Origin of the sequence: Asticcacaulis sp. AC460 (assembly GCF_000495795.1) — a bacterium.
Classification (GTDB): Bacteria; Pseudomonadota; Alphaproteobacteria; order Caulobacterales; family Caulobacteraceae; genus Asticcacaulis.
In genome coordinates this window covers 1-57,671 of record NZ_AWGD01000039.1, presented here as the reverse complement: position 1 = coordinate 57,671, position 57,671 = coordinate 1, and the positions used below count along the sequence as shown (strand labels likewise).

Here is a 57,671-nt window from a genome sequence, read left to right as displayed (position 1 = left end):
CCGCCGGCGCGGTGGAAGCGCTCGCCCAGATATTTGCCGGCCGGCTGCATGTTGAGGATCAGCGGAATGTCATAGGCGGCGCGCCAGTCGGCGTCGGTGATGTCGACCCCGGCATGGCGGGCCATGGCGGTGATGTGCGGCTGGGCATTGGTCGAACCGCCGATAGCGGCGACGGCAGCGATCGCGTTGAGGAACGACGCCTTGGTCAGGATCTTCGACGGCTTCAAGTCCTCATAGGCCATTTCGACGATGCGCACGCCGGTCTCGTAGGCCATCTGGCCGCGCTCGCGGTACGGCGCCGGAATGGCAGAACAGCCGGGCAACGACAGGCCCATGGTCTCGGCGACGGCGTTCATGGTCGAGGCCGTGCCCATGGTGTTGCAGTGACCGGCCGACGGCGCCGACGCGCAGGCCATGTCGAGGAATTCGTCTTCGGTGATCTCGCCGGCGCCCAGCTTGCGGCGGGCGCGCCAGATGACCGTGCCGGAGCCGACCAGGTCGCCGTCATGCCAGCCGTCCAGCATCGGCCCGCCCGACAGGACGATGGCCGGGATGTCCACGGCGGTGGCGGCCATGATGCCGGCCGGGGTGGTCTTATCGCATCCCGTGGTCAGAACGACGGCGTCCAGCGGATAGCCGTGCAGTATCTCGATCAGGGTCATCATCGACAGGTTACGGTCGATGGCCGCGGTCGGACGGCGGCAGTTTTCGAAGATCGGATGGACCGGGAATTCCAGGCAGATGCCGCCGGCATCGCGGATGCCGTCGCGGGTGCGCTTGGCCAGCTCCAGGTGGATGCGGTTGCACGGCGCGATGTCGCTGCCCGACTGCGCAAAGCCGATGATCGGCCGGCCGGAGCGCAACTCCTGCGGCGTAATTCCATAATTCATGAAGCGTTCGAGATAGAGCGCCGCCATGTCGATATGTCCGGGGGCTTCGAACCATTCCTGCGAGCGGAAACGGCCGTTAGCGGTGGCGGGTTTTCTCGTGGTCATGGTGCGTTCAATCCTGGAAGAGGTTCTGGGGTTGGCCGGGAATATCGACGTCGAAGCGGAACAGACCGCCGGCTAACGGTTGTTGCTTGATGTCGTCGGCGCTGAGGCCCTTGGCGGCGGTCGTAGCGTAAACGGTTTTGAGATCCGGGCCACCAAAGGCGATCTTGGTCACATTGGACACTGGCAGGCGGACCCGGCGGATCAGGCGACCGTCAGGAGCATAACAGTTGACGCCCCAGCCAAAGAACAGCCCGACCCAGACATTGCCTTGGGAATCGACGATCGGGCCATCCATATAGCCATCGCCATGCTCGGGCGAGCGCTCGAACTGGCCGCCATAGCAGACCGGGCTGGCGACATCGGCCACCGCCGGTTGGTCCAGGCGTGCAAATTCCCGTTTATTGGAAATATGCCCCTCCCCGTTAAGGTCGAAGGCATAGATGATCTTCTTCAGGGTGTCGTTGTGATAGAGGGTCTTGCCGTCGGGGCTGACCGCCGGGCCGTTGGTGATGACATAGTCATGATCCATCACGACCAGGCCGCGCGCGTCGTAACGGTACAGCTTGCCCGACGGATTGACCTCGTCGTCGTCCATCGAGCCGAACCACAGCCTACCGTGGTGATCGACAAATCCATCATTGAGGCGGTTGGTCGGCAGCCCAGGCTCGACCTGCAGGCGGAATTCGAAATGCCCCGTTTTTGGATCGAGATCGTAGAGGCCGGTCTTGCAGCCAACAATAAACCCGCCAGACGTTTTCGGCGCCAGGAAGCCGCACGGCGACGGCGCATGGAAGACCTGGTGCGAACCGATATTGACGTCATAGCGCAGGACTTCGGAGCGTTTGATATCGACGAACCACAGGGCGTGATCCTTCGCGCTCCACACCGGGCCTTCACCCAGGGTGCACTTGCGGTCCCAGACACAGATAGGCTGGAAGAGTTCGGTCACCGGAACCTCCGAAAGAAAGATACCCCTCCACGCAAACTGAGGCTTACCGCCAGCCGGCGTCGATCCAGTAGCCATGGCCGGTGCACAGAGACGCATCATCCGAAGCCAGGAAAAGGGCCAGAGACGCGACGTGCGCCGGCTCGATACGACCCTTCAGGCACTGGGCGTCGACGATCTGCTGCTCGCCTTCCGGCGTGTACCACTTCATCTGGCGCGGCGTCTTCACATTGCCGGGAAGAATGGTGGTGACGCGGATATTGTCCGGGCCCAGTTCACGCGCCAGGGCGCGGGTCATGCCCTCGATACCGGCCTTGGCGGTTTCGTACAGGACCAGATCGGGCAGACCCAGGTGCCACGAGATCGAACCGAAGTTGATGATCGCGCCGCCGCCCTTGGCCTTCATGCCCGGCACCACGGCCTTGGCGCAGAACAGCAGATGCTTCAGGTTGACCGCGATACGGTTGTCGAAATAGGCCTCGGTGACGTCTTCCAGGCGGTGACGGTCGTCATTGGCGGCGTTGTTGAGCAGGATGTCGACCGGGCCGATGCCGGCGATCACTTTCTCGACCGCCGCGATATCGGTCAGATCGCACTTGTGGAAGGTTGCTGCGCCCGGCTCCAGCGTCGCCGAGACCGTATCGGCCAGGTCGATGAAGTGGACGACGGCGCCCTGACGGACGAAGCCGGTGACCAGGCCCGCGCCGATACCGGAGCCCCCGCCGGTGATCAACACCGTGCGGCCCTTGAGACTGGGATAGATGGCTGAGGACATGGTCACTGGTTCTTTCTGTACGAGTTACGACGCCAGCGCTTTAGGGCGGGCGGTGTTGCGGGGTTTCAGCAGGCCGCGGTCGGCCAGGTTCTGCATCAGATCGGCGATACCGAAGGTCCAGTGGCGCGCGTCCTTCGAAAAGGTAACGCGGTTTTCCAGGCAACCCAGCTTGGGCGAGGACACCTTGACCACGTCGCCGACCTTATGGGTGAAACCACGGCCGGGGACATCACGATCCTGGGTCGGTGCAAAAAGCGTGCCCAGCATCAGAACGAAGCCGTCGGGATAGTGGTGCTCGCTCATCGCCTGGCGGATCAGTTCCAGCGGATCACGGCTGATCTCACTCATGGTCGAACGGCCAACCAGCTCATAACCTTCGGGACCATCGATCTTCAGGTCCAGCACGGCCGAACGGACGTCGTCAATGGTAAAACCTTCGTCAAACACACGGACGAACGGGCCCAAAGCGCAGGAAGCATTGTTGTCCTTGGCCTTGCCCAGCAGCAGGGCCGAGCGGCCTTCGAAGCAGCGCAGGTTGACGTCGTTGCCCAGGGTCGCACCGATGGCGCGGCCTTCCGGCGTGACCACCATGACGACTTCGGGTTCCGGATTGTTCCAGGTCGAGTCGGAGCGCACCCCCACCTCATCACCCCAGCCGACCGACGACAGGACGGGCGACTTGGTGAAGACCTCGGCGTCCGGGCCGATGGCGACCTCGAGATATTGCGACCACAGGCCATCCGTAATGAGCGCCGCTTTCAGCTTGGCGGATTCTTCAGAGCCCGGCTTGACGGAGCGGATATCAGAGCCAACCCGTTCAGCCAGGGCGTCGCGGATGCCCTGGGCCTTGTCGGAATCGCCGCGGGCGCGTTCTTCGATAACGCGTTCGACGGCCGAAACGGCGAATGTCACGCCGGCTGCTTTCACGACCTGCAGGTCGATCGGCGACAGAAGCTGGTTGCCGGTACGCTCACCCGCCCAGCTCTTGCCGAAGGTGAAATCGTCCAGCTTGCCCAGCGACAGGCCGCCTTCGGGCACGCCGGTCTCCGGCCAGATTTTGAACAGTTGCGACACGGTCGGCGCCACGGCGCTCATGTCGAAGACCTCGCCGCCCTTGATCAGGATCGGGGTCGGGCCATCGGGGGTATCCAGGCGGCCAACCAGGGTCGCGTTTTTCCAGTCCTCGGGCAGGAAGGCCGGGTTCAGATTGTCAGGCATGTGCAAGTCCTTAAAGCCTTTTGCGGGTCTCCCCGCGTTCTTCCTCAACCCGTTTTATAGACAGCCCTCTGCCACGTCGCAAACGCGGCGTGGCGGAACCGTTTTGTTAGCGCTAACATATCAGACACGATCCACACCTTGTCAAGTCAAAGTTCGGATTTGGCGATGTTTTTGTAAAATTGAAATCAGAAAGCGCTTCCAACTATCCGGAGCTCTGCACGGGCGCCGAAGACTGCCGTTCGATCAATGCGAAATCGCGAATCTCGCGCACCGGTTCGAAGGGCCGCCCCAACCGCTTGGCGCGAATCTGGTCGTTCATCAGGCGCACACTCAGCGCCGCCATGTCGGCGATCGGCTGGCGCACCGTGGTCAGTTCCGGCCACACCGAAGACGCCATGGCGGTGTCGTCGAACCCGACGATCGTGACGTGGTCCGGCACCTCCAGCCCCAGGCGGTGGGCGGTGGCGACAGCGCCGGCGGCCATGTCGTCATTGCTGCAGAAAAGCGCGGTCGGCCGATCCTTCAGGCTCAGCATGCGCTCAGCCGCGTCAAAGCCGGAACGATAGGTAAAATAACCCTGGGCGACCATGGCCGGGTCTACCGCCAGGTTGGCCTTTTTCATCGCCGATTCAAAGCCTTCGAACCGCGTCTGGCTGGCATAGGCGTTGGGATGGCCCTTGATGAATCCGATCCTCTGGTGGCCCAGCTCGATCAGCCGCTTGGTCATCGAGAACGCCGCCTTGAAGTCGTCGATGGTGACACAGCACACCAGCGGGTCCGGACGCGCCATGGCCACCCCGACAAAGGGCAGGTTCATGTCGCGCAGGATCTTGGCCACCCGCGATGAATCGCTGAGCGGCGGTGACAGGATCACTCCGTCACATCCGTTGGCCTTCATCTTTTCCAGCGCCGCCGTGGCGCCTTCCGGGCCCTCGCACGACTCGATGAGAAGCTGGGCGCCGCTCTGCGAGCTTTCCGACAGGATGCCGAGCAGGAATTCGCTCAAAAAGGCGACGGACGGGTTGGAATATAGCAGACCGATTCGCGCCGAATCCTGGGTCGCCAGGGACCGCGCCGCCAGGTTGGGCGAATAGTTCAGCGCCTCGACCGAAGCCAGGACCTTGGCGCGGGTTTCTTCGCGGACGTTCTTTTCACCATTGATGACGCGCGACACCGTCATGGGCGACACGCCGACATGGCGGGCCACATCGTGAATGGTGACGATATTGCCGCCGCGGCGACTGACCCTGCGCGCCAACCTGTTTACATCCCTCGTTCATCCGGGCGCGTTTGATTTCGCGCCTTGTCGTTCAACACCTGTATAGGACGCAAACCCTGCCTTGGCAAATGGCTTGATAGCGGTCACACTCCGTTTGCTGATAAAAGCCGTTTGACCTTTGAAACGCGCACATCACAGTTATCATACAAAAAGCGCTTGAAATATAGGCTATTGTTTGCCGTTATCGGCGCCACGATAAAGAGTTGAGGCGCCCCGCTATGACCGTCCCGTACCGCGCCGTCCTGGCCACTATTGCCTGTACAGTTTTGCCACTCGCCGCTCATGCCGCGGAACCACCGCGATTCGCGGGTGTCTTTGGCGACCATGCCGTCTTGCAGCGCGACGCCACGGTCAAGGTGTGGGGGACCGCGACACCCGGTTCCGCCGTCACCGTAACGTTCAACGGCGGCAAGGCCACCGCCACCGCCAACGCCGCCGGAAAATGGACGTCGCAACTGCCGCCCACCAGGGCCGGCGGCCCTTACACCCTGGCCGTCTCGGACGGTATCGAAACGACCACGCTGAACGATATCCTGGTCGGTGACGTCTATCTGTGTTCCGGCCAGTCGAACATGGAATTCACCGTCCGCTACACCACCAATGCCGGTGGCGAACTGAACACGACCAACGACAAACTGCGTTTCATCACTATCGACCGCACCACGGCGGTCGCGCCCCAGGCCGAACTCAGCCACCCGACGCCGTGGAAGGTGGTCAACCCGCAAACCGTCGGCGACGCCTCCGCCGTCTGCTACTTCATGAGCAAGTCGATCTCGAAATCCGAGAATGTCCCGGTCGGCATGATCCATTCATCGTGGGGCGGCACCTTTATCCAGGCCTGGATGAGCCAGGACGGCCTGCGCACCGTCGCCAGCTATCGCCCCGGCCTCGACGCGCTCAACCTCTATGCCAGCGACCGCGCCGCCGCCCAGACCCAGTGGGCCGCCGCCACCCAGGATGCCTGGAAGGCGACCGAAGACGACCTCCCCACCAAGCTGCAATGGATCGAGCCCAAGTTCCGCGACAATGACTGGAAGAGCATCGTCCCCGACGTCATCTGGGAGGGCTCACCCGATCCGGAGCTGACCACCTTCGACGGCATCGTCTGGTACCGTACCACCGTCAATATCACCAAGGCCCAGGCGGCGCAGACAGCGCACCTCAGCCTCGGGCCCATAGACGATATCGACATCACCTGGGTCAACGGCGTCAAGGCCGGCACCACCTATGGCTGGAACGCGCCGCGCGAATACGACCTGCCGGCCGGCACGCTGAAGGCTGGGCGCAACACCGTTGTCGTGCGCGTCACTGATACCGGCGGCGGTGGCGGCCTTTATGGCAAGGCCACGGATAAGAAGATCCGTTTCGGCGATGGCAGCACCGTCGCCCTGCCCAATGTCTGGCGTTACAAGATTTCCGGCCCGATCCGGCCCGGCGCAAAGGTCGAGGGCGAGCCCTGGGCCGAACCCAACGGCCTGACCGTCCTCTATAACGCCATGATCGCGCCGGTCGCCCCCTATACCCTGAAAGGTGTCGCCTGGTACCAGGGCGAGGCCAATGCCGACTCGCCGGTCGAATACCAGACCCTGATGACGGCCTGGATGGCCGACTGGCGGCAAAAGTTCGACAATCCCGCCCTGCCCTTCCTGATCGTGCAACTGGCCGACTACGGACCGGTGGCGTCGGCGCCGGTTACTTCCAACTGGGCCCGCCTGCGCGAGTCCCAGCGCCTGGCGGTCAAGGCCGATCCCCATGCCGGCCTGGCCGTCAGCCTGGATGTCGGCGACCGCTTCGATATCCACCCGACGCAGAAAACCGTCGTCGGCAACCGCCTGGCCCGCGTCGCCCAGAGCGTGGTCTACGGCAAGACCGTCACGCCTTCAGGGCCGGAACCGGTCGGCGTCACCCGCGCAGTCGACGACCTGATCGTCACCTTCAAGAATACCGGCGGCGGCCTGGTCACCTATTCCGGCGCCACAGCCCTGGGCTTCGAAGCCTGCACCGATACCGGCTGCACCTACGTCTCGGCCACGCCCGATGGTGACCGTGTGATCCTGCAAGGCGCCAACCGCATCGGCGTCGTGCGCGTACGCTACGCCTGGGCCGACAGCCCCTATGTCAACCTGTACAGCAAGGACGACCTGCCCGCCGGGCCGTTTGAAATGGAGATCAGCGAGTGAAACTGTCCCGCCGTAACCTGTTGACCGCCGCCCTACCTAGTGCTTCCTTGGCTGTCGCCGCCGTCTCCGCTACCGCTGCTAACGCAGCCCCGGCCCCCTACAAGGCCACCTGGGAATCGCTGGGCTCGGCCTACCAGACGCCGGACTGGTTCCGCGACGCCAAGCTGGGCCTGTGGGCCCACTGGGGCCCGCAATGTATCCCGGAATGCGGCGACTGGTACGGCCGCCAGATGTATATCCAGGGCAACTTCTACTACGAACATCACACCAAGACCTACGGCCACCCGGCCCAGTTCGGCTTCATGGAGTTCCTCAAGGACTGGAAGGCCGAGAAGTTCGATCCGGACAGCCTGCTGGCCCTCTATAAGTCGGTCGGCGCCAAATACTTCGTCGCCATGGCCAATCACCACGACAATTTCGACCTGTACGATTCCAAGTACCAAGCATGGAATGCGGTCAATATCGGCCCCAAGCGTGACATCTGCGGCGACTTCGCCGCTGCCGCGCGCAAGCACGGCCTGAAGTTCGGCCTGTCCAACCACGCCGCCCACGCCTGGCACTGGTGGCAAACCGCCTACGGTTACGACGCCGAAGGTCCGGTCAAGGGCCTGCGCTACGACGCCGCCCGCCTGACGAAGGCCGACGGCAAGGGCAGGTGGTGGGACGGCTACGACCCGCAGGAGCTGTACACCGGCCGCTTTGGCGACATGCCGCCGCCCGACGGTATAAACTCGATCCAGGCCATGCAGGACCACATCAACAGCACCTCGGGCCAATGGCTGGAGACGGTTCCGCCCAACGGCGCCTACTATGCGAAAAAGTGGCTGCTGCGCCAGAACGACATGATCGACAAGTACAAGCCGGATCTGGTCTATTTCGACAATACCGGCCTGCCGCTGGAGCAATACGGCCTCGATGCCACCGCCTACTACTACAACCAGGCGGTCAAGTGGCACGGCACGGCCGACGTCATCGCCACCGGCAAGAAGCTGGACGACGTCCAGCGCAAGGCGATCACCGAGGACATCGAACGCGGCTATTCCGACCGCCTGCGCGGCAATGTCTGGCAGACCTGCACCTGCATCGGTAACTGGCACTACGACCGCGGCCTGTATGAACGCAATGGCTACAAGAGCGCCAAGTCGGTCATCCAGCGCCTGACCGACATCGTGTCGAAGAACGGCAACATGCTGCTGTCGATCCCGGTGCGCGGCAATGGCGAGATCGACGAAAAGGAAGTCGCCATCCTGGGCGAGATGAAGGCTTGGCTCGACGTCAACGGCGAGGCCATCTTCGCCACCCGGCCATACGCCATCTATGGCGAAGGCCCGTTCAAGGTGGTCGAAGGCCATATGAACGAGGGCGAGGCCAAGCCGTTTACACACGAAGACATCCGCTACACCACCAAAGCAGGGACTCTCTACGCCCTGCCGCTGGAATGGCCGACCAGCGGCTATGTCACCCTCATCAGCCTCGCCGAAGGTTCGCCGCTACGCAAGGGCACGGTCGAGCGCGTCGAACTTCTGGGCCACGGCCAGCCGCTAAAGTTCGAACTGGGCATGGACGGCCTGACGGTGAAACTGCCTGACGCGCGCCCGACCTTCTCGCCGGCTTTGAAGATCATGGGCAGCGGCCTGGTGTGAGGGGGCTCCTGCTCTTGACGGCTTTGGCTGGCATGACGGCCTGCGCGCCACGGACGGGCGCGGATTTGGGCGACTATGGCTTCAAGGTCAAACTGACCGTAAGCCCGGCGGCGAAGGCGAAACTGGCCGCCGCCGGAAAAGGCATACAGATTCTCGCAGTGGTCTCGGGTGAAGCATTGCATCCGATAGGCTGGCATGGCCGAATAGGCCTTGGTAATCATCTCATCACCGTAACGCCGTCCGATCAGATGGTCGTTATTCCCGACATCGACCCTGATCCCAGGAAGCTGGTCGAGATAAAAGGTAAGCCGACGGTGATCATCAATGCCTGGTCGACCCGAGCAAAAGACACCCCTATTCCCGTCACCTGTTCTATGTTCAGCGGCCCAGTCGATGAGGCCAGATCGGCGCCGCCCGCTATTCACTGCAAGCTGACGGCGGAAGACCAGCCCGCCACCTGACCTTTACAAAACTGTCGCATTCCCCGGCTAAAGACGGCATCTCGTTTGAAAGAGTGCCCATGCGCCGCCTTGCCCTCCCCCTGTTCGCCCTGCTGAGCCTCGGGCTCGCCCAGTGTTCGCCGCAAGGCGCCGAGGACACGAAGCCCGCCAGCTTCCGCTCCACGGTCGAGGTCAAGCTGCCCACGGCAACCGTGGCGCGCCTGAACGAAAAAGGTGAAAAGGCCACGTTGACCGCCTTCTATTTCGGTATTGTAACCCAGGACACGATGTCCCTGGCCGATCCGGACGATGGCACGATCCATCTCGGCACCGACACCTACGACCTGGTGCTGAGGGACAGCCAGACGGTCCACCTGACGGCCAAGGCGGTCGACCGGGCCAAGCTGGATAAAATTTCGCAGGGCAAGCCGATCCTGCACCTCGAGGTCTTCGCTACGAAGGATGGCAAGCGGGTCGAAACCATGCTGTGCAACGACACGCAGGACTATGTCGAAGAGCTTCAAAAGCAGGTATATACCGTTCGCTGCGACCTGAACCAGCAATAGATTGATAGCGAAGGACTTTTTCGGGACTAAAACCTCAGCGGCCAGGTCCGGATATTGATCTTCGCGGCCTGCGCCGCGGCAATGACATCCGGCCGCGCCTTCAGTGCATCCTGGGCCGCGATGAAACCCTTGTCGCGCTCGCCAAACGGCAATTGCGGCAAGCCCTTCTGCAGGAACATGATCACCGACAGCCGGCTTCCCGGGTCGTTGATAGCGGCGATCAACGCGGCAGCCGCGCCCTCACTGTCGCCCGCGCACAGGGCCGGCTTGACCTTCAACAACGGCTGGGTCGCCAGGACCTCGACCGCCTGGGCATAGGCCGGCTCATCACCAGAATAGGCATAGGCGCAGGCCCGTGTGGCGGTCAGCTGATACTGGTCGTCCTGTTCCATGGCTTCGGGCACCAGGGTCGCCGCCACATTCAGGGCGTCCTTCTCGCGGCCGTTATCGACCAGGAAGTTGACATAGATCAGGTTGTGATCGACCGAATACTGCGGCGTCAGCTTGGCGGCGCCGTCCTTGAACGCCTTGTCGGCCTCGGCATAGCGCCCCAGGTCGGCCAGCAACGACGCCTTGTCGGTCAGGAGGCCTGGATAGGATTCGATGTTCTGGAAGTTCTGCAGACCGTACTGGTCGACCAGGCTGAGGATGCCGTCCAGTTGGGTCAGGGCCAGGGCGCTCTGATTGTTGGAGCGTTCCAGCATGATGAGATAACGCAGCACCATCAACTCGGCCGGGTTGCCGGCGACGCGTGTCGCATTGGCTTCGATCTCACGCTGGATGACCGGACGGACGTCGATCGACGGCACATTGGGATCGCTCAGCTCGCCATCACCCTCGACCATCACATAGATCAGGCTGTCCTGGGCGATATCCTGGCGGTACAGGGCGACATGGGTGGCGTCACCGGCGGCGAGCGACTTGCGCAGGCCCTCGACACGCAAAAAGCCGATCAGCGGCCGCATCGCCGGATTGTGCGCCTGCCAGCGCGCCTCCTGCAGGCGGTTCAGCACGGCATAGCCGGCCTCACCATCGACCGAGCTCAGTTGCAGCAGCACGCCCAGCACGGTCATGTCGGTCATGTCGGTCGCCGTTGCCGGGAAGCGCGTCAGGGCGTCGTTAAGGGTGGTGTTGGCGGCGATAACCTGGTTGTCGATCAGTTGCAGGAAGATATGCAGGTCATAGGCCGCGATCGTCGCATTCGGGCGCTTGATGTTCATCGCCGACAGGGCGATCGCTGCTTTCATGCCGTCCGTCTGGGCCGTGCAGGCGATCAGGGAGGCGCGCATCTGGGCCGCCAGATCGGGATCGGCCTGGTCGAGATAGGGGTCGTTCCACAGCAGGTTCAGCGGTGCGCGCGCAGCGGTGCAGTCTTCGCTCTGCAGCGCGGCCGAAGCCTGCATGATGGCGATGGCCGTGCCGGGGCTGGATTGCGGTGCATCGGCGGCCTGAACGGCAGACACGGCCAACCCCATGGCCATGGCCACCAGACTACCCATCAAACGCAGTTTACGACCGGCCTTCATGCCATCCCCCGAACTCAAAATCCGCACCCACCATAATTCGTTAACCCACTCTAGCGGCAAACGAACACCCGGCAAGCGAAAAGGCTGTATGTCATGCGCCGCGGCCCGGGGTGTGGCCGATTGCGCGCATTGACGCCCCCCGTTCCGCACCGTAAATTGCCGCCACATGTCCAGGGGAGGATAGGATGAGGGGCTTTTTCCAGATAGTGGCGGCGGGCGCGGCGATGCTGACGCTTTCGGCCTGCAACATGTTTCCGGTCGGGCCGGACCTGGCCAAGGCGCCGACTCCGTTCGGCAGCGCCGCCCAGGTCGACATCGTCAATGAAGAAGAAAGCATGGACGTCGAGATCCGCCACACGCCGGAGGGCGACCGGATCACCCTCACCTATCCGATGCTGGGTCAGAAACCCTATGAAGGCGACGTGACCTATCACGCCATCGGCGAGGGCAAGGACGAGGTCAACTGGCTGATTGCCGCCAATGTCTTTCAGTCGGCCGACCGTTCGGTCTATGCCATCCTGACCTACCCCAAGGGCACCAGCTTTACGCCGGGCAGCGAGACCCAGGCTTCGATCATGATGGTGACCTGCGTCATGCGCATGCCGTCCGAAGAGGAAATCGAAGCCAAGTACAGCGGCAACGAAAACGCCAGTGAGGACGAGCAGTCGCAAATGCTGGCCAGCGCCCTGGGTGACATCATGAGCGGGTGCGATTTCAACACGGTCGAAGAGGTCCATGCCTTCGGCCCCAAGGTACTTGCCGCGGCGCAGGAAGAGGCCGATATCAACGCCAAGGTCCCGGCCAGCCGCCAGGAAAACAATTACGAATGGAAGCCGGTCACCATCACGGTGCACTGATTTCGTGGCCCCTGCGGCGGGCGGGCGTAAAACGTCGCGCCGGCACTCCGCAAGTCTATGGCTATCCCGCTGTTCGAAAAGGTGAAATCCACAGATAAGCCAGAGAAGCCAGATGTTCATGGCCATCCTGACCGCCGCGAACATCTGGCTTCTCTGGCTTATCTGTGGACACCCCTTAACGTCGTTTCCGCCGCGTGCGAGACGAGGAAAGCGATCACAGAGGGATCACTTGACGATCACGGATTCGTGACATAACCTCTTCTCATCTGCGGAGGGGAAGATGCGCGCGATCCGGCACTACCTGGTTCTGGCTCTGATCCTGGCGACCGTAACGGGCTGCCAAATGCTGCCTTTGGGACCGGACCTGGCCTCGGCTCCGTCCCCCTTCGGTGAAAGTCCACGCATCGAATTGACCGGCGTGAAGACCGGCAACGAGTCCGACAGGATAGAGATCCTCCACACACCGCAAGGCGACACGACCCTTATCCACACGGATGTTCTGGATGTCGTACGGACCTTCGATGCGCAATTAACGTGGCAACCAGTGCCAACGGGCACGCCCGGATTTGAGCGCCAATTCGATTATTGGCTGGTTGGGATCAATGTCTTCCGTAGTCGGGATCGTTCAGCCTTCGCCGTTTTCCGCTTTCCGCAAGACTGGCAATCAGCCCCCGGTTCCGCCTCTGATGCCGGCATGATCGTGATAACGTGCGAAATGATGGGCTTTAGTCCGGGAGCCAAGGCCGTCGAAGAGGCGGCCACGGCCGAACCGCCTTCCGAAGCGGTATCGGTGCCGACGATCGAACCGGACATACCGGATGACAACGCCCCGCCCAGTTGCGGCTTCGCAAGTCTGGAAGAGCTTCAAACCTACCTGCCTGTCTTGATGGCTAAGGCAGCAGAAGAGACACGCGCCAATCGCGGCCTGCCGGAAGACGAGAAAGGTTCGACCTACGCATGGTCACCGATACGGGTCCGTATCCCCTGACGCTTACAGGCTTTGTCATTTGACGATCACGCCCCTGTGATCAACACTCTCCTTCAGGAGGCGATCATGAAATACGTAGTTCTCGCACTCATGGCCGGCCTGGTCCTGGCCGGATGCAACAAGGTCTTCGACGATCAGTCCGTGGTCGGCCCTGACCTCAACGGCGACGGCCCGTTCGAAGGCGCCGCCGAAGTCGTCATGACCGAGCCCTTCCGTATCGACGGCCACGACAAGACCCGCCATATCACCGTCAGGCCCCGCGCCGGTGAAGACGCCGGTACGGTCGTCAACCTGACCTCCAATACCGAGAAACCCTTTAACGCCGGCGTCACCTGGCACAGCTTCACGCCGATCGTCGCCGAGACCAATGCCGAGGCCCACCGCTACTGGCTGATGGGTTTCAACCTGACCCGCACGCCCGACCGCGCCGTCTATATGATCATCCGTTACCCGCGCGATCTCGGCCTGAAACCCGGCCTCAGCAGCGACGCCTTCGAATATTTAAGCCTCGACTGCGGCGATCTCGACGTCGCCCGCCACCCGGTCGAACACTACGCCCCACTGGCCGATGGCAAGGAGCGCAAGGAAACACCGCTCGACCCCGCCCCTGAAGCCGGAACCTGCGAGTTCAACTCGCTGGCCGAAGCGCAAAAACTGACGCCGCTGGTGCTGCAACGTTACGACCAGGTCAAGCACTACGAAGACGCCCCGACCGCCGACTGGAACCGGTTGAAGGTCGAGGTGCGCTAACCCTTGCGCAAAATCCGGACAATCCGGTCGTAGACAATGTCCGACTTGGTCCAGGCATTGCCACCACTGGTGCTGACGAACTGTACAACCACGGTATCGATATCCTTGTGATAGCGGGCGATACTCTGATAGCCGGGCACCAGGCCGGTGTGCTCATACTCATAGATCGAAGAATAGACCGCCTGTTCGCCGTCATCCAGCAACGAGCCGTCGTTCAGCGCCCGCAGGAAGATGCCGACATCCTGGGCCGTTGCCACCATCGAGCCGCCGGCAATGACGTTGTCGAGCGGCTTCATGTCGCCGTCCAGGCCGAAGACATAGCCGCTGGCCAGGTCGGCCGGATTGATCTCGCTCAGGCGCCCATAGGTGTGGGTCAGCCCCAGCGGCGTCAGGATTTCCGCCTTGATATAGGCCTGGTGGTCATATCCCAGCGTCTTGTCGAGAATCCGCCCGACCAGCAGGTAGTTGGTGTTGGAATAGCTGTGCCGGCTGCCGGGCTCGAAATCCGCCGGCTTATCGAGGACCAGATTCAGCACCGCCTCGGGATCGGTCATCCTGTCCCATCGGAAGGCCCGTGCGTCAGTAAAATTGGGGATGCCGCTGCGGTGCTGTAGCATCATCCGCAGCGTGATCTTGTCGGCGTTCTCGATCCGTCCGGCCACGTCGGGCAACAGATGCGCCAGGGTGTCGTCCAGCGACAGACGCTTGTCCTCGACCAGCTTGGCGGCGGCAACGGCGATATACAGCTTGCTGATGCTGGCGATCTTGAACAGGGCATGCGGATCGGCCGGAGTCTTGACCACCCTGTCCTTCCACCCAGCCGCATAAAAGGCCGGCGGTTTGCCGCCCTGATCGACATAGACGATGACGCCATCGAGACCGTGGGGGGCCGCGTCTTCGACCTGCGCCTGGACGGTGTTTGGCAGGGGTGCGAAATAGGCATAGGCCAGGTCCCACGGCACGAAGACCGCCGTACAGACAACGGCGACGACGACGATCATCAGCCTGAGCAGCCAGATGGGGCGCTTCATCAGATGAAATCCCGCTTCCGGTTCTGAAGATGCAGGGTTATCGCGATCACGCCGGCCGCGGCCAGGATCTGCGCCGCCACGATCGCCAGGAACATCGGCGTCCACACGATCTGCGAACCCCAGATATAGCGCCGGGTGCCCTCCAGATAGGCTATGGTCCACAGATAGGCCGAGGTTACCATTTCGAACAGCGCGATCGACAGCACCGTGAGGCCAAGGGACTGGCTGACCAGGCTGGTGCTGAGGATGCAGGTATAGGACAGCAGAACGCCCAGGAAGACCATGGTGACGAACGGGACGGCGCCCAGCGGAAACAGCCCGCGTCCGAAGGCGAAATAGAAGCCCGCCGCGCTGACCGCCAGCCAGAACAGGCCGAACACCGGCAGGTTCAGCAACAGCTTCGCCTTGGTGAATTCCCGAACCGTCACCGGCAGGCTCATGATGAAGGCCTGGGTCGACTTTTCCTTCTCGAAAACATTGCTCTTCATCAGCAGCACGATTCCGCAGGTCGCCGCGGGCCCCAGCAGCAGGATGAAGCCCAGGTTCAGCGCCACCCAGTCAGGGATACGTCCAATGAGAAAACTCACCAGACCGGCGGAAAGGAGAACCACCAGGGCAAAGACCAGGATGATCGAGCGGTGCAGGCGAAAATCCTTCAGCACCAGTTGCGGGACGATGGAGGCACTCATGCGGCAAGTTCCATTTTCGCGTTCGCCTTGGCGAACAGCACAATGCTGAGGAAAATCTCTTCCAGGGTCAGGCGCTCGACGGCCGTCACCGTCATGCCGGCCTGGCTGAACACGGCAGGAAGACTGTCGTCGTAACCGGTAACGGTGACGGTCACGATCTGGCCGCTTTGCTGGACGTCGCGGATATTGGCCAGGGCCGGCAACGGCGCGTTGTTGGGATTGACCAGGCGCAGACGCCGCCAGCCGTCAATAAACTCTTCCTTGTTCAGGGATTCGACGACCCGCCCGCCATAGATGAAGGTGATGTAGTCGGAGATCTGCTCGACATCGAGCGTGTTGTGCGACGAAAACAGCACCGACCGCGTTTCATCGGCCAGGGCGTTCATCATCTCGTCCAGCACCTCGCGCCGCACCACCGGGTCCAGGCCCGTCGTCGGTTCGTCAAAGACCAGCAGGCCGGGCCGGCGCGCCAGGGCCAGCAGCAGGGTCGCCTTGACCCGCTGGCCGTGCGACAGCCCCTTGACCTTCTGGTTTTCGTTGAGGTCCAGCCGGCGCAGCAGCACCTTGGCATAGTCGCCGTCCCAGGTGTCGAAGATCGAGCGGATGAAGTCCATGTGGAAGGCAATGGTCTCGCCCTCATACAGCCGCATATCTTCGGCAACGAAGCCGATATGGCGTTTCGCGGCGATCTGGTCCTTCGGCATGGCATGGCCCAGCACCTTCACCGAGCCGCTGTCGGGACCGATCAGCCCCATGACCATGCGCATGATGGTCGATTTTCCGGCGCCATTGGGCCCGACCAGCCCCATGACGGTGCCCTGCTCGAACGACAGATCGACGTTCTGCAAGGTGAAGTGCTTGTAGCGCTTGGTGATGCCCTCGCACTGTACGGCCAGCGGCAAGTCCATGTGATCCCCTATTCCATATACCGCTTCAGCATCAGCCAGACCTCGTCCCCGGGAATATCCAGAGACTTGGCCAGCCGCCCGGCCTGTTCCAGGTGCTGAAGGAATTCTGCCTTTTGCAGGACTTTCAGGTCGATCGTGTCATTGACCCGACTGCCCTTGCCCTGCTGCGTGATGATGGCGCCTTCGCGTTCCAGCTCCAGATAGGCCCGCTTCACCGTGATGACGCTGACCTTGATCTCGATCGCCAGCTCGCGGATCGACGGCAGCGGCGTGTTGGGCGGCCAGTCCCCCACGGCAATCCGCTGTTTTATCTGCTCCATGATCTGCTGATACATGGGGCTGCTGTCCGTCTGCGAGAACACGAAGCCGTATTTCATATACACAGTATATACAGTTAGGAATGGGATGCAAGGGGCTTGGATGAAAAATGCTGAAACTTGGCTGAATGTAGTATAGCTGGGTCGATAGCGGGGAGGATAAAATGCGGGGCGTGATACCTAATCATCTGATCGATGAGTTCGCCTTCCTGGACTCACTGCCGGTGTCAAACCCACCTGAACCTTGGAGATTGGCACATCGCCGGGCCGTTGGAGGACTGACTGAGGTTGGTTTTTCCGACACCTCAGATTTGCTCCTCATTGCTTCCCATTCTGGCAGAGGCGTGGTGGATTGCTCTCAAGGCATCCTGGTGGCGCGTGATGATGACAACGATTTCCAATTCGACCTTGGAAACCTGCTTGTCGAAGGTATCGGACCGCTGGAAGGCAAGCTAATCCGCGTGGCCGGGCTGTCTGGAGGTGGATTAGTTACCCATACAACGGATGGATGGGGGCTGGAGCGCCATCCACTCTCGTTTCCCGAAGACGAAGTGTTTCTCTCCGCGCCGGGCCAAACCATGCTTTGGGCCCCTCCGGGAGCCAAACGTTCGCTGACGAAATTTGCCGACTTCGTAACGGAACTTCGAGCTTTCGGATTTTCACCGACAGGTCGCCATTTCGTTTTTGCAACCTCGTCAGACCTTTACGTCTACAGCCGATAGCCCCCCCCCCACGGCCAAGGTTCCTCATGTCAATAGAAAAGCCCTGTCCCAAGCGGGACAGGGCTTTTCTATTGAAAGAGAAGACCTGGGGCCGCAGGCCCCAGACCCCATTAGCTGTCCAGGAAGCTCCGCAGCTTCCGCGACCGTGACGGATGCTTCAGCTTACGCAGCGCCTTCGCCTCGATCTGACGGATACGTTCCCGGGTCACCGAAAACTGCTGACCGACTTCTTCCAGCGTGTGGTCGGTGTTCATCCCGATGCCGAACCGCATCCGCAGAACCCGCTCCTCGCGCGGCGTCAAAGACGCCAGCACGCGGGTCGTGGTCTCGCGCAGGTTCGACTGGATCGCCGCATCGATCGGCAGCACCGCATTCTTGTCCTCGATGAAGTCACCCAGGTGCGAATCCTCCTCGTCCCCGATCGGGGTCTCGAGCGAGATCGGCTCCTTGGCGATCTTCAGCACCTTGCGCACCTTCTCCAGCGGCATGGCCAGCTTCTCGGCCAGTTCTTCCGGAGTCGGCTCGCGGCCGATTTCATGCAGCATCTGACGCGACGTCCGCACGATCTTGTTGATCGTTTCGATCATGTGGACCGGGATACGGATGGTCCGCGCCTGGTCGGCGATCGAACGCGTGATCGCCTGACGAATCCACCACGTCGCATAGGTCGAGAACTTGTAACCGCGGCGGTATTCGAACTTGTCCACGGCCTTCATCAGGCCGATATTGCCCTCTTGGATCAGATCCAGGAACTGCAGACCGCGGTTGGTGTACTTCTTGGCAATCGAAATCACCAGGCGCAGGTTCGCCTCGACCATTTCGGTCTTGGCCTGACGCGCCTCGCGCTCGCCCTTCTGCACCGTCTGGACAATGCGGCGATAATCATCGACCGCCACGCCCATATCGGTCGCCAGGGTGATAATGTCGGTACGGATGCGCGAAATCGCGCCGCCTTCGTTATCGACGAACTTCTGCCAGCGCACGCCCATGTCGCGCACCTTGGATTCCCATTGCGGGTCCAGTTCACGCGAGTAATAGGCGCCCAGGAATTCCGTCCGCGAAATGCCATAGGAATCCGCCAGACGCAGCAAACGGCCTTCCAGTTGCATCAGACGCTTGTTGATGCCGTACAGCTGCTCGACCAGGGCTTCGATCCGCTGGTTGTTCAGCTTCAAGGTCTTCAGGTGACGGGTGATCGTCGCCGTGACCTCATCATAGGCCGCACGATCCGCCGGATCGAGAGGCAGGCCCTCGAGCTTGGCGCTCAGCATCTTTTCCTGCGTCCGGCGATAGGTCTCGAACTCGCCGGCAATGGCATCCAAAGTCGCCATCACGCCGTCGCGCAGCTCCGATTCCATGGCCGAAACCGAAGGACCGGCGCCGTCGTCGAAGTCGTCTTCTTCCTCTTCTTCCGGCTCAGGCTTCTTTTCCTGCTCGTCCATCGGGACGTAGTCGTCATCATCGTCGTCGTCGCCGGACTTCTTCTTGGCCTCGACCGGCTTGGCTTCAACCACGGCCTTGACCTCAGGCTTCGGCTCAGGCGGCTTCGGCGGCTCGGGGGCCTTCACGACCACAGGCGCCGGAGCGCGCATGGCGATCACACCGGCGTCGACCTCTTCCTCTTCGCCGTCTTCACCCAGGGCGCCTGGAGGCGGACCTTCCGACGGACCACCACCATAGGTGCCTTCCAGGTCGATGATTTCACGCAGCAGGATGCGGCCTGACCCCAGTTCCTCGCGCCATACCATGATGGCTTCGAAGGTCAGGGCGGATTCGCACAGGCCGCGGATCATGGTGTCACGGCCAGCTTCAATGCGCTTGGCGATGGCGATTTCGCCCTCGCGCGACAACAGCTCGACCGAGCCCATTTCGCGCAGATACATCCGCACCGGGTCATCGGTACGGTCATAGGCCGACGTCTTGGCCGTTTCGACCAGGCTGCCCGACTCTTCGCGCACGGCGACTTCGGTCGTCTCGCCGGCCTCTTCTTCGGACTCGATGACATTCACGCCCATCTCGGTGAGCATGGCCAGGGTGTCTTCGATCTGCTCGGAGGTAAATTCCTCAGACGGAAGGACCTTGTTCAGCTCGTCCATGGTGACGTAGCCGCGCGCCTTGGCCGCCTTGATGAACTTCTTGACCGCGGAATCGGTCAGGTCGAGCAACGGGCCGTCGGACGAAGTTTCCGATTCAGGTTTTTCTGCCGGTGTGCTCATTTTGTCACGCTCATATGGGTCTCCGCGGGGTCGCGCCTGCGCCCGCCATTGCTCTTATTCCAGAAACTTCGTCAATGAACCCTTAACCCAACCACTTGAGTCCATAAGGTTTTACAAACGTTATTCCTGCCAGATCTGTCCGCTACGAAGGGTGCGCCGCAGGGCATCGCGTTCCAGCTTGAGCCGTGAAAAAAATTCGGTTCCGACACGATCGCGGGACGAATTCAGCGCACGTTCCAAGGCCGTCAAACGCGACATCGCGTTGAACGCCTGTATCCAGCGGGCATGAGCATCGGCGAGAGATATGTCCGGTGACAGGAAGGGCGCGCCTGATTTCAGTGCCGCCTTTTGTATCTCGCTTAATAATGCACCAAGTCCTTGGCTGTGCAGATGGCGGCTCAATCCCTCGCTGTCAAGGGGGTCGCCACGGAAACTTATCGCAACCAGGGTACGTGCCAGCGGGTCGAGCGTCTCGTCGCCGAAACCAAAGGCCTCCAGCCCCTCGACCTGGTCCGACATCCAGTCGGGATGATCCAGCAGTCCCTGGGCCAAACAGGCCGAAATCGCATCCAGCGCCCGGGACAGTTTTACCGCCGCCGTGCGCGATTCCTGCAGCGCCGGCGCCAGGTAGACCTCACCGCGTTTGCGGAATTCGCCCTTCTTGTACGGCTGGAACCCGCCCTGCCCTTGCGGTTGGGCCGGCTTGGCGAACATCTCGTCATAACGCGTCAGCAGATCGTGGCGATAACTGTCGGCCAGGTCCTTGTCTTCGATCTGTGCCGCCAGGGCCCGCAACCGCTTCTTGAAGCCCGCCTTGCGTTCTGGCGTATCCAGCGGCTCCAGTTCGGCCTCGCGCTGGAACAGCACATGGACGAACGGTTTGGTATCGGTCAGCGCCTCGCGCAGCGCCAGGGCGCCCTTTTCGCGCAGCACATCGTCGGGGTCCTTGCCGCCGACGATCAGGCAAACCTTGAACGACTTGCCGGGTTTGAGCTTCGGCAGGGCCCGGTCCAGCGCCCGGTACGCCGCCCTTTGCCCGGCCTTGTCGCCATCGAAACACAGGGTCGGCTCCGGGTGACGCCGCCACAGGATATCGATCTGCTCTTCAGTCAACGCCGTGCCCAAAGGCGCCACCGCCGCCACCTTGGCACGCTGGCAGGCGATAACGTCCATATAGCCTTCGACAACCACCAAATCGGCATGGTGCTGCTCGGCGCCCAGGATCTTCAGCGCCTTGGGCAGGCCGAACAGCATCTGGCCCTTGTGGAACAGCGTCGTGTCCGGGCCGTTGAGGTATTTGGCCTTTTCGTCAGGGTTCAACGCCCGGCCACCGAAACTGACCACGTGCTCGCGCTGGTCCTGGATCGGGAACATCAACCGGTCGCGGAAGCGGTCATAGGGCGCCCCGCCGCCTTCGACCTCGATCAGCAGGCCGCATTCGACCAGTTCTGAAACCTTGGCGCCCTTCTGCACCATGGCGTCCTTCAACGCGGTGCGCTCCTTGGGCGAATAGCCCAGGCCATAGGTCTGGATATCCTCCGGCGACAGGCCGCGCTTGGTGAGATAGTCGCGCGCCGCCTGGGCGCCCGGATTGCGGTCCTGCAGCCGCGCCATGAACCATTTCTGCGCCAGCTCCATCCAGTCGTTGAGCGACTGGCGTTTCTGTTCGAAAGCACGGGTTTCCGGTGTTACGGCGGGCAGCGCCATGCCGGCCTCGGCGGCCAGCTTCTCGACGGCTTCGTTGAACGACAGCCGCTCGGTTTCCTGCAGGAAGGTGATGATGTCGCCGCTCTTGCCCGACGAAAAATCATGGAAGAAGCGCTTCTGGTCGTTGACGTAGAAGGACGGCGTCTTTTCCTTGCTGAACGGCGACAGCCCGACCCATTCGCGGCCGTTACGGCGCAGCTTGACCGACTTGCCGATGACCTCGGAGGCCGGCAGGCGGGTTTTCAGTTCATCGATGAAGTGGTCGTCAAATCTCACTGTACGCCTATACGCCTTTGGGCTTGATCCCAAAAGCTCCTTATACTGGCGATTCGATATCGCGACATCAATCTGTCCCTCACCAAGCCGTAGCTTGCAATCACGGCCGATCCGCGCATAGTTCGTCCCAAAAAATGGGAGAAACGATATGCTGACCCGGCTTTGCCTCTTTATCGCGATGCTGTTCGCCTTCGCCCTTCCGGTCCAGGCGAAGGAACCCATGCCGATCGGCGTGATCGGCCTGTCACATGACCATGTCCACTGGCTGTTCGGCAATCTGAAGCGTGGTGACGTCAAGATCGTCGGCATCGTCGAAAAGGACCGCGTCCTGGCGAAACGCTATGCCGACCAGTACGGCTTCAGCATGGCCCTCGTATATGACGATATCGGCGCCATGCTGGATAAGGCCCACCCTCAGGCCGTCGCCGGCTTCGGCCCCATTTCCGACCACGTGAAAATCGTCCGCGCCGCCGCCCCGCGCGGCGTCCACGTCATGGTCGAAAAGCCGCTGGCGCTCAATGCCGCGGAAGGCCGCGAAATGGCCGGCCTGGCCCAAAAACACCATGTCCAGGTCCTGACCAACTACGAAACAAGCTGGTATCCGACGGTGGCCGAAACCAAATCCATCCTGACGGCTGGCCAGTTGGGCCCGGTGCACAAGATGGTCATCCACGACGGCCATCAGGGGCCGAAAACCATCGGTGTCTCGAAGGAATTCCTGGCCTGGCTGACCGACCCTGTGCAAAACGGTGGCGGCGCGGTCATCGACTTCGGCTGCTACGGTGCCAACCTGATGACGTACCTGAACGGCGGCCTGCATCCGGTCGCAGTCACGGCCACCCTGCGCAATTTCCAGCCCGACAACTATCCGAAGGTCGATGACGAAGCGACGATCATTGTCGACTATGCCGACTCGCAAGGCGTGATCCAGGCGTCATGGAACTGGCCCGTGTCGCGCAAGGACATCGAGGTCTACGGCACGACCGGCCAAGTGGTGGCCGACGACCGCGACACCCTGCGCCGCTGGGGTTCGACGCCGGAAAGCGTGAAAACATCTGAACTGCCGGCTCGCGCGGCGCCATTCGACGATCCGTTCGCCTGGTTCAACGCGGTCATCTCCGGCGAGGTTAAACCCGAACCCTACGATCCGGGTTCGCTGGAGAACAATCTGATTGTGCTGGAGATCCTGGACGCCGCCCGCCAGAGCGCCAAAACCGGGAAAAAGGTCAAGCTGAGTAATCGCTAAGGCGCGCCGGAAATCAGTCCGCCCTGGATACCCTGACGCACCGCCTGGGCGCGCGACCGAACCGACATCTTGCGGTAAATGCCCTGGATATATTCCGCCACCGTATAGGGCGAAATCCCCATGACCCGGGCGGCTTCCTTGCGACTCAAACCGCGAGCGATCAGCTCCAGAAGTTCATGCTCGCGTGCACTCAAAGGCGACGACGGCTGCACGCCGACCGGCGGCTCCTCGCGCACCAAACTCAGCAGATGGCCCGCCGCGCGCGGACTGACCGGCGTCTCTCCGTCCAGCGTGGCGCGCACACTTTCGATCAGCTTGTCGGCGCCGGTGTCCTTGAGCAGGTAACCGTCCGCCCCCGCCCTCAGGGTCTTCAAGACACTGGCGCGGTCCTCGAACACGGTGATGACCAGGACCCGCGCCTTCGGGTTTTGCTTGCGCAGCGCCTCGATGATCGGCAGAGCATTGCCGTCGGGCAACCCCAGGTCCAGCAGCACAAGATCCGGCAGCAACGACAACACATCGAGACCTTCGGCCAAGGTCGCCGCCGTACCCACAACATCCAGGTCGGCCGCCGCGCCCAGGGCCTCGACCAGGTGCCGCGAAAAGGCGGCGTCGTCTTCGATGATCACGATCCGCGCCGTCACAGCATGACCTCCTCGGCGACCAGGGCGTTCAACACCCCAAGCGCAATTGCAAAGGTCACACGGGTACCGTCCTCACCGGACGCAATATCTATACGTCCGCCCAGCCGGCCGGCCCGCGCCTTCATATTGTTGAGCCCCAATCCCCCCTTGCGGTCGCTGGCGAACCCCTTGCCGTCGTCGCCCAGGCTCAGGGTCAGGTTATCACCGTCACGACGGCCGGTCAGGGTGATCCGCCCGCCGCCGGAATGGCGCAGCGCATTGCTGACCGCCTCCTGCAGGATACGCAGGATCTGCAACGACGCCCGCGGTCCCGGCCGCAGCACGTCTGCGGCATCGAAGGCCAGATCGACCTCAAAGGCGAACCCCGCCGCCTCGATCTGGGCACGGGCGCGGTACTCGAACGCCCGCAGCGCGGCCAACAGGCTTTCCTCAGCGGAATCGAGCGAGTCGACGATCAGACGCAAATCATCCATAGAGGTCTGCAGCGCCGCTTCGATAACCGGCACGCTAAGCCGCCGGCCGCGGACCTGCAGCATCAACCCCAGCAATTGCCCGCCGATGCCGTCATGCATGTCGCGAACGATGCGCTGACGTTCCTCCAGCAGGACATGACGCTGCAGGATCTGGCTCTGGCGGGCATGGACGGCGTCCAGTTCGGCTTCACGCGCCTTCAGCGTGGTTTCCAGCACATCGTTGGCAGTAGCCACAACCCGGCGCGCCTCGCCCGCCTGGCGCGCGATCGACAGCAGCATGGCCAGGCCCAGCAGGGCGCCGACGATCGGCGACAGGTACAGGGTCAAGGGCAGGTCCGGTGCGAATGGCGAGGTCAGGTCGGTCAGCGACCCGGCCCGGTCGAGGATAAAGGTCGACAGGCAGACCATGACGACCAGCCGCTCCGGCCAGCGCGAAGGCCGTGTCACGGCAATCGCCGCGGCCAGCACCATCACCGCTGCGACACACACGGCGATCACCACGTAATGCGACACATCCAGCGTCAGATAGGCCAGTCGGCGCCCCAGATCGTCCTTCACCATGCCGGCCAGCAGCGCCACGGTCAGCACGCCCAGCCCGGCCAGGGCCGCCTGCCAGACACGCCGCCGCCAAACCTCCGCGGCGCCGACATCGCACAGGACGTAGTGCAGGGCCGCCAACGCATTGCCGATTCCGGCGACGCACAGCAGGTAGACGGTGACATTGATCCCCATGTCGAATGGCGGTGTGAACGAAAACAGCCAGGTGACCACGGCGCTGCTGAGCAGGAAGACGACCAGGCTTCGGGCGCGCCGCCGGTCGCCGGCCGGCCAGTCGATGACCAGGACCAAGAGCGAGGTAAAGACCAGGATAAACATCCCGCCGAGCGCCAGGTCGACCATGAAGAACGACTTCCAGCGATAGGCCGACGACAGGGCCTCGGCCGAGCCCACGGTGAACTCCGGCAGGGCATAGGCATAGCCGTAGCGCGTCTGTTCGACGGTAATGACGTTGCGGCCGGCCGTCAGGGCCTGGGCCGGCAGGGTGTACAGGCCGGGCTCCGAATTGGCCACACCCTGGATCCGGCCCAGCGCCAGCTGCGGCTGGATCAACTGGCCATTGACCCGGATTTCGTGGACCAGTTCGCGGATCGACAGGTACAGCGCCAGCGGTTTGGCGGGGTCCTCGACCTGAAAGGGAATGGAAAAGACGATGCCCGTATCACCCTCCCCGGCGGTCACGACATAGCCATCGCTGCCGCTGGAGGTGGCGAAGGCCGGCGCCATGGGCTTGCCGTCCGCATCTTTCAGCCGGTATTCGACCCGGGCCGTGGCGGCCATGCCCGGTGGGCGCGACAACTGCTCAGCGCCGGTGACCAGGCCCCACACGATCAGTTGCGCCACCACGACCAAAACTACGGCCGCCAACAGGGGCAGGCCGAGGCGTTTGGCCCCGGCCGGAACCTGCAATCTGTCGATCCACGCCTCCATGCCGATCAGAACAGGAAGTCCGATCCATCGAACTGCCCGATCTGGGCGTTTTCGATGACCAGGGTCAGGGTCTGCATACCCTGATAGGAGGTATTGGAGGTGTTGTAGAAGGTGATGACCAAATCGTTCCCCTGCTGCGTCCAGTCATTGACCCAGTTGGCGCTGAAGTAGTCGTTATAACTGGGATCATAAACATAGCCCAGCGGCGAAATATCGATCAAATCCAAACCGTCGTCGAACTGGTGAATGGTCTGGACGTCGTGCTGGATATTGGCATGCGGCGTCACCAGGAAGATGTCGGCCGATGGTATGTAGGGCGCCGGCAGCAACCCGGCGGTTCCATTGATGAAGTCATTCGCCGTCAGGCTGGCCACCACGACATTATTCAGCGTGACGCTCACCGATTGCCCGCCACCGGTCAGGTTCAACACAGTATTGGCGCCGGATTGGGTCGCCGTGCCCGACCATACAGGGCTGTTGCCGTTCTGGTCGAAATAGTGTGACAGGTCGATCCGGTCCGATCCCGAAGTGAAGTCGCTGATGACGATATTGCCGTTGCCGGCAGCCACGGTGAAGGTGTCCAGCCCCGTACCTCCGGTCATGACGTCATTGCCGCCATTGGCGATGAGCACATCGTTGCCGCCCTGGCCGTTGATCGTATCGTTGCCGGCCCGACCTTCCAGTACGTTGCCCAGATTATCGCCGATGATCAGGTCATGACCGTTGCTGCCGCGCACCGTCTCGAAGCCCGTCGCCGTGCCGCCATTTGTGGTATTGATGTAATAGGTGCCCTGGGTCAGGCTGACCTGGACCGCCGAGGTCAGCTGGAAGTCCAGCGTGTCGATGCCGGCGCCGCCGTTCAGTTCGTCGCTGCCGTAGGACACAATGACGCGGTCGTCGCCGTCGCCGCCAGACAGCTTGTTGGCGCTGGCATTCCCCTGAAGGATGTCATTGAACGCCGAACCCATGACATTCTCGATGCCGCTCAGGCTGTCGATGCCCTGGCCGGTGACGATGCCGGTCGCAAGATTGGCGACGATCGCGCCGCCGCCGGTATAGGTTGCCCAGTCCTGGCCCAGCCCGCCGATCAGGACATCGTCGCCCGTCCCGCCGATCAGGTTGTCATTGCCGGAACCGCCGTTCAGCGTGTCCTGCCCCTGGCCGCCATACAGGGTGTCGTGGTCGTTGCCGCCATCCAGCAAGTCGTTGCCGTCACCGCCATCGAGTATATCATTGCCGTTTTTTCCGTAGATCTCATCGGCCAGTATACTGCCGATAATCTGATTGTCCTGGCCATTGCCATTATAGATCGCCACGCCATCCTCCTGAGGTCATTGTCTGACCTGGAGTATCCGTCGCTAGGCCGTTCCGCCTCAATCCCTTCGAAAGAGGGGGACGCGCGCACTTATGACCGCACGGCTAGCGCGATAGATAATGCAAGCTCCCTCCTCCCTACGAAGTGGGGAGGGGAACCGCGAAGCGGTGGAGGGGTATCTTACATCCATAGACGTCGCCTCTCAGCTTCAGAACTACACACCTTCCTGACTGGACAGCGTGCCGTACTATGCCACTCTGCGGCCGCAAACACGGAGGATTCGCCATGCAGGTTACCACCACCCACACGATCGAAGGTTCGCACATCACCCAGTACCACGGCGTCGTCACCGGCGAAGCCATCCTGGGCGCCAACATCTTCCGCGACTTTTTCGCCGGCATCCGCGACATTGTCGGCGGCCGGTCAAATGCCTACGAAGAGGTCCTGCGCGAAGGCCGTGACGCGGCGCTGCGCGAAATGGAAGCCGAAGCGTCCAAGCGCGGCGCCAACGCCATTGTCGGGGTCGATATCGACTATTCGACGGTCGGCCAAAGTGGCAGCATGCTGATGGTCAGTTGCTCGGGCACAGCCGTAACGATCCAGCCCGGCGGGATCGTCCGATAGCGTCTACGAAATTACGCCGTTACGCGGGATGGCCTTCACATTGCGCGCCGCGTACAGCGAGTTCGACGCCAACTGGCTGACGGCCCCCAGACCCAGCGCATCCAGCAGCGCCCGGATCTTGGCCAACCGGTCGCTCAGTTCGCTGCGGCGGACTTCCAGTTCGGCGCGCCGAACCTCCATGGCCGAAATTTCAGCCTCCAATCCGGCCCTTTCCTGTTCGATGGTGTCGATATCCGCCGACGTCAAAAGAATGGCGGGTGTTTCATTGGTCATAACGCACTCCCCTGGTCTTAGTTTTCAGCACAACCCTGCCACTGTTAACCATTCACATGACAACGTTATGACATTAGCCGTTTCGCGAAATCGCCCGAAGAAGCATTGACCTGAGAGAGACATGTCCCTATGTGTCCGGCCGTTTGCGCGCCCGGTACCCAATAGGAGATTCCCGATATGACCCCAGAGACTAACAATCTGCTTGAAGGTTGCACGGGAGTCCTCGTCCTGGCCGACGGCACGGTCTATCAGGGCATCGGCTGCGGCGCGGCCGGCGACGCGCTGGGCGAGGTCTGCTTCAATACCGCCATGACCGGCTACCAGGAAATCCTGACCGATCCGTCCTATATGGAACAGATCATTGCCTTCACCTTCCCCCATGTCGGCAATGTCGGCGTCAATCCGGAAGACGTCGAGCAACTGGGTGATGACCCCAAGCGCGCCGCCAAGGGCGCCATTTTCCGCGACACCCCGACCCCGCCGGCCAACTGGCGCTCGACCCTCAGCTTCAACGACTGGCTGGTTTCGCGCGGCATCGTCGCCATTTCGGGTATCGACACACGCGCCCTGACCCGGCGCATCCGCGAAAACGGCATGCCCCACGGCGTCGTCGCCCATGATCCGTCCGGCCACTTCGACATCCCGGCCCTGGTCCAGAAGGCCGCTGCCTGGAAGGGCCTGGGCGGTCTCGACCTGGCCATCGACGCCACCGTGGCGCAGTCGGCCGCCTACTCCACCGACCTGTGGCAGTGGCCCCAAGGCTTTACCCAGGGCACCAAACACGAATTCAAGGTCGTGGTCATCGACTACGGCGTCAAGCAGAACATCCTGCGTGCCCTGGTCGATATCGGCGCCGAGGTGAAGATCGTGCCCGCCAAGACCTCGGCTGAGGACATCCTGGCCCAGAACCCGGACGGCGTGCTGCTGTCCAACGGTCCCGGCGACCCGGCCGCCACCGGCGACTACGCCGTCCCGGTCATCCGCAAGATCGTCGCGGCCGGCGTGCCGGTGTTCGGCATCTGCCTGGGCCACCAGATGCTGGGCCTGGCGCTGGGCGCCACCACCATCAAGATGGGCCAGGGCCACCACGGCGCCAACCACCCGGTCAAGGACGAAACCACCGGCAAGGTCGAGATCGTGTCGATGAACCACGGTTTCGCCATCGATCAGGCAACCCTGCCTGCCGGCGTGGTCGAAACCCACGTCTCCCTGTTCGACGGCAGCAACTGCGGCATCGCCATGACCGGCAAGCCTGTGTTCAGCGTCCAGCACCACCCGGAAGCCTCGCCCGGCCCGGTCGACAGTCTCTACCTGTTCGAACGCTTCGCCGAAAATATGCGCGTCTATAAAAAAGTTCCGGCCTGAGCGGCGTTTTACGCGAAAAATTAGCGAAATCACGCTCTGATAGCTGTTGCAGACGCGCGACTCGCTGCATCTGCGAAATAACCGTGTTTCTGTTTGCCGAGGGATGATGTCCGACGCCGCGCCGGATAAGCCCAATATTCTCGCCGTCGACGACGACGAGCCCATCCGCGAGTTGATCAGGGCCGGCCTCAGCCGCCGCGATTTCCGCGTCTTCCTGGCCGACGGCGGACGGGCGATGGATGCCGTCCTGGCCGACACGCCGATCGACCTGATCATCCTGGATTCGATGATGCCGGGCGAAGATGGCCTGGCCATCTGCGAGCGCCTGCGTGCCAATAACGGTCCCCCCATCATCATGCTCAGCGCCCGCGGCGACGACGTCGCCCGCATCGGCGGACTGGGCCTGGGCGCCGAAGACTATATGGCCAAGCCGTTCAATATCGACGAGCTGGCCCTGCGCATCCGCATTGTGCTGCGCCGCTCGCCTTCCGCCGTTCGCGACGAAGCCGACGTTGTCCGTTTCTTCGGCTGGAGCCTGGACAACCGCACCCGCCGCCTGACCTCGCCCAATGACAAGATGCTGATCCTGTCGCCGGCCGAATTCGCTGTGCTGCACGTCTTCCTGGCCCAGCGCGACCGGCCATTGCGCCGCGAACAGGTGCTGGAGCGGATGTCGGAGCTGCACGACGATTCCACCGACCGGTCGTTGGACACCCTGATCTCGCGCCTGCGCCGCAAGTTGAAATACATCGCGGCCGACGGCGAGGAAGACCTGATCCAGACGGTCTACGGCATCGGCTACATGTTCCGCCCCGTACGTTAAGGCTGTCTGAAGCCCTCCTCTCCACGAAGTGGGGAGGTGCCGGCGAAGCCGGCGGAGGGGTACAGGTAGATTTAGCGGCCGCTGTAAATTCCGACTATCGCCCCAACATTCTGACAACGCCGTAAAACTTGCGACAACGCTGTAAGAATGTTTTCCCGCCGCGTTAAACCTCTCGCGGCATACTCAACCCATCGAACGAAAAAAGATGGTGCTGAGATGACGACCTCCAAACTGCATAACCTGACCCAACTGACTGGCCTGGTACTGATCGCGGCTGCCTTTGTTCTCCTGCTGGGCGGCCGCGCTCAGGCCCAGGTCTGCGGCGCTCCCCGCCTCGCCCCGGTGGTCCAGGGTGAAGTCTGGCAGGCCTACGGTGAAAGCAACCCGCTGTTCACCGCCGGCGAACCGGTCGGCAGCCGCGGTATCGTCTACCGCACCGCCGCCAATGCCGTCGTCACCGCCCCGATCAGCGGCGACGTCGAATATGCCGGCCCGGTTGAAAACCTGGGCCAAGTGGTCATCCTCAACATCGGCGGCGACCGCCGCGTTGTCCTCACCGGTATGTCGGGCCTGCGGGTGCGCACCGGCGACCGTATCGCCCAAGGCGGGCGTCTGGGCGCCACTGCCCCGGCCCACGGCGAAGCGGCCTTTTTGTACATGGAATTGCGTTGCGGCGAAGAGCCGGTAAACCCCCAGCCGGTCAAGACCGTCGCAATGCAGTAGTCGGTTTGTTACCCCTCACCTAAAATCAAACCGCTCCGCCTCCCCAGCCCCCCGGGGAGGCGGAAATTTTTTGTGCGCGCCCCTTGCGATACATACCTTGATACATATCGCAATATTTGCTAAATTTTCAGCATGGATGATACCGCTAAAATCTTCATGACCGGTCGAAGCCAGGCTGTCCGTCTTCCTAAAGACTACCGCTTTGAAGGCCAAGAAGTCTTTATCCGCCGTGATCCCAAGACCGGCGACGTTATCCTGTCCAGCAAGCCATCATCCTGGGAGCCCTTCTTCGCCGCCCTGGCCCAAATGGAGCCCGGCGACGTTCCGGATGACTTTATGGCCGACCGAAACCAAGGCGTTCACGACCGCGATCCTTTCGAAGGCTACAAGGAGTGAGTGCCTACGTCTTCGATACCAACACGGTCAGCCTCTTCGTCCGCAGCCGCGCTTCCACCAACGCCGTGCAACGTCTGAGATCCCTGTCTATCGAAAGCGCGACGATCTCGATTGTCACACGGGCGGAAATCTTATTCGGTTTGGCCAAGGCCGGACACCCGCCACGCCTGAGCTATTCAGTAGAGGTCTTCTTCCGTACTGTGACGGTTTTGCCCTGGGCCGAGTCCGAAGCCCACACCTACGCCGAGCTGCGCCGAACCTGCGAATCGCAAGGAATCACCATCGCACCTCTGGACCTGATGATCGCCGCCCAGGCCTTGTCTGCCGGCGCGATTTTGGTGACAAACGACACGGCCCTGAAGCGCCTGACACCCTGGCTGCCTGTCGAAGACTGGACCGGGTAAAATTATTAAATTTTCCGGGTTGCGCTGCACACCTATAGCCACTAAAGCACCCGCTTAGCCCAAAACCGGCACCTTACGCCACGACCTGCGCCCCCTCGCACAGGCCGCGGATTGCGCGCGATTACTTGTTACGGAAGACCGACCATGCCCAAACGTACAGATATCAAGTCCATCCTGATCATCGGCGCCGGGCCCATCGTCATCGGTCAGGCCTGCGAGTTCGACTATTCCGGCGTCCAGGCCTGTAAAGCCCTGCGCCAGGAAGGCTACCGCATCATCCTGGTCAACTCCAATCCGGCCACCATCATGACCGATCCGGACGTTGCCGACGCCACCTATATCGAGCCGATCACGCCGGAATTCGTCGAAAAGATCATCGCCAGGGAACGCCCCGACGCCCTGCTGCCGACCATGGGCGGCCAGACCGCACTGAACACGGCCCTTGCCCTGGAAAACTCGGGCGTCCTGGCCAAGTACAATGTCGAGATGATCGGCGCCAAGGCCGAGGTCATCGACAAGGCCGAAGACCGCCTGAAGTTCCGCAACGCCATGGACAAGCTGGGCCTGGAATCGGCCAAGTCGGCCGTCGCCCACACCATGGAAGAGGCCTATGCCGCCCTGGAGCACATCGGCGGCCTGCCGGCGGTCATCCGTCCGTCCTTTACCCTGGCCGGCACCGGCGGCGGCATCGCCTTCAACCAGGAAGAATTCAAGGACATCGTCGCCAACGGCCTCGACCTGTCGCCGACCACCGAAGTGCTGATCGAAGAGTCGATCCTCGGCTGGAAGGAATACGAGATGGAGGTCGTGCGCGACACGGCCGACAACTGCATCATCGTCTGCTCGATCGAAAACGTCGACCCGATGGGCGTGCACACCGGTGATTCCATCACCGTTGCCCCGGCCCTGACCCTGACCGACAAGGAATACCAGATCATGCGTTCGGCCAGCCTGGCCGTGCTGCGTGAAATCGGCGTCGAAACCGGCGGCTCGAACGTCCAGTTCGCGCTTAACCCCGTCGATGGCCGCATGATCGTCATCGAGATGAACCCGCGCGTGTCGCGCTCCTCGGCCCTGGCGTCCAAGGCGACCGGTTTCCCGATCGCCAAGGTCGCCGCGAAACTGGCCGTCGGCTACACCCTGGACGAACTGCAGAACGACATCACCCAGACCACGCCGGCCTCGTTCGAGCCCTCGATCGACTACGTCGTCACCAAGATCCCGCGGTTCGCTTTTGAGAAATACCCCGGCTCCGAGCCCCTGCTGGGCACCTCGATGAAGTCGGTCGGCGAGGTCATGGCCATCGGCCGCACCTTCGCCGAGTCGATGCAAAAGGCCCTGCGTGGCCTGGAAACCGGCCTGTCGGGCTTCGATGAGGTCGAGATCAAGGGCACCCACAACGCCGAACCCCATGCCGTCCGCGAGGCCGTCATCCGCGAACTGGGGCGCGCCACGCCGGACCGGATCCGCGTCATCGCCCAGGCTTTCCGTCACGGCCTGAGCGTCGAAGACATCCACGCCGCCTGTTCCTACGAACCGTGGTTCCTGCGCCAGATCGAAACCATCGTCTCCGAAGAAGCCAAGATCGGCGCCCTGGGCCTGCCGCAAACCGCAAAAGCCATGCGCCAACTGAAGGCCATGGGCTTCTCCGACGTCCGCCTGGCCAAGCTGACCGGCACCACCGAAACCGAGGTCCGCACCGCCCGCCGCGCCCTGGGTGTGCGTCCGGTGTTCAAGCGCATCGATACCTGCGCCGCCGAGTTCCGCTCCAACACCGCCTACATGTATTCGACCTACGAATCGGGCGCTTTGGGGCAACTGCCGGAGAACGAAGCCGAGCCGTCCGACCGCAAGAAGGCCATCATCCTGGGCGGCGGTCCCAACCGGATCGGCCAGGGCATCGAGTTCGACTATTGCTGCTGCCACGCCGCCTTTGCCTTTAAAGACATCGGCGTCGAAGCCATCATGGTCAACTGCAACCCGGAAACCGTCTCGACCGATTACGACACCTCCGACCGCTTGTATTTCGAGCCCCTGACGGCCGAAGACGTGCTGGAACTGATCGCCGTGGAACAATCCAACGGCGAACTGCTGGGCGTGGTCGTCCAGTTCGGCGGCCAGACTCCGCTGAAGCTGGCCCAGGCGCTGGAAGACGAAGGCATTCCCATCCTGGGCACCTCGCCCGACGCCATCGACCTGGCCGAAGACCGCGAGCGCTTCCAGCACCTGCTGCGCGACATCGAACTGACCCAGCCGATCAACGCCATCGCCCGCACGCCGGAAGAGGCCTTCCGCGCCGCCCACGAAGTCGGCTACCCCATCGTCATCCGCCCGTCCTACGTCCTGGGCGGCCGCGCCATGGAAATCATCCGCGACGACGAGCAACTGGCCCGCTATGTCCGCGAAGCCGTGCAGGTGTCGGGCGACTCGCCTGTGCTGATCGATCAATACCTGTCGGCCGCCATCGAGGTCGACGCCGATGCCCTGGCCGATGGCGAAGGCGTCTTTGTCGCCGGCATCATGGAACATATCGAAGAAGCCGGCGTCCACTCGGGCGACTCGGCCTGTTCCCTGCCGCCCTTCTCGCTGAAACCGGAAACCGTCGCCGAGCTGGAGCGCCAGACCATCGAACTGGCCAAGGCGCTGAAGGTCCGCGGCCTGATGAATGTCCAGTTCGCCATCGAAAACCCTTACACCGATCCGAAGATCTACGTGCTGGAAGTCAATCCGCGCGCCTCGCGGACCGTGCCCTTCGTTGCCAAGACCCTGGGTCAGCCCCTGGCCGGCATCGCCGCCAAGATCATGGCCGGCAAGTCCCTGGCCGAGTTTAACCTGAAACCGCGCGACTACCGCCATGTCGCCGTCAAGGAAGCCGTCTTCCCGTTCGCCCGTTTCGCCAATGTCGATACGGTCCTGGGGCCGGAAATGCGCTCGACCGGTGAGGTCATGGGCCTGGACTGGATACGCGACGGCGAAGAGATGATCGACGCCTTCTCGCGCGCCTTCGCCAAGTCGCAGCAGGGCAGCGGCACTATTCTTCCGACCAAGGGCAAGGTCTTCGTTTCGGTCAAGGATCAGGACAAGCCGGTCATCGTCGAGTCGATCCGGCTGTTGCTGGAGCTGGGCTTCAAGGTCGTCGCCACCGGCGGCACCTATGATTATCTGGCTGAACGCGGCGTTCAGGTCGAAAAGGTCAAGAAGGTGCTGGAAGGCCGTCCGAACATCTTGGACGCCATCAAGAACGGCGAGATTGCCCTGGTGTTCAACACCACCGAAGGCAAGCAGTCCCTGGCCGACTCCTTCTCGATCCGCCGCACCACCCTGATGATGAAGATTCCGTACTACACGACGGCGTCGGGAGCTGTGGCCGCGACCCGCGCCATCGCCAGCGCCCGCAAGGGCGAACTGGACGTCCGCGCCCTGCAGGAATATGCCTGATCCAACTTAGGATTGCGCCAGACCTGTTCTCTGCTAAGTTTAAGGCAAGGGGGCAGGTCATGCGCAATCTCATTATCGCCGTTTTGGGCATAGCGAGCACTCTGCCCGCATTGCAAGCCTTTGCCCTGCCGTCTTGCGATCCTGCGGTCGCCGTAAACCTGCGCAAGGCGGATGGCGAAGAACGCGCGGCCCGTCGCACCTCCGCCTCCTACGCCCAAACCCTGATCTATGATTTTGACACCCATTCGGGTGAATGGTTCTTTGAAGTCCGCTATGTGATCGGTGAAGACGGACGCGTAACCTGCATATCTCCCGGCAGTCCTTACGCCCCTTCGCCTCCTGAGATCACGCCGCAACGTCAGGCCGCACTCGACGCCATTTCAGCTCAGCAGTTCGCCCCCTTTCTGACGAAGGGTGAACCCGCCCCCGTTTATGTCGAAACCGTCTTCTATGAAGAAGAACGGCCTGGCCCACATGTCCCGCGCCCAGCGGGCGATATCGCCACCGCCGAAATCCGCCTGCACTGGTCGTCACGCGGCGAGCCGCCCAGCTTTGACATGGTCGTCAGGGGAGACGGCACGGTAACCTACTCCCCCGGCAGGTACGGCGATCTTTTCGGTCCCCAGACCTATCGCATTCCGTTGGAGCGGGTAGCCGCAATCATGAATCTGGCGGAAGCGGCGCAGTTCTGGTCGTTGCGCGAGGTCTACCATTACGACATGCCGGGACACGGCTGGAGCTATTCAAAAATAGACATACGCCTGGGCGAATCGTTCAAGACCTTTTCGGATGACGGCAGCGGCGGCACGCCTTCCGAGGCCGGACGGCTGATCCATACGATGTCTGCTCTCGCCGAGGCTGGCCTGTGGCAAAAGATCGATCGACGCACCCTGGACGTGGTCAAGGAGAACGGCTTCGACTTTGCTTCGGACAAGGGGGCGGAGTTACTGATGACCCTAGTGTCGGCCCCCGCCACGTCCGAAGATGTCGTCGCGCATCTGCTGTCGCTAGGCGCGCCCCAGGACAGAGTGATCAAGGGGTTTCCGTTCGACTATTCTTTGCTGGACGCGGCCATAGCCGGGCAGCGTTTCGAGCTTGCGAACCGGCTCATCGATCAGGGCGCGCTAACGACAAAGGGCCAACCCGATCGGGCGGCCGTGACCCGAGCCCTGGCCCATGCCGTCCAAAGCGGCTCACCGGATATGGTCAGGCGTCTGCTTTCACTAGGCCCGGAGTTGGTCATTCGTCGAAATGACGCCACCCAGAAGATTGATCCGATTATCACCTTCGTTCGCCGCCCGCCGAATGGTCGTCAAGCCGATACGATAGCCATCATTCAGTTGCTGCTGGACTCCGGCGCGGATATCGATAGCCGCGACACCTTCAACAGTGGTGTTCTGAACTATGCCGCCAACCGGGGTGACGCCGACACCCTAAGTTGGCTGTTGAACAAGGGCGCCCGCATCGAGGCCAGCGACGGCACGTCGCCCCTCGATCAGATTTATGATGAAGACATCGTCATGATCCTGTTGGAAGGCGGCGCTGACCTGGCGCAGCCGGGCGTCGTCGATGAGTTGGTCTCAAAAGCCCGCCGCGACCATTGGCTTCGCGTCACCGCCTGGCTTAGAGCCTACGGCAAATGGCCGGATTCGTAATACCAGGCAGGGAGGGAAAATGCGCGCAGCACTCGTATTGGCCGTTATTCTCGCGGCAGGACTTGCCGGTATCTGTCAGGCGGGCGACTTGCCACCGGCTTGCACGGACGAAGATACCGTTGATATTGATGAAGCCTCAATCGAGGACGCGAATCTTCGTGGCGGAGACCTTGCCTCGACCCTGTCCGTTCCTTACGGGTCTTTGGAAGCGTTCGATTTTTTTCTGCGCTATGTCATTGGGGCAGACGGCCGGATCAGGTGCCTGAGCACCGAGGGCGTCCTCGGAAGACCGTTCGAATGGACGCCTGAACGACGGTCCTACTTGGATCGTCTGGCCCAAACCATGTATCAGCCTTTCCTCTCAGAGGCGGGAACGCCCAAAAAAATGCTGGTTACCGCGTACATCACCGAGGAAGAGCAGCCGCCCTACCACGTCATGCCGCCACGTGGTGACACGACAACGGCGGAAATCAGAATGACACTCCAGGATCATCATAATGATCCCTTTGTCATGTCGGTGACCGGAACCGGCGAGGCTCACTACCGGCCCCTTCCTGGAGAAGGCCCAAGTCGGTATTTTGGCCCCCAGACCTACCTGATCCCGCCGGAACGCGTCGCCGAAATACTGGACGTAGCGGACGCGGCGGATTTCTGGTCCTGGCGCGACATCTATTATCCGACCCTCCCGAACGGAATCGTAATTGACACTGAGGGAGGCCACGCCATTTACCGCGAAATTGTAATTTCGCGCGCAGGGCGCACAAAGACAGTTCGCGACTACGGCATGGCCGGCGCGCCCATCGCCTTTCGCAAGCTTTTCGACGGCGGTTCGGAACGTATGGGGGCAAGCCTGTGGTGGAAGCTGGATGAAGACACCATAGGCGCCTTGTCGAAAGGCGGCTTCGACTTCTCATCGCAAGCCGCCTGCGACCTGCTCCAGGACACGGCGGCCAATCGCAACTACACCGATGACCTGGTCCTTAGCTTGCTGGAGGCGGGAACGCCCCGTACCTGTACTGGCATCGGCCGAGACCTTGTCAGGCTTGAACGATCCTTGCTGGATAGCGCCATTCTCGGCCGGCGGACAGACCTGGCAAAGCGGTTGATCGCCGATGGCGCTCTGACCCGTGGCGGCACGCTCGACCACCAGCTCGTCACACGCGCCCTGGTCCACGCCGCGGCCGGAGGCACACCTGAAACCGTCGATCTCCTACTCGCTTACAAGCCCGATTTGTCCTTCAGGTACCGGGCCTCACCTGGCGGGCGATTACTTACCGATCCGGTGATTACCTTTGTCGGACGCGCCGGTCGCAGTGAGATGAAGGATCAAGATCTGATTGTGATTGCGCGTAGCCTCGTAGCCGCCGGTGCTGATCTTCACGCTTATGATTCCGCGGGCCAGAACCTCTTCATCCACGCCCTGTACAATTCTCAACTGGATTTCGCTCGCTGGCTGCTGGCCCAGGGCGCAAGACCACAGGTCCGCGACGGCGGCGCCCCCTGGTTCATGACGAACGACCAGGATCAGATATTGGTGATGCTGGAAGCCGGCGCGGCTGAAAGCCCGGAGGCGCTGGCCGACATCATCGTGAACGCGCGAACCAACGACCAAAAGAAGGTCGAGGCATGGCTTCGCGCCCACGGCAAATGGCCAGATTGACATTCCAGTGTAACAAAATGTCACCCGTTCACGGGCTTGTGAAGTTCGCCGTTTCGCGTACAATGTGCGACTGAAAATCACCCTGTGCATTGTCAGTAAGAGCCCCCCGCGCCGGACAGAACCGTCCTCCGCGACGCCGCCGCAAAAGGCACGACGATTGCAGGGGCGCTCCCAAGCCCTCCGTCCGAGTATCGAAAAAGACCATGCGTTTGCCGACCTGGAACTGGCGTTCCGCGATAAGCCAGCCCCAAGCCTTCGTGACCAATCTGCCGCCTCAGGTCTGGACGGGTCTGTTCCGTGCGGCCTGTTGCCTGGCGCCGGTCGTGCTGTTTTTGTGCTTTTTCAACCCGTACATCATTGACCCGACGAAAATCGGCTGGGTGCTGGAAGCCGACTGGGGCCAGCATGTCCTGGGCTGGAACGCCTACCGCCACTGCGCTGACAGCTTCAATCACCAGACCTGCCTGGCCGCCCCCGTCGGCAACTCCCTGATGTCGCTGGACGCCAATCCGCCGTTTGCCTTCCTGTTCAAGCCCTTCTCGGACCTGCTGCCGGATCAGTTCCAATATATCGGCCCGTGGTTCGCCATGTGCGTCGCCCTGCATTTCTTCGTCGCCTACCGCCTGGTCCGTCCCCACGCCCCCGGCCGCTGGGCCGCCTTCGGCGGCGCCATCATCCTCAGCCTCCTGCCGATCCTGTATTACCGTATGCGCCACGACACCCTGGTGGCCCAGTTCCTGGTCCTGTGGGGCTTGCACATCTTCATCAATGTGCAGAGCGAGCGCGCCAAGATGTGGCACTGGATTGCCCTGCTGGGCTTTGCCGGCCTGCTGCACCCCTATCTGCTGTTCATGATCGCGGCCATCTGGGGCGGCGACGTTCTGCGCCGTTTCTGGCCGGCGGCCCGCACCTTCGACCGCAAGGCCTTGCTGGACCTGACCTGGCGTAGCGCGGCTGCGCTGATGGCGCCGATCGTTACCATGGGCCTGGCCGGCACCTATACCAAGGGCATGGCCTCGGGCGCCGGCGGCTGGGGCTATTACACCGCCGGGATCGACAGCTTCTTCAATCCGGTGCGCCAGGACTTCTCCAACATCCTGAAGGCCACGCCGCTGAACGGCGGCCAGTCATTCGAAGGTTACCAATATCTCGGCTTCGGCCTGCTGATGCTGATCGTCACCGCCGTGGTGCTGTACCTGACCTCGCCCGAAGCCAAACGCGCCCGTGACTACCTGAAAAAGCTGTGGCCCCTGGCCCTGCCCATGCTGTGCCTGGCCCTGATCGCCATCTCCAACAACGCCAAGTTCTTCAACATGCAGGTGTGGAACTTCCCCCTGCCCGAACAACTGAAGGGCCCAGCCGCCATCCTGCGCGCCTCAGGCCGGATGATGTGGCCGATCGCCTATCTGCTGATCCTGTCCGCCCTGGTCGTGCTGTATAAGGCGCGGCCCAAGGTCATCGCCATCATGCTGCCGCTGGTCATCGCGGTTCAGGCCTATGACATAGCCGGCTTCGCCGCCGCCATGCGCAAGGCCACCGGCCTGGCCCAGAGCGACCAGGTCTATTACCTGACGCCGTCGCCGCTGTGGGACAAGCTGGTCAAGGCTTCCGACGGGGTCGACTTCTACCCCGCCAATATCCATCTGAACCAGAAGCTGTTCTACGAAGTCACCTGGCGGGCGACCTCCAACAAGCTGCCGGTCAACACCATGTATGCCGCGCGCGAGAACCTGATGCAGATCGCCCATCAGGACGCCGGCCAGGACGCCTTCAAGAACGGCGACGTCAAGCCGAACCACCTGCTGGTCTTCCTCAAGCAATGCGACGCCCCGGCGAACCTGCGCTCGCGCCTGCGCATGCTGGACGGCGTGTGGATCCTGCCGCCGGACAAGGCCATGGACCTGCCGCTGGACAAGCCGGTGTGGGATCCTATCCGCTCGGAAGTGCGCTTCGGCTGGCTGGACCAGGGCACCTGCATGCTGGACCAGAACTGGTCGCGCCCCGACACCGAAGGCACCTGGAGCGAAGGTCCCGACGCCAATGTCGTCATCCCGATCCAGCATGTCGAGTTCGACACGCCCAAGCCGCGCAAGCTGGAGCTGAACCTGAAGGCCAAGAGCCGCCGTCCGGTCCAGGTCAGCGTCATGGTCAACGACGTCAAGGTCGATGAGATCGAACTGAACCCGCGCGCCAGCGAACACACCATCACCCTGCCGGCCTCGGCCCTGCGCAAGGATGCCCTGAAAATCCGTTTCGTGGTCATTCCGCCAGAACCCGTTGCGACTGAAGGCGGCGCCGAGTCTTCGGCCTCTGCCTCTTCGCGCGGCGGCCGTGGCCAGGTCGCTCGAAAGCCAGAGCCCCAAACGGCACAGAGCCTGGGCATCAAGCTGATCAATATCCGGCTCAGCGACCCTGACGCCGAGCCGGACGAAGACGAACCCGCCCCCCCGGTCCTGAAGACCTGGCGCCCCGTCTCAACCAGCTAACATTTCCTTCCGTCTCAAGGCCGGAAGCAATAGGTATAGCAATATTATACCTCCCCGTTATACGGGGAGGTGGATCATTTGCTGGAAGCAAATGAGACGGTGGGGGATTTGGACCGCAGGTGTTTCCGTCTCGTTCGTCCTCTGAAAGGTAGCGACTTCCGCCACCTTGGGGACGGCGGTAAAACTCTTCTTCCAAAATGGTTGAAATCACCCTATATAGACGAAGACGCCGCTCTTGTGCACCGCAAGGTAAGCACAGGGCGGCGTCTTTCACACTCTAAACCCGAGCCCTGCCGGTTGTATTCACCCTCAACCGGTATATGGGCTTTTTGTCTGTCCTCTGGGTGATTCAAGACTAATCGCACATGGAAAAAGTGCCGATGACCGTCGGAGGCTATAAGACCCTCGACGAAGAACTGAAGCGTCTCAAGTCGATCGAGCGTCCCGCCGTGATTGCGGCGATTTCCGAAGCCCGTTCGCATGGGGACCTTTCCGAAAACGCAGAATATCACGCCGCCAAGGAACGTCAGGGCTGGATCGAAGGTCAGATCGCTGACATCGAGGACAAGATCAGCCGCGCCCAGGTGATCGACGTCGCCAAACTGTCCGGCCAGAACATCAAGTTCGGCGCCACCGTGACCGTGGTCGATGAAGACACCGAGGAAGAAGGCCGCTACCAGGTGGTCGGTGACCACGAGGCCGACGTGAAATCGGGCAAGATTTCGCTGTCGTCGCCGCTGTCGCGCGCCATGATCGGCAAGGAAGTCGGCGACGTCGTCGAGGTCGTGACTCCCGGTGGCGTCAAAGCCTACGAAATCCTCAAGGTCGAGTGGATCTGAACGCGCTCAGCTGATGGAACCTGACCAGGCGCAACCTGTGACGATCTGGGCCGTGTCCGACGGACGCGCCGGCATCGAAAACCAGGTGATGGGCCTGGCCGAAGCCGTAGCACGCCTGCTACCGGCCGATATAGCCGTCAAACGCATCCGTTTTGACGCCGCCTTCGACCGCTGGCCGACGGCGCTGAAACTGTGGCCGAACCGTATGCTGGCCGCGGATAGCGACCGCATCGAGGCGCCCTGGCCCGACATCTGGATCGCCGCCGGCCGCGCCACCCTGCCCTTTTCGCTGCGCATGAAAAAGCGTTCGAACGGGCGGACGCTCGTCGTGCAACTGCAGGATCCGAAGGAAAACCTGTCGGCCTTCGATCTGGTGATTGCCCCCGAACACGACGAGGTCAAGGGCGGAAATGTCCTGTCTTTACTGGGTTCCACCAACCGTATAACGCCCAATCGCCTCACAGACGAAGCGGCCGGCTGGCGGGATCGCCTATCTTCCCTGCCGCGTCCACACGTCGCCGTGCTGGTCGGCGGCAAATCCAAAACCCACGACCTGACGGCGGATCGCGCCCGGGCCATCGCCCACGATATCCGTGAGGCCGTCGGCACAGGCAGCCTGCTTTTGACCCTGTCCCGCCGTACGCCCGACGATGCGCGCGCCATATTCCATGAGGTCCTGGGCGACCTGCCTGGCCTGATATACGACGGCCAGGGCGACAATCCCTATTTCGCGGTGCTGGACGCCGCCGACTACATTCTGGTCACGGAGGACTCGGTCAATATGGTCGCCGAAGCGGCTGTCACGGGCAAGCCTGTCTATCGCCTGGCCATGGATCGCCTGCGCCCGGAAGGCAAGTTCGCCCGCTTCCACCAGGCCCTGGAAGAGCGCGGCATTGTCCGTCCTTTCGAAGGCAAGCTCGACACCTGGACCTACGCCCCTTTGAACGAAACCGCCCGCGCCGCCACGAAGGTCGTCGAGGTGTTCTCAGCGAAGCATTCGAGTTAAGAAAATCAATTACTTATCCCTCCCCGTTATACGGGGAGGTGGATCATTTGCTGGAAGCAAATGAGACGGTGGGGGATTTGGCCCTCCGGCGTTTCCATCACTACCATCTTTTTCACAGCATCAATTCGTTAACGGATGACAACCCGGTCCCTGATCCCTATCTAGGGGACCGAAAGTCACGATTCCTCAGGTACCCGTCATGTCCGATCCTCGTAAAGTTCGCTGCGCCATCATTGGCACCGGCCCGGCCGGCTGGACCGCCGCCATCTATGCCGCGCGCGGCCTGTTGTCGCCGGTCATTTTCACCGGCCCGCAGGACGGCGGCCAGCTAACCATCACGACCGATGTCGAGAACTATCCGGGCTTTGCCGAGGTCATCCAGGGCCCCTGGCTGATGGACCAGATGCGCGACCAGGCCGTGCACATGGGCACCGAAGTCATCGCCGAAATCGTCACCAAGGCCGACCTGTCGCAACGCCCCTTCCGGCTGGAAACCGAAGCCGGCGGCCAATACCTGGCCGAAACCGTCATCATCGCCACCGGCGCCCAGGCCAAGTGGCTGGGGATCGAGTCTGAACAAACCTATCAGGGCTTCGGCGTTTCGGCCTGCGCCACGTGCGACGGTTTCTTCTACCGCAACAAGGTTGTGGCCGTGGTCGGCGGCGGCAATACGGCCGTCGAAGAAGCGCTGTTCCTGACCAAGTTTGCCTCCAAGGTCTATCTGGTCCACCGCCGCGAACAGCTGCGCGCCGAAAAGATCCTGGTCGAGCGCCTGCTCAACGACCCGAAGATCGAGCCGATCTGGAACGTCGCCATTGATGAGATCCTGGGCGACCGCAACGAATTCGGCATGGCCGGTGTCACCGGCGTGCGCCTGTCGTCGACCAATGGTGGCGAAGACCGCGTGATCGACTTGGACGGCGTCTTCATCGCCATCGGCCACGCTCCGGCATCGCAACTGTTCGAAGGCCAACTGGCCACCAAACAGGGCGGCTACCTGGTGGTCGAACCGGGCACACCGAAGACCTCGATTCCCGGCGTCTTTGCAGCCGGCGACGTCACCGACGACGTCTACCGCCAGGCGGTTACGGCCGCCGGCATGGGCTGTCAGGCAGCTTTGGAAGCCATCCGCTTGCTGGCTGAGGAAGACCACCATCACAGCCTGCTGACGGCCAAGGAAATCGACGAAGAGTTCGTTAAACTGCCAACCAAGACGAAGAAGAAGGTCGCGGTTAAGGCGTAACCACCTTCTCCTCCCTATATGTGAGAAGGCTATCGCCTATAGAGTGTTCAAGCTCCCTCCTCTCCACGAAGTGGGGAGGGGGACCGCGGAGCGGTGGAGGGGTATCTTTCTATCAGCGACCGTTTCGTGAACCGTGAAGATTTACACCAGTTTCCCCGCCCTGGTATTGCGAAACACCGTCGGTGTGACCTCATACCTAGCCTTGAAAACGCGGTTAAACGGCCCGATCGACCCGAAACCGCAATCCAGCGCTATGGTCAAAACCGGCAAATGATCACAGCGCGGATCGCTCAGCATCTGCTGCGCCTGTTCGATGCGGAACTGGTTGACCATCTGGTTGAAATTGCCGAAGCCCAAGGCGCCCGTGACGCACTGCGTCACCCGGTATTCGGCTTCGCCCAGATGCCGCGCCAGGTCGGCGACCTTCAGGCTGGGCTCGGTAAAAAGCCGGTCCTCAGTCATCAACCGCAAGACCCGCTCACCCAGAGCACGGTCGTCGTCCGTAGCGACCCGTCGCGGCCGCGCGCCATCCGCCAGCGCATGACGCCCGCGATACCACACGGCCAGACCGGCGCCCAGCAAGCCCACGAACGCACAGGCGATCTTGACCTGGTCGCCCCATTGCGCCGCCCAACTACCCTGCGGCGCGCCGCTGATCCAGATCACGCCTATGCCCATGATCGTCGCGTAGGCGGCGGCAAAGATCAGGCGAAAGCGCCGCTCCCCCTGGGCCGCGCCACGTAATCCCAGCAGTGGCTCGACCAAGGCCAGCAGCAAGGCGGTCGAACCGATCAACTCCATCACCTTGCCGCCCATCTGCTGAACCGGCCCGGCCGGGCTCCACCGCAACACAGCCGTCAGGGCGATCATGATCAGCACCAGACCCCATGGCCACGGCAACGCATCGGGCGCATCCCGGCGGAACAGGGCGCGCGTCAGCAGCCACGACCAGCCGCAGGTGGCGCATCCGGCAATGGCTAAAAAATCCGCCGCCAGGCCATTTGCGCCGCCGATCAGGCTGCGCAGGCAGAAGACGAGAATCGAGCCAGCGAACAGGGCAAAATAGAGATGAATATCCCGCGGCCTGCGGCGGCGGACGGCCAGCAGCGCAGGAAAAACCAGTGTGTCGTTCACGCCTACCTCCCGGCTCTTCGCTCAGGATAGCCGACATCGGGAAAAAAACTATGACCGATTTCCAAATCGGCGAGACGGCACGGTGCAGCAGGCCTGAATAGACCGCGTACAAACCCTATGGAACCGCCCATGACACCCTCCCCCCAAATTCCCGGCACCCGTCTGCTGCAACGCTCCGGACTGATCTGGTACCTGACCGCCGCCGTAGGCCAACTGGCCTTCGTCTGGATGATCGCCCACCATTATGGCGGCCATACCCTTCGCGGCGACTATCCCGGCTGGAACGACAAGCCGATTATCAAGGGCTATGTCTCAGGCGACACCGCCGGCAACATCATGTTCGCCGTCCACGTCCTGCTGGCCGCTGTCATCACGGTCGCCGGACTGATGCAACTGATCCCGCAGATCCGCAAACACGTCCCTGCCCTGCACCGCTGGACCGGACGCCTGTTCCTGATCCTGGCCTATATCATGGCCCTGGGTGGCCTGTGGCTGGGGTGGGTGCGCGGTACACGCCTGTCGCTAAATTCCGACCTCGCCGTGACATTGAACGGCATACTGATCCTGATCTTCGCCACTCAGGCCTGGCGCCTGGCGGCCGCACGTCGCATCGATGAACACCGTCACTGGGCCATGCGCACCTTTATCGTGGTCAACGGCGTCTGGTTCCTGCGCATCGCCATCATGGCCTGGGCCGTTCTTACCCACGGCTGGGGCATGGACGACAAGCTGGGTGGCCCGGTCGGGACCTTCCTGACGTTTGGCGCCTATCTCATTCCGCTGGCCGTGCTGGAGCTCTATTTTATGGCCCAGAAGAGCCGGCATACAATCGTCAAACGCAACGTCAGTGTGCTTGTTCTCATCATGACCGCCGTGATGGCCGTAGGCATTTTCGGCGCCACCGCCTTCATGTGGGGGCCGTATATGTAAAATCGGGTGACGGCAAAAAATTTTCGCCGTCACCCTTGAACCCGCTTTTTTCTCCCCCAAATCATAGGACGAAGGCGCCGATAACGGGCCTTCTTGAACGGCAACACTGCCCATTCGGGGGTGTCGATGTTGTTCAAAATCAATCCTTTACGGACAACGCACGACGTCCGTAAGCCTCGCTTCTAGTTAAGGAGAGCCCCATGCGTACCGCTGTTGATTTTTCCCCCCTTTACCGTTCCGCCGTTGGCTTCGACCGTCTGGTCGGACTGCTCGATAGCGCCGCTCGCGCCGACGCCGCGCCGGGCTGGCCGCCCTACAATATCGAGCGCCTCGCCGGGGCCGATGCCGAAACCGGCGATTCCTACCGCATCGAAGTCGCCGTCGCCGGCTTCCGTCCGGATCAGCTCAATATCGAGGTCAAGGAAAACGTACTGACCGTCACCGGCAAGAAGGACGCCGACGACACCACGCGTACCTTCCTGCATCGCGGCCTGGCCGAACGTTCGTTCGAACGCCGGTTCCAGCTCGCCGACCATATCCGCGTCACCCATGCGGACCTGGCCAACGGCCTGCTCTCGATCTCGCTGCAGCTCGAAATCCCGGAAGCCAAGAAGGCCAAGACCATCGCGATCAAGACCGGTTCGGACACCCCGACCGTGCTCGAAGCCGCCGAGTAAGGCCTACCTCTAAACCGCGCCGGATAGGCGTCCTGCGCGGTCCCCTCTCTATCTCCCTCCCTGAAAACTGAGAGACTGCTTTGGAAATGGGGGAGGCTGAGCCGAAAAGGGCTGGTTTCGAGAACCGGAGCGGAGCGTACTTAAGTACGTGAGCACCGGAAGCGCAGAAAACGGCACTTTGCAGGCCAGCATCATCCATTTACAAACAGTCTCTAAAGGCTCTTCGGCGCCTGTGATCGTACGGCTTGTCCCCTCCCCGAGCCGCGGATCACAGGACGTCCGAAGAGTCTCTTTTATTTCGGTGGGAGCGACGATGCGTAGTCGCGTGACATCTTCAACAGTTGATCGAACGCCGCCTCGTCGCAGTCATCGGCATCGATAAACAGGAAACCGGTCATCTTGCGGCCGCCGTGGATCATCGGCCGCGTTCCCGCAATCGCCAGGGCTTTGTTTTCCTGATCCTTGCCCGGCCGGAACATGAACTGCTCCACGCCGGTTTTCAGCGTCTTGACCGTGACCGTCATATGGCCGCCGATCATAAAGACCAACCCGCCCATCATCTGCTTTTCGGTGATAGCGACGCCGCCCAGGGCATCACGAATCTTCATGGCCGTGACATCGCTGTACGGCATTATGACGCCAGCCGGCCACGCAAGCCGACACAGGTGACGTGCTCCAGTGCTTCCAGTCTCATGGAAGCCCCTTCCAGATTGGCGCGCGACAGATCGGCGCCATCCAGCTTGGCCAGTTTCAGATCCGCCTCGGCCAGGTTGGCCCCGCGCATGCGGGCTTCGCGGAGGTCGGCCGGCAAAACGCGAGTCGCGTCAATCTGCAAAGCGCCCAGGTTCGCGCCTTCCAGATTGGCGCCATCGAGCCGCGCCTGATACATGCGCACACCACGCAGATCGGCGCCCTTCAGGTTACAATTGCGCAGATCGGCGCCTTCCAGATGCGCCCCCTGAAGCTGCACCCCGCGCATATCCAAACCGTAAAACACAGCCCCACGCGCCGACAAGGCCGTCAGATTCAGCCCGCGGATCTGCCCCAGAGCGCGCAGGTCGGCCTTGTCGAAGGTCGACGGTTTGCCCTGCTTGCCCAGGGTATCGACCCACTTGGCGTGATCCTGGAGCATCTCACCATACGGCAGGGTCTTGACGTCGGTACCGACGATCTTGTCAGTCAGCACGCCGGACATATCGGCCTGTTCGGTGCGCATCATGTCGGTCTTGGCGCCGATCAGCACGGCGTCCTTCAGCGAGGCGCCGGTGAAATCGGCCCCCGACAGGTCGGCGCCGGCCAGGTCGACATTGTTCATGATCGCCTGCTTAAGATTGGCCCGGACCAGCTTGCAGCCCTTCATGGTGGCGTCGGAGAAGTCGGCCTTCATGGCCTGGATGCCGGACAGCTTCGACCGTTCCAGGTTGGCGCCGCGCAGATTGGCGTAGGTGGCTTCCGAGGTCCGCATCGATATCTCGACATAGGCCAGCCCGGCCTGCTTGTCGGGCAACGCCAGGGCGCCTTCGCGCAGATCGGCTTCGTACAGATCGACGCCGGACAGGTTGGCGCCGCGCAGGCAGGCGCCGCGCAGGTCGACCCGACGCAGGGACGCCCCCATCAGGTTGGCCAGTTGCAGATCGGCGCAGAACAGGTTGGACTTGTCGAAATTGCACCCGGCCAGGTCGCAGTCGGCCAGGATGGCAGCGGTGAAGTCGGCATCCTGGAGCACTCGACCGCGGAAGGACAGACCCGACAGGTCGCACCAGGCGAACACAGCCCGGGCGCCGCCCGGTTTACATTGGAAAAACCGTTCGTGCTTCTGACAGATTACATCAACCTGGGCTTGGGACAGCTTGGTGTAGCGTCTTTCGCCCGCCGTGGCGTTCATCCTGGTTTGACTTCCACTCGCATAACTTGAACGAGCAGGATGTCAGAAATATCTTAAAATTTGGCTTTATTCAGTGAGGTAGCCGAGGCTGCGCAATTCGGCCGCCAGTTGCGAGCCTTCCGGCACCCTCAGATGCCGGTAGCCCTTGCCTGCCCAGGCGACCAGTTCAGCGCCCAGCTCGGCATCGGGTTCGGGTTGGAACTCCGCGTCGAAACCGGTGACGTCATCCCGTTCGCGCACCATCGGACTTCCAGTTTTTAAGAAGTGTGCAAAGGGCGCAATCAGATGCGCCACCTCATCTTCCAGCAGTCCGGCTTCGACGGTGATACCCGCATCGATCAACCGTTGCGGCCCGACATGAGAGGCATAGGGCGAAGGGTCGTCACAGGCATAGACGACTCTCGCGACCCCTGCCGCCACCAGCCGTTCCGAGCACGATGCACACCCCGTGGAACGCTTCCCACACGGCTCCAACGTCACATAGGCGGTGGCGCCCCTCGCTGTTTCCCCCGCCATATCGAGAGCATTTTCCTCGGCATGCGGACGACCACCGTCGCCTGTGGCGCCTTCACCGACAACGACGCCGTCTTTCACCAGCACACACCCTACGGCCGGATTGGGCCAGGTCTTCCCTGGCCGCGCCAGAGCGATAGCACGTCGCATCAACGTCTCAGATGAAGCGCCGTAAAGCCCCCTCTCCCCGCCTGCGGGGAGAGGGTTGGGGTGAGGGGCATGCCATGAGGGGTAGAAGTTAAATTCAGGCGACCGGACAGGCTCGGCAATCTCACCTTCGCAAATCGCCACGATGGTATCCAAAATTGGCCCCTTATCCCCGATAACAAATCGTGCGACCGACCATCCCAGCTTGTTCATGTAAATGTCACGAACCCGATCATCGTGACTGTCATTGTGCTGGCTACCATCTATCTCGACGACGAGATTGAGTTCACGACAGGCAAAGTCAGCGAAATAAGGCCCTATCGGCAGTTGGCGGACAAATTTCCGACCACTAAGCATTCGGTTGCGCAAACCGTTCCAAACCGCCCACTCCGCGTTGCTCCCGTCTTTTCGCAGGTTTCGTGCGCGCTCGGTCTTCTTCTCGTCAGGCCCACGCATGGGTATGCCCCTCACCCCTACCCTCTCCCCGTGAGCGGGGAGAGGGGGTTTTACAGCGCTTCACGCTTTCTCAAGCCACCAGCTCCGGCACCGGGTTAGCCCGGGTTTCATCCAGATATCGTGCCGACACCGGCTTCAAACCGGCATCCAGCTCGACCACCAGCGGATTGCTGGTCGGCACTTCCACATCCAGGATCGCCTCTTCGCCGAGGTTAAACAACAGCTTCAAGATCGCCCGGATCGAGTTGCCGTGCGCCGCCACCAGCACGGTCTCGCCCGACTTCAAGGCCGGCGTGATCGCCCCATCCCAGAACGGCAGCACGCGATCCAGCGTGGTCTTCAGGCTCTCGGTATCCGGCAGGACCGCCCCGGCATAGCGGCGATCGGCCTTGAAATCATACGCACCACCGTCCTCCAGCGGCGGCGGCGGCACGTCGTACGACCGGCGCCACACCTTGACCTGGTCTTCGCCGTGCTTGGCCGCCGTCTCGGCCTTGTCCAGCCCGGTGAGCCCGCCATAATGCCGCTCGTTCAGATGCCAGTCCTTGGTCACCGGCACGAAGGTCTGGCCGGCCGCCTCCAATGCCAGGTTACAGGTGCGGATCGCGCGGGTTAGAACCGACGTAAAGGCGCGGTCGATCTCGATACCCTGTTCCTTGATCAGCTCGCCGCCGCGACGCGCCTGGGCTTCACCCTCGGCAGTCAGATCGACATCGACCCAGCCGGTAAAGCGGTTTTCGAGGTTCCACTGGCTTTGGCCGTGGCGAAGCAGAACGAGGGTCGGCATGGGGAGCACCTGTGTTATGTGAGAGTCACAGGCTACATAGAAGCCTGTCCCGCCAAGTCAACCCATCAGGTGAACGCGATCACCCGGCCGGACCGCACCGCCTTTGACCACCCGGGCATAGATACCGCAGTCGCGATGACCGTAATTCTCCCACAACGCCGTGCACAGGTCGATATCGCGCTCGGCGGTGTCCGGATTCACATGGGTGGCGACGCAACGGACAATCGGCTTTAGAACTTCCAGTTCCGGCCCATCGTCACCGATGCGCAGGATCCGCCCTACCCAGCCATGGTCTTCGAACGGCGACCAGTCCTCGACCCAAATATTGGCACGCAGCCGCAACGGGTCCAGTTCCGGCCCGCCCATCCGCCGGCTGACATCGCGCATTGAATTGAGATTGAGGAAGGACACGAACCCCTTGCCGGAATCGGTAAAGCGAAAAGGCTCGGCAATTTCAGGCGCGGCAAGGAAGTTCAACGGCTGTAAAACCGGATCATAGTCCTCATTCGCGGCCAGAACCGCCTCGACATGACGCGCCAGTGCCTGTTGGCCGGCGCCTGTTGCCAGCTCGAACTCCACCGCATCACCACCATCCGACACCGCCAGGACTGCACGCGCCTCGTCATAGTACGTCTGCAACCTGGCTACCGCCGGAAACCGCGCCAGCACGGCAAACTTCATTTTGGAAATGGTCTTCGGCGCCGCCGGATCAAATCCCGACGGTCCCACCTCCAACGCAAACAAGCGGTCGCACGGAAAGAATCCACCTTCGCTCAAGACCGCCTGCTCAATCGCCTCCGGTGTGAAACCCTTGATCGGATGACGCCACAGAGCGGAGACGGTACCGGTCATCAGCGAAACTCTTCCTCAAGCTGCGCCAGGCGTTCGGCCTGGTCCTCGGCGATCAGCGCATTGATCATCTGGCCCATATCGCCTTCCATGAACTGCGGCAGGTTATAGAGCGTCAGGTTGATGCGATGATCGCTGACCCGGCCTTGCGGATAATTATAGGTCCGGATTCGCTCCGACCGATCGCCCGATCCTACCTGCGACTTGCGCGCATCCGACCGCGCCGTATCCAGCGCCTGGCGCTGCATGTCGTACATGCGGGCCTTCAGGTTACGCATGGCGATCGCCCGGTTCTGGTGCTGCGACTTTTCCGAGCTGGTGACGACGATCCCGGTCGGCAGGTGGGTGATCCGCACCGCCGAGTCGGTCTTGTTGACGTGCTGACCACCGGCGCCAGACGACCGGTAGGTGTCGATGCGCAGGTCCTGGTCGCGGATTTCAATCTCGACATCCTCGGCCTCGGGCAACACCGCCACGGTCGCCGCCGACGTATGGATACGGCCGCCCGCCTCGGTCGCCGGCACGCGCTGTACGCGGTGCACACCCGACTCGAACTTCAGCTTGCCGAACACGCCCTCGCCGGTCACCGAAGCAATGATTTCCTTGAAGCCACCGGCCTCACCTTCCGACAGACTGTCGACCTCGACCTTCCACCCTTGCGCCGCCGCATAGCGCGAATACATGCGGAATAGGTCGCCGGCGAACAAGGCCGCCTCGTCCCCGCCCGTACCGGCACGCAGTTCCAGGATGGCCGAGGCGTTCTCGTCCTTGTCCTTGGGCGCAAGCAGCAACGCCACCCCGCGCTCCAGGTCCGGCAAGCTCCCCTTCAACTCGCCTAGTTCCTCTTCGGCCAGGGGCGACAGGTCCGGATCGTTGAGCGCAACCATCTCTTCCAGTTCCGGCACTTGGGCGCGCGCCTTGACCAGCCGTTCGACGGCGTCACAGACCGGCTTGATCTCGGCATGCTCCTTCGACAGCCGCACGATCTCGGCGCCGTCCGTCGTCGATTCCATACGCGCCTCGATCATACGGAAGCGGTCCATGACCTGGTCGAGCTTGGCTTGGGGCAGGTGTATCAACAGGGTAACTCCTCAAGCCCCCCGCTTATCGTTATTTCGGATAGGTATCAATAAAGCTCTGCCGCTTTTCCAGTTGCGTCTGCAGGGCGGCCACCTTTGGCGCCACAGATCGCCAGTCGATATGGGGATAACGGAAATCGGCATAGGTCGCGGCAATGCCCAGGGTCAACGCCCCCAGGTCGAATACATCCGCATCCGGACACACAGCCTCCGCCACTTCGAAACCGCGTACCAGACTGCCTTCCCACCGTTCCAGCCAGAACGGCGAGCGCTCGTTTTCCGGCCGGCGGTTTTCCAGCACCATCTTGACCGTCATTTCCAGGATGCCGGCCGCCGTCACCTCCAGCCGGCGCACCGGCCACGCCTCCTCACCTTCCGGCAGCAACCGCGGCCCCTCCCCCTGCCCGTCCAGCCAGTGGGCGATCAGGCTGGAATCGGTCCATCGCACCCCGTCGTCGGCCACCAGCGCCGGAATCTGGGCCAGCGGATTGGCCGCCACCAGGTCGGGATGGCTCTCGACCGGGATGACGAAGACCTCCTCGACCCGGTCCATCAGCCCCTTTTCCCGCAACACGATCCGCGCCTTGCGCGCAAATGGCGATCCCGAATTGATAAAAAGTTTCATGACGCCCTTCGCTGCGCAGTTTTTGCCGGTTGCGTCCGGATTACGCGCAACCCCTGTGCTGTCAAGGGAAAGATATGCCGCAAGTGCGGCAATTCCGGCCCACAACAAGGTTAACAAAATTCTAACGAAAAGTGGCGGGCGTTTGCCTTAATTTAAGAGTTTTCGCCTAAGGTCCCACACTGACATAATAATTTACCTCAGAATGAGGGTGCTGGTGAAACGTAGCGCAAGCGAACTCAAACTGTTGGCTCCGATGGCCCTGATCGTCGTTGTCGCAGTCTGCGCTTTGGTGGGTAGTTTATGGGTGTGGGCCGAACAGGCCGACACCCTGTCGCGTACCCGCGAACAGAAGCTGGTCACCATGGGGCTCGGCCAGATGGCAGACGACCATGCGATGATGATGACCCCGATCACCATCTGGGACCAGGCGGTCGAAAGCACCCATGTCAAGTACGACAAGAAGTGGGTAAAGAACAATATCGGCGCCTATTTCGAAAACTATCTCAAGTTCGAATCCAACTTCCTGATGGATGATGCCGGCCGCATCGTCTTCGCCTACCGCAAGGGCGAGGAGGTCGACCCCAAGTCTTTTGAGACCATCGCCATCCAGTCCACCGGCGTCATCCGGGACCTGCGCGCCCGCTTCGACGAACGCGCCGCCCGCCGCCTCAGCTACAATTCCGAGAGCAACCACGCCGGCAAGCTGCAAGCCGTCAACGGCAAGATCTACATCATCGGCGCCAGTCTGCTGCTGTCCGACAGCCATGATCCGAAGCTGCTGGCCTACAAACCCTATGTCGCCGTCGGCACCCACGAACTGAGCCGCCAGGAACTGGTCGACCTGTCGCAACGCTACATGGTCTCGGAAATCACGCTCATCCATCCGGGCGAGTCCAAGCCCCAGGGCGCGGCCTCGGTGCCCTTCATCGACGAAAACACCGGCAAAACCATTGCTGAGCTGGTCTGGATGCCCGACACGCCGGGCCGCACACTGTTTATCCGCACGCTCGGTCCCGTCCTGATGATCTCGCTGGGCCTGGGCCTGATCGCCATCGTCCTGCTGCACCAGAGCCAGAAGGCGGCGCAGGGCTTGATCGCCAGCGAAGCCAAGGCCAAGCACATGGCCCTGCACGACAATCTCACCGGCCTGCCCAACCGCACCCTGTTCGCCGACCGCCTGAACCAGGCGTGCGAACGGCTGAACCGCCAGGGCGGCCACGTCGCCGTCATGTGCATCGGCCTCGACCGCTTCAAGGACGTCAACGATACCCTGGGTCACCTGGCCGGCGACGAACTGATCCGCCACAATGCCGCGAAGATCAGCGGTATCATCCGCTCCTGCGACACCCTGGCGCGCCTGGGCGGCGACGAATTCGTCATCATCCAGACCGACACCGATGCCTTAAGCGCCGCCGCCCTGGCTAAGCGCGTCCTGGAAGTCCTGACCGGCACGGTCAATCTCGAAAGCGGGCAGGTCTTTTCGTCGTGCTCGATCGGCGTCACCCTGCTGCACGAAGGCGATATCGATCCGGCCGAAGCCCTGCGCCAGGCCGACCTGGCCCTCTACCGCGCCAAGGATCTGGGCCGCGGTCAGTACGCCTTCTTCGAAGTGGAGATGGACGCCACCATCAAGCTGCGCAAGACACTGGAAACCGGCCTGCGCGAAGCCATCCATGTCGAGGATATCGACGTGGTCTATCAGCCCCAGGTCGACCATTTCGGCAATATCGTCGGCGTCGAGGCCCTTTGCCGCTGGACCCATCCGACGCGCGGCCCGGTGTCGCCGTCCTATTTCATTCCGCTGGCCGAGGAGTGCGGCCTGATGCACGACCTGGGCAGCCTGGTCATGCGCCGCGCCATGCGCGACAGCCACCGCTGGCCGGGCCTGAAGGTCGCCGTCAACGTCTCGGCGACGCAACTGCGCCATGCCTGCTTCGTCGGCCAGATGCGCGACATGCTGGCCGAAACCCACACCGTCGCCGGCCAGATCGAGATTGAAATCACCGAAGGTGTGCTGCTCAACGACGACAGCGTCACCCAGACCGTGCTGCGCGACCTGCGCAATATGGGCTTTTCGATCGCACTCGACGATTTCGGCACCGGCTATTCGTCGCTGGGCTACCTCAGCCGCTATCCGGTCGACAAGATCAAGATCGACCGCTCCTTCGTGTCGAACCTGGGCGTCGACCCGGAGGCCGAGGCTGTCATCCGCGCCATCGTCAAGCTGTCAAAGGCGCTGAACCTGAACATCGTCGCCGAAGGCGTCGAGACCCGGGCGCAGAAGAACATCCTGCGCCAGACCGGCTGTCAGATCATCCAGGGCTACCTGTTCTCGCGGCCGGTGGCGCGCGAAGAGATCGACGAGATGATGCGCAACGACCGCCGCCTGACCATCACGGACGGCGACCTCAGCGAAATGAAGCAGGTCGGCTAGCAGGGGTGAGGAGCGCCGGTTTGCAAAACGCAAACCGGATGAAATCGCTACAGTGTAGCGATTTCCGCAACGAACGCCCGGAGCCTGCAAAGGGCAGACCCTGCACCCGGAAACCTGACGGCGCCGATCGGTGAAAACTCACCACACCATATGCGCCAGAACATCCGCTTGGGTTGCCCCGATAACAGTGATGGTGTTGCTGGCGTTGAAAGTGACCACCACATTGCCGCCGACCTGGGCGACAAGGCTATTGTCGGCCACCCCGCCGGTAATCGCATTGACATTGATGCTGTCATTCTGCGCCGCCGAGAAGTCGGTGATGGTATCCTTCCCGTTGCTGGCCTCGAAAAGGAACACATCCGCGCCCAGGCCGCCCGTCAGGCCGTCCTTGCCGCCCTTGCCGTTCAGCGTGTTGTTGCCGTCATTGCCGACCAGGGTGTTGGTCAGCGAGTTACCGCTGGCATTGATATTGGCCGATCCCGTCAGGTTGATCGTCTCGGCGTATCGGCCGTTCAGGCTATAGCTGACCGTCGAGAAGATGACATCCGTCCCCTCCCCGCCCAGTTCGACGACATTGTCGCCGGTGTTCTGGACATAGTAGGTGTCGTTGCCGAGCCCACCGCTCAGCACGTTGCTGCCTGTATTGCCAGTCAGGACGTTACCGACAGCGTTGCCGGTGCCGTTGATCGATGCGGTACCGGTCAGGGTTAGGCTCTCAACATCAGCCGACAGCGTATAGGTCGCCGACGACCGAACGGCATCCGTCCCACCGCCGGCAGCTTCGGTAATCACGTCGCCGGTGCTGTCGACGAGATAGCTGTCGTTGCCGCTGCCGCCGATCATTGTGTCGGTGCCGGCGCCACCATCGAGGCTGTCATGGCCTCCGCCGGCGTCCAGCAGGTTGGCGCCGACATTGCCCGTCAGCACATTGGCCAGTCCGTTGCCCGTGGCGCTGGCCGCCGCTCCCGTCAAGGTCAGGTTTTCAGCCTGCTTGCCGACCAGGCTGTAGCTGACCGACGCGATGATCAGGTCGGTTCCACCGCCCGAGGCTTCGACGACGCTGTCGCCGGCGGCATCGACATAATAGGTGTCGTTGCCCAGGCCTCCGGTCAGGGTGTCGCTCCCCGCTCCGCCATCCAGAATATTGTGGCCGGCATTGCCGCTCAGGCTGTTCCCAAAGCTATTGCCTGTGCCATTCAAATCTGCGGATCCGGTCAGGCTCAGGTTTTCGACCAACAGGCCGGCCAGCGACCAGGTCAGCGATGAAACCACCAGGTCCGCGCCTTCGCCGGACAGTTCGACAACGACATCACCGATGGCCTGGACATAGTAGGTGTCGTTGCCGGCGCCTCCGATCAGGGTGTCGTTGGCGCCGCCGCCATCCAGGTTGTTGTTGCCGGCATTGCCGGTCAAGGTGTTGCCGAGGCCATTCCCGGTCGCATCGATGTTGGCGCTACCGGTCAGGGTCAGGTTCTCGACCACCCTCCCGGCCAGGCTGTAGCTGGCAGTTGCGACAACCAGGTCTGTCCCCTGGCCGCTCAGCTCGACGACATCGTCGGCGGCACCATCGACATAGAAGGTGTCGTTGCCCGTCCCCCCTGTCAACAGGTCGCTGCCCGTCCCGCCGTCAAGACTGTCATTGCCCTGACCGCCGTTGACAGTGTCATTGCCGCCCTGGCCGAACGCGATGTCGTCGCCATCCCCGGCATTAATGGTTTCGCCGGCATTGCCGCCGAACAGGACATCGGCGTTGCCCGTCCCGTTCAAGGTCGCCGGCGCCGCCGCCGCGCCGTCGTCGTCCACGATGATCGCCGTTCCGACATTCTTGGTCAGGGTGACATTGTTGCTGGGGTTGTACAGTTCCAGGGTGAAGGCCTCGTTGACTTCATCCAGGCTGTCGTTGGTGATCGGGATGCGAACCGTCTTAACCGTCTCACCGGCCGCGAAGGTCAGGTAACCGGACAGGCTGGTGTAGTCGTTGTAACCGGCCGTCTGGTTATACGTCTGCCAGTAGACCTTCACGGT

50 protein-coding genes (1 of these 50 running past the window's edge) are annotated in these 57,671 nt (G+C 62.0%); 25 read left to right on the top strand and 25 right to left on the bottom strand.

From position 1 onward, the window contains the following. The 5 genes from ABAC460_RS45380 to ABAC460_RS45360 form a co-directional block, all read right to left on the bottom strand. Positions 1–995, bottom strand: partial view of an IlvD/Edd family dehydratase gene (locus tag ABAC460_RS45380; protein WP_023455521.1) — the 5' portion only. 793 nt of this gene lie to the left of the window's left edge; only the first 995 of its 1,788 coding nucleotides appear in the window; its start codon is at positions 993–995; its stop codon lies off the left edge, out of view. A gap of 7 nt (positions 996–1,002) precedes the next feature. Further along, a complete protein-coding gene (locus tag ABAC460_RS45375; protein WP_023455520.1) occupies positions 1,003–1,944 on the bottom strand; it encodes an SMP-30/gluconolactonase/LRE family protein in 942 nt (313 codons plus the stop codon). Between the two features lie 43 nt (positions 1,945–1,987). After that, a complete protein-coding gene (locus tag ABAC460_RS45370) occupies positions 1,988–2,716 on the bottom strand; it encodes an SDR family NAD(P)-dependent oxidoreductase (protein WP_023455519.1) in 729 nt (242 codons plus the stop codon). Between the two features lie 24 nt (positions 2,717–2,740). Then, entirely contained in the window at positions 2,741–3,934 is a 1,194-nt protein-coding gene (locus ABAC460_RS45365; RefSeq protein ID WP_023455518.1) for a fumarylacetoacetate hydrolase family protein, read from the bottom strand. Positions 3,935–4,136: 202 nt separating this feature from the next. Beyond that, positions 4,137–5,192 carry a LacI family DNA-binding transcriptional regulator gene (locus ABAC460_RS45360; RefSeq protein ID WP_023455517.1) on the bottom strand — a complete coding sequence of 352 codons (1,056 nt, stop codon included), beginning with the start codon at positions 5,190–5,192 and terminating at the stop codon, positions 4,137–4,139. Between the two features lie 239 nt (positions 5,193–5,431). On the opposite strand from ABAC460_RS45360, the gene ABAC460_RS45355 reads away from it, so the two are divergent. The 4 genes from ABAC460_RS45355 to ABAC460_RS45340 are packed head-to-tail and all read left to right on the top strand — an operon-like array spanning position 5,432 to position 10,042. Then, the gene (locus ABAC460_RS45355; RefSeq protein ID WP_023455516.1) at positions 5,432–7,393 is read left to right on the top strand and encodes a sialate O-acetylesterase; all 1,962 of its coding nucleotides are present in this window, start codon (positions 5,432–5,434) and stop codon (positions 7,391–7,393) included. Then, positions 7,390–9,036, top strand: coding sequence for an alpha-L-fucosidase (locus ABAC460_RS45350; RefSeq protein WP_023455515.1), 1,647 nt, complete (start codon positions 7,390–7,392; stop codon positions 9,034–9,036). The genes ABAC460_RS45355 and ABAC460_RS45350 overlap by 4 nt, the downstream gene beginning before the upstream one ends. Before the next feature lie 14 nt (positions 9,037–9,050). Continuing rightward, a complete protein-coding gene (locus ABAC460_RS45345; protein ID WP_155914751.1) occupies positions 9,051–9,497 on the top strand; it encodes a hypothetical protein in 447 nt (148 codons plus the stop codon). A 59-nt stretch (positions 9,498–9,556) separates the two neighbouring features. Next, positions 9,557–10,042: a hypothetical protein gene (locus tag ABAC460_RS45340; RefSeq protein WP_023455513.1), complete on the top strand. Its 486-nt coding sequence runs from the start codon at positions 9,557–9,559 to the stop codon at positions 10,040–10,042. 26 nt (positions 10,043–10,068) lie between these two features. On the opposite strand, the gene ABAC460_RS45335 is transcribed toward ABAC460_RS45340, so the two are convergent. Next, positions 10,069–11,568 (bottom strand): hypothetical protein, encoded by a 1,500-nt coding sequence (locus tag ABAC460_RS45335; RefSeq protein WP_023455512.1) that lies wholly within the window; start codon positions 11,566–11,568, stop codon positions 10,069–10,071. Between the two features lie 185 nt (positions 11,569–11,753). Between ABAC460_RS45335 and ABAC460_RS45330 the strand changes: the two genes are divergently transcribed. From ABAC460_RS45330 to ABAC460_RS45320, 3 genes are all read left to right on the top strand, one after another. After that, positions 11,754–12,425 (top strand): hypothetical protein, encoded by a 672-nt coding sequence (locus ABAC460_RS45330; protein ID WP_023455511.1) that lies wholly within the window; start codon positions 11,754–11,756, stop codon positions 12,423–12,425. A 280-nt stretch (positions 12,426–12,705) separates the two neighbouring features. Beyond that, positions 12,706–13,413, top strand: a complete 708-nt coding sequence (locus tag ABAC460_RS45325; protein WP_023455510.1) for a hypothetical protein — start codon at positions 12,706–12,708, stop codon at positions 13,411–13,413. A 66-nt stretch (positions 13,414–13,479) separates the two neighbouring features. Then, complete coding sequence (locus ABAC460_RS45320) at positions 13,480–14,163, top strand: hypothetical protein (RefSeq protein WP_155914750.1); 684 nt, start codon at positions 13,480–13,482, stop codon at positions 14,161–14,163. On the opposite strand, the gene ABAC460_RS45315 is transcribed toward ABAC460_RS45320, so the two are convergent. Genes ABAC460_RS45315 through ABAC460_RS45300 form a run of 4 tightly spaced genes read right to left on the bottom strand, consistent with a single transcriptional unit; the run spans position 14,160 to position 17,168 of the window. Next, a complete protein-coding gene (locus tag ABAC460_RS45315; RefSeq protein ID WP_023455508.1) occupies positions 14,160–15,194 on the bottom strand; it encodes a serine hydrolase domain-containing protein in 1,035 nt (344 codons plus the stop codon). The two genes, ABAC460_RS45320 and ABAC460_RS45315, sit on opposite strands and share 4 nt — an antisense overlap. Then, positions 15,194–15,883: a hypothetical protein gene (locus tag ABAC460_RS45310; protein WP_023455507.1), complete on the bottom strand. Its 690-nt coding sequence runs from the start codon at positions 15,881–15,883 to the stop codon at positions 15,194–15,196. Before ABAC460_RS45310 ends, ABAC460_RS45315 begins: the two co-directional genes overlap by 1 nt. Beyond that, the gene (locus tag ABAC460_RS45305; RefSeq protein WP_023455506.1) at positions 15,880–16,791 is read right to left on the bottom strand and encodes an ABC transporter ATP-binding protein; all 912 of its coding nucleotides are present in this window, start codon (positions 16,789–16,791) and stop codon (positions 15,880–15,882) included. The genes ABAC460_RS45310 and ABAC460_RS45305 overlap by 4 nt, the downstream gene beginning before the upstream one ends. Positions 16,792–16,799: 8 nt before the next feature. Then, complete coding sequence (locus ABAC460_RS45300; RefSeq protein ID WP_031237454.1) at positions 16,800–17,168, bottom strand: GntR family transcriptional regulator; 369 nt, start codon at positions 17,166–17,168, stop codon at positions 16,800–16,802. Between the two features lie 104 nt (positions 17,169–17,272). On the opposite strand from ABAC460_RS45300, the gene ABAC460_RS50005 reads away from it, so the two are divergent. Next, on the top strand, positions 17,273–17,830 hold the full coding sequence (locus ABAC460_RS50005; protein WP_155914749.1) for a hypothetical protein: 558 nt from the start codon (positions 17,273–17,275) through the stop codon (positions 17,828–17,830). 110 nt (positions 17,831–17,940) lie between these two features. On the opposite strand, the gene rpoD is transcribed toward ABAC460_RS50005, so the two are convergent. Further along, the gene (gene rpoD, locus ABAC460_RS45295; RefSeq protein ID WP_023455504.1) at positions 17,941–20,046 is read right to left on the bottom strand and encodes an RNA polymerase sigma factor RpoD; all 2,106 of its coding nucleotides are present in this window, start codon (positions 20,044–20,046) and stop codon (positions 17,941–17,943) included. A 120-nt stretch (positions 20,047–20,166) separates the two neighbouring features. Next, positions 20,167–22,029, bottom strand: a complete 1,863-nt coding sequence (gene dnaG, locus ABAC460_RS45290) for a DNA primase (protein ID WP_023455503.1) — start codon at positions 22,027–22,029, stop codon at positions 20,167–20,169. Between the two features lie 148 nt (positions 22,030–22,177). Here dnaG and ABAC460_RS45285 point away from each other — a divergent pair, with 148 nt between their 5' ends. Next, complete coding sequence (locus ABAC460_RS45285) at positions 22,178–23,275, top strand: Gfo/Idh/MocA family protein (protein WP_023455502.1); 1,098 nt, start codon at positions 22,178–22,180, stop codon at positions 23,273–23,275. Here ABAC460_RS45285 and ABAC460_RS45280 read toward each other — a convergent pair. From ABAC460_RS45280 to ABAC460_RS48655, 3 genes are read right to left on the bottom strand one after another with little or no spacing between them, the layout of a single operon-like run. Further along, positions 23,272–23,919 (bottom strand): response regulator, encoded by a 648-nt coding sequence (locus ABAC460_RS45280; RefSeq protein WP_023455501.1) that lies wholly within the window; start codon positions 23,917–23,919, stop codon positions 23,272–23,274. The genes ABAC460_RS45285 and ABAC460_RS45280 overlap by 4 nt on opposite strands. Then, positions 23,916–25,859, bottom strand: coding sequence for a sensor histidine kinase (locus tag ABAC460_RS45275; RefSeq protein WP_162150350.1), 1,944 nt, complete (start codon positions 25,857–25,859; stop codon positions 23,916–23,918). The genes ABAC460_RS45280 and ABAC460_RS45275 overlap by 4 nt, the downstream gene beginning before the upstream one ends. A 26-nt stretch (positions 25,860–25,885) precedes the next feature. Beyond that, positions 25,886–27,196, bottom strand: coding sequence for a calcium-binding protein (locus tag ABAC460_RS48655; protein WP_023455499.1), 1,311 nt, complete (start codon positions 27,194–27,196; stop codon positions 25,886–25,888). Between the two features lie 284 nt (positions 27,197–27,480). Between ABAC460_RS48655 and ABAC460_RS45270 the strand changes: the two genes are divergently transcribed. Beyond that, on the top strand, positions 27,481–27,819 hold the full coding sequence (locus tag ABAC460_RS45270; RefSeq protein ID WP_023455498.1) for a heavy metal-binding domain-containing protein: 339 nt from the start codon (positions 27,481–27,483) through the stop codon (positions 27,817–27,819). Positions 27,820–27,822: 3 nt separating this feature from the next. Here ABAC460_RS45270 and ABAC460_RS45265 read toward each other — a convergent pair whose 3' ends face one another. After that, complete coding sequence (locus ABAC460_RS45265) at positions 27,823–28,092, bottom strand: hypothetical protein (protein ID WP_023455497.1); 270 nt, start codon at positions 28,090–28,092, stop codon at positions 27,823–27,825. A gap of 177 nt (positions 28,093–28,269) precedes the next feature. Between ABAC460_RS45265 and carA the strand changes: the two genes are divergently transcribed. The 12 genes from carA (at position 28,270) to trxB (ending at position 44,130) form a co-directional block, all read left to right on the top strand. Further along, positions 28,270–29,457 carry a glutamine-hydrolyzing carbamoyl-phosphate synthase small subunit gene (gene carA, locus ABAC460_RS45260; RefSeq protein WP_023455496.1) on the top strand — a complete coding sequence of 396 codons (1,188 nt, stop codon included), beginning with the start codon at positions 28,270–28,272 and terminating at the stop codon, positions 29,455–29,457. 106 nt (positions 29,458–29,563) lie between these two features. Next, a complete protein-coding gene (locus ABAC460_RS45255) occupies positions 29,564–30,280 on the top strand; it encodes a response regulator (RefSeq protein WP_031237451.1) in 717 nt (238 codons plus the stop codon). Between the two features lie 216 nt (positions 30,281–30,496). Next, on the top strand, positions 30,497–31,003 hold the full coding sequence (locus tag ABAC460_RS45250) for a murein hydrolase activator EnvC family protein (RefSeq protein WP_023455494.1): 507 nt from the start codon (positions 30,497–30,499) through the stop codon (positions 31,001–31,003). A 132-nt stretch (positions 31,004–31,135) separates the two neighbouring features. Beyond that, positions 31,136–31,399, top strand: coding sequence for an antitoxin (locus ABAC460_RS45245; RefSeq protein WP_023455493.1), 264 nt, complete (start codon positions 31,136–31,138; stop codon positions 31,397–31,399). Further along, entirely contained in the window at positions 31,396–31,803 is a 408-nt protein-coding gene (locus ABAC460_RS45240; RefSeq protein WP_023455492.1) for a type II toxin-antitoxin system VapC family toxin, read from the top strand. The genes ABAC460_RS45245 and ABAC460_RS45240 overlap by 4 nt, the downstream gene beginning before the upstream one ends. Positions 31,804–31,947: 144 nt before the next feature. Then, positions 31,948–35,241: a carbamoyl-phosphate synthase large subunit gene (carB, locus tag ABAC460_RS45235; RefSeq protein ID WP_023455491.1), complete on the top strand. Its 3,294-nt coding sequence runs from the start codon at positions 31,948–31,950 to the stop codon at positions 35,239–35,241. 59 nt (positions 35,242–35,300) lie between these two features. Further along, positions 35,301–36,896, top strand: coding sequence for an ankyrin repeat domain-containing protein (locus tag ABAC460_RS45230; protein WP_023455490.1), 1,596 nt, complete (start codon positions 35,301–35,303; stop codon positions 36,894–36,896). A gap of 19 nt (positions 36,897–36,915) precedes the next feature. Beyond that, positions 36,916–38,556, top strand: a complete 1,641-nt coding sequence (locus ABAC460_RS45225) for an ankyrin repeat domain-containing protein (protein WP_023455489.1) — start codon at positions 36,916–36,918, stop codon at positions 38,554–38,556. 203 nt (positions 38,557–38,759) lie between these two features. Further along, the gene (locus ABAC460_RS45220) at positions 38,760–41,042 is read left to right on the top strand and encodes a DUF6311 domain-containing protein (RefSeq protein WP_023455488.1); all 2,283 of its coding nucleotides are present in this window, start codon (positions 38,760–38,762) and stop codon (positions 41,040–41,042) included. A 365-nt stretch (positions 41,043–41,407) separates the two neighbouring features. Continuing rightward, positions 41,408–41,881, top strand: coding sequence for a transcription elongation factor GreA (gene greA, locus ABAC460_RS45215; protein WP_023455487.1), 474 nt, complete (start codon positions 41,408–41,410; stop codon positions 41,879–41,881). A gap of 37 nt (positions 41,882–41,918) precedes the next feature. Further along, positions 41,919–42,887, top strand: a complete 969-nt coding sequence (locus ABAC460_RS45210; RefSeq protein ID WP_023455486.1) for a mitochondrial fission ELM1 family protein — start codon at positions 41,919–41,921, stop codon at positions 42,885–42,887. Between the two features lie 199 nt (positions 42,888–43,086). Further along, positions 43,087–44,130: a thioredoxin-disulfide reductase gene (gene trxB / locus ABAC460_RS45205; RefSeq protein WP_023455485.1), complete on the top strand. Its 1,044-nt coding sequence runs from the start codon at positions 43,087–43,089 to the stop codon at positions 44,128–44,130. Between the two features lie 141 nt (positions 44,131–44,271). Here the strand turns inward: trxB and ABAC460_RS45200 are convergent, their stop codons facing one another. After that, a complete protein-coding gene (locus ABAC460_RS45200) occupies positions 44,272–45,264 on the bottom strand; it encodes a helix-turn-helix transcriptional regulator (protein WP_023455484.1) in 993 nt (330 codons plus the stop codon). Positions 45,265–45,393: 129 nt separating this feature from the next. Between ABAC460_RS45200 and ABAC460_RS45195 the strand changes: the two genes are divergently transcribed. Further along, on the top strand, positions 45,394–46,194 hold the full coding sequence (locus ABAC460_RS45195; RefSeq protein ID WP_023455483.1) for a DUF2306 domain-containing protein: 801 nt from the start codon (positions 45,394–45,396) through the stop codon (positions 46,192–46,194). A gap of 200 nt (positions 46,195–46,394) precedes the next feature. Beyond that, the gene (locus ABAC460_RS45190) at positions 46,395–46,871 is read left to right on the top strand and encodes an Hsp20 family protein (RefSeq protein ID WP_023455482.1); all 477 of its coding nucleotides are present in this window, start codon (positions 46,395–46,397) and stop codon (positions 46,869–46,871) included. A gap of 293 nt (positions 46,872–47,164) precedes the next feature. On the opposite strand, the gene ABAC460_RS45185 is transcribed toward ABAC460_RS45190, so the two are convergent. From ABAC460_RS45185 to ABAC460_RS45160, 7 genes are all read right to left on the bottom strand, one after another. Next, the gene (locus ABAC460_RS45185; protein WP_023455481.1) at positions 47,165–47,503 is read right to left on the bottom strand and encodes a hypothetical protein; all 339 of its coding nucleotides are present in this window, start codon (positions 47,501–47,503) and stop codon (positions 47,165–47,167) included. Then, a complete protein-coding gene (locus ABAC460_RS45180) occupies positions 47,503–48,756 on the bottom strand; it encodes a pentapeptide repeat-containing protein (RefSeq protein ID WP_023455480.1) in 1,254 nt (417 codons plus the stop codon). Before ABAC460_RS45180 ends, ABAC460_RS45185 begins: the two co-directional genes overlap by 1 nt. Positions 48,757–48,822: 66 nt before the next feature. After that, the gene (locus ABAC460_RS50560) at positions 48,823–49,872 is read right to left on the bottom strand and encodes a DUF559 domain-containing protein (RefSeq protein WP_023455479.1); all 1,050 of its coding nucleotides are present in this window, start codon (positions 49,870–49,872) and stop codon (positions 48,823–48,825) included. 70 nt (positions 49,873–49,942) lie between these two features. Then, positions 49,943–50,659, bottom strand: coding sequence for a 2,3-diphosphoglycerate-dependent phosphoglycerate mutase (gene gpmA / locus ABAC460_RS45175; RefSeq protein WP_023455478.1), 717 nt, complete (start codon positions 50,657–50,659; stop codon positions 49,943–49,945). Between the two features lie 57 nt (positions 50,660–50,716). Then, positions 50,717–51,511 (bottom strand): MOSC domain-containing protein, encoded by a 795-nt coding sequence (locus ABAC460_RS45170; RefSeq protein WP_023455477.1) that lies wholly within the window; start codon positions 51,509–51,511, stop codon positions 50,717–50,719. After that, positions 51,511–52,584, bottom strand: a complete 1,074-nt coding sequence (prfA, locus tag ABAC460_RS45165) for a peptide chain release factor 1 (protein ID WP_052012819.1) — start codon at positions 52,582–52,584, stop codon at positions 51,511–51,513. The genes ABAC460_RS45170 and prfA overlap by 1 nt, the downstream gene beginning before the upstream one ends. A gap of 34 nt (positions 52,585–52,618) precedes the next feature. Continuing rightward, positions 52,619–53,212 (bottom strand): glutathione S-transferase N-terminal domain-containing protein, encoded by a 594-nt coding sequence (locus tag ABAC460_RS45160; RefSeq protein WP_023455475.1) that lies wholly within the window; start codon positions 53,210–53,212, stop codon positions 52,619–52,621. Between the two features lie 214 nt (positions 53,213–53,426). Between ABAC460_RS45160 and ABAC460_RS45155 the strand changes: the two genes are divergently transcribed. Continuing rightward, positions 53,427–55,646 carry a putative bifunctional diguanylate cyclase/phosphodiesterase gene (locus ABAC460_RS45155; protein WP_235075858.1) on the top strand — a complete coding sequence of 740 codons (2,220 nt, stop codon included), beginning with the start codon at positions 53,427–53,429 and terminating at the stop codon, positions 55,644–55,646. Positions 55,647–55,784: 138 nt separating this feature from the next. On the opposite strand, the gene ABAC460_RS45150 is transcribed toward ABAC460_RS45155, so the two are convergent. Continuing rightward, positions 55,785–57,671: Calx-beta domain-containing protein (locus ABAC460_RS45150; protein WP_023455473.1), on the bottom strand; the 1,887-nt coding region annotated here is incomplete at its 5' end.

Bases quoted from the DNA above. Each gene is read 5' to 3' on its own strand.
- ABAC460_RS45160 (WP_023455475.1), bottom strand. From the start codon at position 53,212: ATGAAACTTTTTATCAATTCGGGATCGCCATTTGCGCGCAAGGCGCGG.
- ABAC460_RS45330 (WP_023455511.1), top strand. From the start codon at position 11,754: ATGAGGGGCTTTTTCCAGATAGTGGCGGCGGGCGCGGCGATGCTGACG.
- ABAC460_RS45335 (WP_023455512.1), bottom strand. From the start codon at position 11,568: ATGAAGGCCGGTCGTAAACTGCGTTTGATGGGTAGTCTGGTGGCCATG.
- ABAC460_RS45305 (WP_023455506.1), bottom strand. From the start codon at position 16,791: ATGGACTTGCCGCTGGCCGTACAGTGCGAGGGCATCACCAAGCGCTAC.
- ABAC460_RS45320 (WP_155914750.1), top strand. From the start codon at position 13,480: ATGAAATACGTAGTTCTCGCACTCATGGCCGGCCTGGTCCTGGCCGGA.
- ABAC460_RS45310 (WP_023455507.1), bottom strand. From the start codon at position 15,883: ATGAGTGCCTCCATCGTCCCGCAACTGGTGCTGAAGGATTTTCGCCTG.
- ABAC460_RS45285 (WP_023455502.1), top strand. From the start codon at position 22,178: ATGCTGACCCGGCTTTGCCTCTTTATCGCGATGCTGTTCGCCTTCGCC.
- ABAC460_RS45325 (WP_023455510.1), top strand. From the start codon at position 12,706: ATGCGCGCGATCCGGCACTACCTGGTTCTGGCTCTGATCCTGGCGACC.
- ABAC460_RS45365 (WP_023455518.1), bottom strand. From the start codon at position 3,934: ATGCCTGACAATCTGAACCCGGCCTTCCTGCCCGAGGACTGGAAAAAC.
- ABAC460_RS50560 (WP_023455479.1), bottom strand. From the start codon at position 49,872: ATGCGTGGGCCTGACGAGAAGAAGACCGAGCGCGCACGAAACCTGCGA.
- greA (WP_023455487.1), top strand. From the start codon at position 41,408: ATGGAAAAAGTGCCGATGACCGTCGGAGGCTATAAGACCCTCGACGAA.
- ABAC460_RS45315 (WP_023455508.1), bottom strand. From the start codon at position 15,194: ATGAAGCGCCCCATCTGGCTGCTCAGGCTGATGATCGTCGTCGTCGCC.
- ABAC460_RS45180 (WP_023455480.1), bottom strand. From the start codon at position 48,756: ATGAACGCCACGGCGGGCGAAAGACGCTACACCAAGCTGTCCCAAGCC.
- ABAC460_RS45340 (WP_023455513.1), top strand. From the start codon at position 9,557: ATGCGCCGCCTTGCCCTCCCCCTGTTCGCCCTGCTGAGCCTCGGGCTC.
- ABAC460_RS45185 (WP_023455481.1), bottom strand. From the start codon at position 47,503: ATGCCGTACAGCGATGTCACGGCCATGAAGATTCGTGATGCCCTGGGC.
- ABAC460_RS45230 (WP_023455490.1), top strand. From the start codon at position 35,301: ATGCGCAATCTCATTATCGCCGTTTTGGGCATAGCGAGCACTCTGCCC.
- ABAC460_RS45245 (WP_023455493.1), top strand. From the start codon at position 31,136: ATGGATGATACCGCTAAAATCTTCATGACCGGTCGAAGCCAGGCTGTC.
- ABAC460_RS45355 (WP_023455516.1), top strand. From the start codon at position 5,432: ATGACCGTCCCGTACCGCGCCGTCCTGGCCACTATTGCCTGTACAGTT.
- carA (WP_023455496.1), top strand. From the start codon at position 28,270: ATGACCCCAGAGACTAACAATCTGCTTGAAGGTTGCACGGGAGTCCTC.
- ABAC460_RS45300 (WP_031237454.1), bottom strand. From the start codon at position 17,168: ATGAAATACGGCTTCGTGTTCTCGCAGACGGACAGCAGCCCCATGTAT.
- ABAC460_RS45270 (WP_023455498.1), top strand. From the start codon at position 27,481: ATGCAGGTTACCACCACCCACACGATCGAAGGTTCGCACATCACCCAG.
- ABAC460_RS45250 (WP_023455494.1), top strand. From the start codon at position 30,497: ATGACGACCTCCAAACTGCATAACCTGACCCAACTGACTGGCCTGGTA.
- ABAC460_RS45220 (WP_023455488.1), top strand. From the start codon at position 38,760: ATGCGTTTGCCGACCTGGAACTGGCGTTCCGCGATAAGCCAGCCCCAA.
- ABAC460_RS45370 (WP_023455519.1), bottom strand. From the start codon at position 2,716: ATGTCCTCAGCCATCTATCCCAGTCTCAAGGGCCGCACGGTGTTGATC.
- gpmA (WP_023455478.1), bottom strand. From the start codon at position 50,659: ATGCCGACCCTCGTTCTGCTTCGCCACGGCCAAAGCCAGTGGAACCTC.
- rpoD (WP_023455504.1), bottom strand. From the start codon at position 20,046: ATGAGCACACCGGCAGAAAAACCTGAATCGGAAACTTCGTCCGACGGC.
- ABAC460_RS45190 (WP_023455482.1), top strand. From the start codon at position 46,395: ATGCGTACCGCTGTTGATTTTTCCCCCCTTTACCGTTCCGCCGTTGGC.
- ABAC460_RS45170 (WP_023455477.1), bottom strand. From the start codon at position 51,511: ATGACCGGTACCGTCTCCGCTCTGTGGCGTCATCCGATCAAGGGTTTC.
- ABAC460_RS45225 (WP_023455489.1), top strand. From the start codon at position 36,916: ATGCGCGCAGCACTCGTATTGGCCGTTATTCTCGCGGCAGGACTTGCC.
- ABAC460_RS45265 (WP_023455497.1), bottom strand. From the start codon at position 28,092: ATGACCAATGAAACACCCGCCATTCTTTTGACGTCGGCGGATATCGAC.
- ABAC460_RS45195 (WP_023455483.1), top strand. From the start codon at position 45,394: ATGACACCCTCCCCCCAAATTCCCGGCACCCGTCTGCTGCAACGCTCC.
- carB (WP_023455491.1), top strand. From the start codon at position 31,948: ATGCCCAAACGTACAGATATCAAGTCCATCCTGATCATCGGCGCCGGG.
- trxB (WP_023455485.1), top strand. From the start codon at position 43,087: ATGTCCGATCCTCGTAAAGTTCGCTGCGCCATCATTGGCACCGGCCCG.
- ABAC460_RS50005 (WP_155914749.1), top strand. From the start codon at position 17,273: ATGCGGGGCGTGATACCTAATCATCTGATCGATGAGTTCGCCTTCCTG.
- ABAC460_RS45255 (WP_031237451.1), top strand. From the start codon at position 29,564: ATGTCCGACGCCGCGCCGGATAAGCCCAATATTCTCGCCGTCGACGAC.